The 46969-nt window shown below is 67.6% G+C and carries 46 protein-coding genes and 1 other RNA gene (1 of these 47 cut by a window edge); 21 read left to right on the top strand and 26 right to left on the bottom strand.

The annotated features are described in order from the left end of the window. Positions 1–396 (top strand): hypothetical protein (locus QRN67_RS22070; RefSeq protein ID WP_285413613.1); only part of this gene is annotated, 396 nt, incomplete at its 5' end. A gap of 144 nt (positions 397–540) precedes the next feature. Here the strand turns inward: QRN67_RS22070 and QRN67_RS22065 are convergent. The 3 genes from QRN67_RS22065 to QRN67_RS22055 all read right to left on the bottom strand — a co-directional run bounded on the left by QRN67_RS22065 (position 541) and on the right by QRN67_RS22055 (position 3957). Next, positions 541–852 carry a hypothetical protein gene (locus QRN67_RS22065; protein WP_285413612.1) on the bottom strand — a complete coding sequence of 104 codons (312 nt, stop codon included), beginning with the start codon at positions 850–852 and terminating at the stop codon, positions 541–543. Between the two features lie 330 nt (positions 853–1182). Beyond that, complete coding sequence (locus QRN67_RS22060; RefSeq protein ID WP_285413611.1) at positions 1183–1842, bottom strand: DUF2290 domain-containing protein; 660 nt, start codon at positions 1840–1842, stop codon at positions 1183–1185. Between the two features lie 3 nt (positions 1843–1845). Then, positions 1846–3957, bottom strand: coding sequence for a DEAD/DEAH box helicase (locus tag QRN67_RS22055; protein ID WP_285413610.1), 2112 nt, complete (start codon positions 3955–3957; stop codon positions 1846–1848). Between the two features lie 319 nt (positions 3958–4276). Here QRN67_RS22055 and QRN67_RS22050 point away from each other — a divergent pair, with 319 nt between their 5' ends. Then, positions 4277–5479 (top strand): MFS transporter, encoded by a 1203-nt coding sequence (locus QRN67_RS22050; RefSeq protein ID WP_285413609.1) that lies wholly within the window; start codon positions 4277–4279, stop codon positions 5477–5479. Positions 5480–5524: 45 nt separating this feature from the next. Beyond that, positions 5525–6352: a 2,5-didehydrogluconate reductase DkgB gene (gene dkgB, locus QRN67_RS22045; protein WP_285413608.1), complete on the top strand. Its 828-nt coding sequence runs from the start codon at positions 5525–5527 to the stop codon at positions 6350–6352. Between the two features lie 10 nt (positions 6353–6362). Here the strand turns inward: dkgB and QRN67_RS22040 are convergent, their stop codons facing one another. From QRN67_RS22040 to QRN67_RS22010, 7 genes are all read right to left on the bottom strand, one after another. Next, positions 6363–6638, bottom strand: a complete 276-nt coding sequence (locus QRN67_RS22040; RefSeq protein ID WP_081271372.1) for a hypothetical protein — start codon at positions 6636–6638, stop codon at positions 6363–6365. 97 nt (positions 6639–6735) lie between these two features. Further along, on the bottom strand, positions 6736–7104 hold the full coding sequence (locus QRN67_RS22035) for a hypothetical protein (RefSeq protein ID WP_081271373.1): 369 nt from the start codon (positions 7102–7104) through the stop codon (positions 6736–6738). A gap of 81 nt (positions 7105–7185) precedes the next feature. Further along, positions 7186–7680 (bottom strand): nucleoside deaminase, encoded by a 495-nt coding sequence (locus QRN67_RS22030; protein WP_285413607.1) that lies wholly within the window; start codon positions 7678–7680, stop codon positions 7186–7188. A gap of 8 nt (positions 7681–7688) precedes the next feature. Then, complete coding sequence (locus QRN67_RS22025) at positions 7689–8933, bottom strand: cyanate transporter (RefSeq protein ID WP_285413606.1); 1245 nt, start codon at positions 8931–8933, stop codon at positions 7689–7691. A 41-nt stretch (positions 8934–8974) separates the two neighbouring features. Then, positions 8975–10177: an amidohydrolase family protein gene (locus QRN67_RS22020; RefSeq protein WP_285413605.1), complete on the bottom strand. Its 1203-nt coding sequence runs from the start codon at positions 10175–10177 to the stop codon at positions 8975–8977. A gap of 23 nt (positions 10178–10200) precedes the next feature. Then, a complete protein-coding gene (locus QRN67_RS22015; RefSeq protein ID WP_106935732.1) occupies positions 10201–11676 on the bottom strand; it encodes a sodium:solute symporter family protein in 1476 nt (491 codons plus the stop codon). After that, complete coding sequence (locus tag QRN67_RS22010; RefSeq protein WP_285413603.1) at positions 11673–11882, bottom strand: DUF3311 domain-containing protein; 210 nt, start codon at positions 11880–11882, stop codon at positions 11673–11675. The genes QRN67_RS22015 and QRN67_RS22010 overlap by 4 nt, the downstream gene beginning before the upstream one ends. 166 nt (positions 11883–12048) lie before the next feature. Here QRN67_RS22010 and QRN67_RS22005 point away from each other — a divergent pair, with 166 nt between their 5' ends. From QRN67_RS22005 to QRN67_RS21995, 3 genes are all read left to right on the top strand, one after another. Then, positions 12049–12810 carry a GntR family transcriptional regulator gene (locus QRN67_RS22005; RefSeq protein WP_081271402.1) on the top strand — a complete coding sequence of 254 codons (762 nt, stop codon included), beginning with the start codon at positions 12049–12051 and terminating at the stop codon, positions 12808–12810. Positions 12811–12877: 67 nt separating this feature from the next. Then, a complete protein-coding gene (locus tag QRN67_RS22000) occupies positions 12878–13828 on the top strand; it encodes a DMT family transporter (protein ID WP_285413601.1) in 951 nt (316 codons plus the stop codon). A 50-nt stretch (positions 13829–13878) separates the two neighbouring features. Beyond that, on the top strand, positions 13879–14709 hold the full coding sequence (locus tag QRN67_RS21995; protein WP_285413600.1) for a TorF family putative porin: 831 nt from the start codon (positions 13879–13881) through the stop codon (positions 14707–14709). A gap of 276 nt (positions 14710–14985) precedes the next feature. Here the strand turns inward: QRN67_RS21995 and QRN67_RS21990 are convergent, their stop codons facing one another. Beyond that, on the bottom strand, positions 14986–15981 hold the full coding sequence (locus QRN67_RS21990) for a Bug family tripartite tricarboxylate transporter substrate binding protein (RefSeq protein ID WP_285413599.1): 996 nt from the start codon (positions 15979–15981) through the stop codon (positions 14986–14988). Between the two features lie 119 nt (positions 15982–16100). On the opposite strand from QRN67_RS21990, the gene QRN67_RS21985 reads away from it, so the two are divergent. From QRN67_RS21985 to QRN67_RS21975, 3 genes are all read left to right on the top strand, one after another. Further along, a complete protein-coding gene (locus QRN67_RS21985) occupies positions 16101–17780 on the top strand; it encodes an MBL fold metallo-hydrolase (RefSeq protein WP_285413597.1) in 1680 nt (559 codons plus the stop codon). Continuing rightward, positions 17777–18502 carry an RNA pseudouridine synthase gene (locus QRN67_RS21980; protein WP_106935738.1) on the top strand — a complete coding sequence of 242 codons (726 nt, stop codon included), beginning with the start codon at positions 17777–17779 and terminating at the stop codon, positions 18500–18502. Before QRN67_RS21985 ends, QRN67_RS21980 begins: the two co-directional genes overlap by 4 nt. A 134-nt stretch (positions 18503–18636) precedes the next feature. Continuing rightward, positions 18637–19182: a hypothetical protein gene (locus tag QRN67_RS21975; protein ID WP_285413593.1), complete on the top strand. Its 546-nt coding sequence runs from the start codon at positions 18637–18639 to the stop codon at positions 19180–19182. On the opposite strand, the gene QRN67_RS21970 is transcribed toward QRN67_RS21975, so the two are convergent. The 7 genes from QRN67_RS21970 to rnpB form a co-directional block, all read right to left on the bottom strand. Further along, the gene (locus tag QRN67_RS21970) at positions 19172–20419 is read right to left on the bottom strand and encodes a multidrug effflux MFS transporter (protein ID WP_285413591.1); all 1248 of its coding nucleotides are present in this window, start codon (positions 20417–20419) and stop codon (positions 19172–19174) included. The genes QRN67_RS21975 and QRN67_RS21970 overlap by 11 nt on opposite strands. Continuing rightward, entirely contained in the window at positions 20416–21864 is a 1449-nt protein-coding gene (locus QRN67_RS21965) for an efflux transporter outer membrane subunit (RefSeq protein WP_285413589.1), read from the bottom strand. The genes QRN67_RS21970 and QRN67_RS21965 overlap by 4 nt, the downstream gene beginning before the upstream one ends. Continuing rightward, on the bottom strand, positions 21861–22802 hold the full coding sequence (locus QRN67_RS21960) for an efflux RND transporter periplasmic adaptor subunit (protein WP_285413588.1): 942 nt from the start codon (positions 22800–22802) through the stop codon (positions 21861–21863). Before QRN67_RS21960 ends, QRN67_RS21965 begins: the two co-directional genes overlap by 4 nt. Positions 22803–22816: 14 nt before the next feature. After that, complete coding sequence (locus QRN67_RS21955) at positions 22817–23023, bottom strand: DUF1656 domain-containing protein (protein ID WP_081271386.1); 207 nt, start codon at positions 23021–23023, stop codon at positions 22817–22819. Then, the gene (locus QRN67_RS21950) at positions 23020–25161 is read right to left on the bottom strand and encodes an FUSC family protein (protein ID WP_285413587.1); all 2142 of its coding nucleotides are present in this window, start codon (positions 25159–25161) and stop codon (positions 23020–23022) included. Before QRN67_RS21950 ends, QRN67_RS21955 begins: the two co-directional genes overlap by 4 nt. A gap of 3 nt (positions 25162–25164) precedes the next feature. After that, positions 25165–25635, bottom strand: coding sequence for a MarR family winged helix-turn-helix transcriptional regulator (locus tag QRN67_RS21945; RefSeq protein WP_081271388.1), 471 nt, complete (start codon positions 25633–25635; stop codon positions 25165–25167). A 199-nt stretch (positions 25636–25834) separates the two neighbouring features. Next, an RNA gene (gene rnpB, locus QRN67_RS21940) (RNase P RNA component class A) lies at positions 25835–26163 on the bottom strand. Positions 26164–26260: 97 nt separating this feature from the next. On the opposite strand from rnpB, the gene cysK reads away from it, so the two are divergent. The 5 genes from cysK to QRN67_RS21915 all read left to right on the top strand — a co-directional run bounded on the left by cysK (position 26261) and on the right by QRN67_RS21915 (position 31129). Then, positions 26261–27181, top strand: coding sequence for a cysteine synthase A (gene cysK, locus QRN67_RS21935; RefSeq protein ID WP_285413585.1), 921 nt, complete (start codon positions 26261–26263; stop codon positions 27179–27181). Between the two features lie 75 nt (positions 27182–27256). After that, a complete protein-coding gene (locus QRN67_RS21930) occupies positions 27257–28903 on the top strand; it encodes an NAD(P)/FAD-dependent oxidoreductase (RefSeq protein WP_285413583.1) in 1647 nt (548 codons plus the stop codon). After that, on the top strand, positions 28903–29460 hold the full coding sequence (locus tag QRN67_RS21925; RefSeq protein WP_503010938.1) for a VUT family protein: 558 nt from the start codon (positions 28903–28905) through the stop codon (positions 29458–29460). Before QRN67_RS21930 ends, QRN67_RS21925 begins: the two co-directional genes overlap by 1 nt. An 8-nt stretch (positions 29461–29468) precedes the next feature. Then, a complete protein-coding gene (locus QRN67_RS21920) occupies positions 29469–30092 on the top strand; it encodes a flavin reductase family protein (RefSeq protein ID WP_285413581.1) in 624 nt (207 codons plus the stop codon). Positions 30093–30142: 50 nt separating this feature from the next. After that, complete coding sequence (locus QRN67_RS21915) at positions 30143–31129, top strand: ProQ/FinO family protein (protein ID WP_285413579.1); 987 nt, start codon at positions 30143–30145, stop codon at positions 31127–31129. A 60-nt stretch (positions 31130–31189) separates the two neighbouring features. On the opposite strand, the gene htpX is transcribed toward QRN67_RS21915, so the two are convergent. From htpX to QRN67_RS21880, 7 genes are all read right to left on the bottom strand, one after another. Continuing rightward, on the bottom strand, positions 31190–32065 hold the full coding sequence (htpX, locus tag QRN67_RS21910) for a protease HtpX (protein ID WP_081271393.1): 876 nt from the start codon (positions 32063–32065) through the stop codon (positions 31190–31192). Positions 32066–32168: 103 nt separating this feature from the next. Continuing rightward, the gene (locus QRN67_RS21905; RefSeq protein WP_285413577.1) at positions 32169–32933 is read right to left on the bottom strand and encodes a DUF3025 domain-containing protein; all 765 of its coding nucleotides are present in this window, start codon (positions 32931–32933) and stop codon (positions 32169–32171) included. Then, a complete protein-coding gene (locus QRN67_RS21900; protein ID WP_285413575.1) occupies positions 32930–33730 on the bottom strand; it encodes an NYN domain-containing protein in 801 nt (266 codons plus the stop codon). The genes QRN67_RS21905 and QRN67_RS21900 overlap by 4 nt, the downstream gene beginning before the upstream one ends. Continuing rightward, positions 33727–34758: a dihydroorotase gene (gene pyrC, locus QRN67_RS21895; protein WP_081271396.1), complete on the bottom strand. Its 1032-nt coding sequence runs from the start codon at positions 34756–34758 to the stop codon at positions 33727–33729. The genes QRN67_RS21900 and pyrC overlap by 4 nt, the downstream gene beginning before the upstream one ends. Before the next feature lie 86 nt (positions 34759–34844). Continuing rightward, complete coding sequence (locus QRN67_RS21890; RefSeq protein ID WP_285413573.1) at positions 34845–35579, bottom strand: papain-like cysteine protease family protein; 735 nt, start codon at positions 35577–35579, stop codon at positions 34845–34847. Positions 35580–35716: 137 nt separating this feature from the next. Continuing rightward, the gene (locus QRN67_RS21885) at positions 35717–37225 is read right to left on the bottom strand and encodes a UdgX family uracil-DNA binding protein (RefSeq protein ID WP_285413572.1); all 1509 of its coding nucleotides are present in this window, start codon (positions 37223–37225) and stop codon (positions 35717–35719) included. Positions 37226–37247: 22 nt separating this feature from the next. Further along, a complete protein-coding gene (locus QRN67_RS21880; RefSeq protein WP_285413571.1) occupies positions 37248–38510 on the bottom strand; it encodes a putative DNA modification/repair radical SAM protein in 1263 nt (420 codons plus the stop codon). 128 nt (positions 38511–38638) lie between these two features. Here QRN67_RS21880 and QRN67_RS21875 point away from each other — a divergent pair, with 128 nt between their 5' ends. From QRN67_RS21875 to QRN67_RS21860, 4 genes are all read left to right on the top strand, one after another. Next, entirely contained in the window at positions 38639–39013 is a 375-nt protein-coding gene (locus tag QRN67_RS21875) for a Rieske (2Fe-2S) protein (RefSeq protein WP_285413570.1), read from the top strand. Positions 39014–39036: 23 nt separating this feature from the next. After that, positions 39037–39630, top strand: a complete 594-nt coding sequence (locus QRN67_RS21870; RefSeq protein WP_285413569.1) for a YbhB/YbcL family Raf kinase inhibitor-like protein — start codon at positions 39037–39039, stop codon at positions 39628–39630. An 89-nt stretch (positions 39631–39719) separates the two neighbouring features. Beyond that, positions 39720–41207, top strand: a complete 1488-nt coding sequence (locus QRN67_RS21865; RefSeq protein ID WP_285413568.1) for a sensor domain-containing diguanylate cyclase — start codon at positions 39720–39722, stop codon at positions 41205–41207. Between the two features lie 47 nt (positions 41208–41254). Continuing rightward, positions 41255–41566 carry a hypothetical protein gene (locus tag QRN67_RS21860; protein WP_285413567.1) on the top strand — a complete coding sequence of 104 codons (312 nt, stop codon included), beginning with the start codon at positions 41255–41257 and terminating at the stop codon, positions 41564–41566. Here QRN67_RS21860 and QRN67_RS21855 read toward each other — a convergent pair. Continuing rightward, entirely contained in the window at positions 41545–42456 is a 912-nt protein-coding gene (locus tag QRN67_RS21855; protein WP_081270842.1) for a LysR family transcriptional regulator, read from the bottom strand. The two genes, QRN67_RS21860 and QRN67_RS21855, sit on opposite strands and share 22 nt — an antisense overlap. A 141-nt stretch (positions 42457–42597) precedes the next feature. Between QRN67_RS21855 and QRN67_RS21850 the strand changes: the two genes are divergently transcribed. The 3 genes in view from QRN67_RS21850 to QRN67_RS21840 are tightly spaced (at most 32 nt apart) and all read left to right on the top strand, a layout consistent with a single transcriptional unit that may run on beyond the window. Further along, positions 42598–44733 (top strand): 3-hydroxyacyl-CoA dehydrogenase NAD-binding domain-containing protein, encoded by a 2136-nt coding sequence (locus QRN67_RS21850; RefSeq protein WP_285413566.1) that lies wholly within the window; start codon positions 42598–42600, stop codon positions 44731–44733. Between the two features lie 32 nt (positions 44734–44765). Then, a complete protein-coding gene (locus tag QRN67_RS21845; protein WP_081270840.1) occupies positions 44766–45956 on the top strand; it encodes an acetyl-CoA C-acyltransferase in 1191 nt (396 codons plus the stop codon). Positions 45957–45966: 10 nt separating this feature from the next. After that, positions 45967–46969, top strand: partial view of an acyl-CoA dehydrogenase family protein gene (locus QRN67_RS21840; RefSeq protein ID WP_081270839.1) — the 5' portion only. 206 nt of this gene lie beyond the right edge of the window; 1003 of the gene's 1209 nt are visible here — the first part of the coding sequence; it begins with the start codon at positions 45967–45969; the stop codon falls past the right edge of the window.

The following is a 46969-nucleotide window of genomic DNA, read 5'->3' as shown; positions in this document are numbered from 1 at the left end:
AGATTTAGATGGAAATCACCGGGCCAAGTGGGTCACTTCTGGATGGAAATCAACACCGAAGCATTTCTTCAAGGGAGAAGCAATTCTATGATCAAGGTCTGGGCACGTCTTCTTCTCAACGTGCTGGCGTGGTTCCTGGCGATGCCGGCCATGTTCGTGGCTGTGGGGGCGCTGGACCAGCGCAAGTTCCAGCCACTTTTCGAGAACCTCGTTCCAATCACAGCCGCGATCCTTTTTGCATGGGCGGCCTGGATCTATTGGCGCTTCGTTCTGAGCACCCCTCGAATCTGGCAGCGCATCGGCTATCTGGCCGCCTTTCTGCTGGGGATGTATCTGCTTGGAGCCGGCGCGCTGTGGGTGACCTTCTTGGTCATGCTGATGATCCACGGCGCTTAGCAGTCGCAGCCGCCAGCGCAGCACTGAGGAACAACTTCGAAGAGCCCTTGCACATCCAAGCCTCACCGCGCAGCCCGCGCGGAGACGATCAGCCGGCCAGACCGGCTGCCCGAATGAACAACGGACTCTTCGCTGCCGGCTATCTCAAGCGAGGTTCAGCTTGCGTCCTTGCACCGCTTCGCGCACCGCGCCGGCCGCGAGGTTGATGGCGTCGATGCGCGCCGTCAGCGCGTCGTTGAGCACACCGAGCAAGGCGCTCAGCTCACTGCGGCTGGGGGTGAGTTCCTCGCTGTCGTTCAGGGCGCTGGTGTCAACGAGCTTTCTGAGCGCGGCGTAGGCGCGCATCACGTCGTTGAGGTTTTCGGCGTCGTCGCAGGCTTGCAGGGCGAGGTCGTCGAGGTTGGGGGATGTGGATCGAGCGCTTGACTGCGCTGACGCGGATGCAGATTCAGCCATGTATGGCCTCCCAGAACTTCGGTTTTGCAACAACCGCCGCAACCGCTTCCAAACGATGGCGGCAGCTCGAACGGGTTGGAAGACCGGGAAGCTCTGACGAGAACCGGCAAGGCTCGCGCCTTCCCGTTCGAGCCGCCAAAACTGGAGGCGCAAACAGAAAAGCCGCAGACCATGTGCGGTAGCTGCGGCTTTCGTCGCAGAACTTCGACGGGCTTCCAAACCCGGACGCGCTTTTTTTGCGCGACGCGGCAGTATAGCTACGTACAGCCGTATCCATGCAAGGCCTGCAAATTTATAAAAGCCGCATGCAAATCTTGCTAAACAAAATAATTACGACACCACCAAATGGGTAATTTTTCTTTCCAAATCACTAATTGTTAAGTCCAACTGTGTGCTCTTTATTTTTTTATCAAATAAGTTTCTATGTCTCACATAAAATTTTCGATAGAAATTACGCAAAAGAAACATTGTGAAAACATATGGACTTACCGGCCCAGTCACTGGAATTCTACAGCCATCAAACTGACCCAACGTCAAATGGCATTGTGGATGATCAACATCCACATACTGCTCGGGGGCAAAATCAAAGCGAATCGGAAAACGGACTAATCGTTGAAACATTATGTCAGCAAAGAGTTCATCACTTTCGTATAGCAACGGGGCTTCTTCGATAGTTGGCAGAATCATTGAAGGGAAATAAGTGAGTCTATGCTTCAGAATCGCACCATTTTTGGCAAAAATATACTGAAAAGCTAGTAGACCACCATCGACCAGTTTTGAATGAAAGGCAGAATTTCGATCCAAATCTTCGTAAACCGTCTGGTAGTAAACATCCTTTAATGCATAGTTCGACATTGGAAGATCCCCAACACTTACGCGCCCCCCAGCAAGTGTTTGCACCGAAGGATTAAATTGCTGTGCTGACAGCCCGGCTTCAATCAGCCGCGCCAGCACCTCTCGAATTTGAGCGCCAATGACTTCTGCAGACATAGCTCAATACGGCCGATTTGCTTTTTTAAGCTGCTCAATAATATGATCCGCATCGAGCTCTCCACTATTCACAGCATCAAGTACGGCTTGAAGCTCTCTACGTTGCTTTGTCCTTTTTCTGCTAGTTTTTCCAACATTAATAAGTCTGAGTTGAGCCTTCTCTTCGGACGTTGGATAATTGAATTTTAGCTTGAAATCGTTTTCACGAAGCAAATTCAACTCTTCGATGAGCTTATCCATATGCGACCCAATTCCAAGAACACGCACCCAAGCTTTCGATCGAGTTATGGCGGTAAAAATCCTATTCCGCACGAGCGCAGTTGCGGCCTTATCCCATCCAGAATAACAATCCTGAGCATTTAAGATATACACCATCCCGGCCTCATTACCTTTAGCCCTAAAAATTCCTGTAAAGGTAACTGCATCGGCTTTGCTAAAAACGTCAGCTGATGTACTTACTCCAGCAAGCTCATTATTTACCCCATCTCGGAAGAGTGCTTGTCGAGCTGGTCCAACTTCACGTTGCGTCGTCAGAGGGTTTGGATTTATCACCACAATATCTTCAGGCCGCAACTCCTCATCCGAGATGTCTTTTTTAATTGCATTAACGAGCCACTCAGTCTGCTCAGCAGATGTGCCGAATTTTATGAATTGAATCAAATCGTCAGTACTGGAATGATCTTCGAGAAACAACGGGGACGTATCGGGCGTACGAGAAAGAACAACGTTTGTTCCCCCAGCAATTTCACCCGCTTCAACCACGTAACCGACATCGGTCCAAAGAGAATCTTGACCGAAAAATTGAACCAATCCGCTCTGACGATAAATTCCAAAACCCAGTGCATGCGCCGTTGCAAGTAGCGGCCTTGAATTTCGATAGCATTTCTCAAGAATAATATCTTGGCGAGGGCTATTAATTTCTTCCGCGCCAAAAACCACCAGCGGCCGTCCTTTAGTATCTGTCCCGAATAACTCTTCAGGAGGAAGGACGGCGTGGCCGGTCAATGATTGAAGTTCATCGTACGCATAGACCAATCGTTTGGGATCGCGCAAAAATGCATAGCAGAGCCTGAGAAATTCGGGCGGTAAATCTTGTGCTTCATCTACAAGCATGAGATCGTAATGCGGCTTAACAAGCGATGTTTGAGATAACGCCAAAGCACACACGCCTTTCAATTCATTGTTCTGGCCAAACTTGAGCTTTGCGCCTCCATAATCCATGAAATCGACGCCATGCTCAACACAGTAGCGGTGATAGATTCCATCTCGCTCTTTACCACCGGGACCACCCCACGCGTTGAGAATGTCGATCTGCGCCCAATCAGGCTCAGTTCCAGTCTGCTCAATTGTAAAATTGTTGATTAAACGGCGAAATTGTTCTTTCAATGAGCGCGTATTAAAAGTCACACCTATCTTCCATTCTGGATTTTGGGAATGAAGATACGCTACCTTTAACGCCAAAATAATAGTTTTACCCGAACCCGCCAGCCCGCGGATCCGCTGCACACCCTCAACGGTTTCGATCACGGCTTGGGATTGATGTTGATCCAAGTTCGCAATGGAATCTTCTACCTTCTTCAGTTTAGCGCCCTTGGAGTCAGGTTTTTTTGGCTCTCTCTTTAGCCTACCCGCCCTAATAGATGTCACAACCTGCACTGCAGCGACTAGTGCCGAATAGGTGGCTGAATCGGACTCCCAGCTAAAACCTTTGATCTGTGAATTAAGATTCACGGAGTTCGCAATGAAGTACGGCTCCATGCTCTCCGGGATTGTAGTTTTTGCGGGCGCAAAAGTAATTACATTAATCGCAAACTTAAGCTGCCTGCCTTGTTTTAGATTGGGGTACGGCTTGAATTTAACCTCAAGCATCGAAGCAACATCATCTTGCCTATTTTTATATTCGCCAATTTCCGTACCTTCAACCAAATCAAATGCAACAAGACCAAGCTCTGCAGAAATTAGGAGTGCATCGAACTTCACTGGCCCAAGTGGAGAACCCATAATTGGATATCCGATATAAAGTTGGCCTTGCGCATCCATCTCCGCCAACTGCTCTGCGAGTAAGCGCGAGGACTCAGGTTTGTCTTTTGCCGTTCCCCAAATAACGTCGATCATTTAATTTCCACAATAGGCAGTTGGCCGGCGAAATAGCCGCTAAAACACAGGCTCAAGGCGAGTGCCAGATCAGAGTGCCATGATGCCTCATGCTAGTTTGCAAGGCACAGTTCAGTTCGCCGAAAGATCGCGCCTGCCAGACAAGTGGCCGAACGCCAGTTGTCAATCTTTGGTCGTCCCATGCTCACATCCGAGGACGGATCTGCCGCGCAAGCGCTAGATCTTTGCTTTTGAAGCAACTATCTTCTGTCCCAACCCCCATTTATCCGCAAAGGTAACCACAAGACACTCCTCTACATCCAATAAAAGGAGTGCCCTCATGCCCATAGCCCTACTAGCGCTGACCCTCAGCGCCTTCGCCATCGGAACGACCGAGTTCGTCATCGTTGGCCTCATCCCCACAGTCGCAGCCGACCTCCACATCGGCCTCCCCTCCGCCGGCCTGCTGGTCAGCCTCTATGCACTGGGCGTCGCCATCGGCGCGCCGGTGCTCACGGCCCTCACGGGCAAGCTGCCGCGCAAGGCGTTGCTGCTCGGGCTGATGGCGCTGTTCACGGTCGGCAATCTGCTGGCGTGGCAGGCGCCGAGCTATGAATCGCTGATTGCCGCCCGCGTGCTCACGGGGCTGGCGCACGGGGTTTTCTTCTCCATCGGCTCGACGATTGCCACCGGCCTGGTGCCGAAGGAAAAGGCGGCGAGCGCCATCGCGATCATGTTCACGGGCCTCACGGTCGCACTGGTCACGGGTGTGCCGCTGGGCACGTTCATCGGGCAGCACTTCGGCTGGCGCGAGACTTTCCTGGCCGTGTCTGCGCTGGGCGTTGTCGCGTTCATCGGCAGTTGGATATTCGTGCCCTCCAACATCCGCCACACGCCGCCGGCCTCGCTGGCGCAGCAGGCCAAGGTGCTGGCCGAGCCGCGCCTGTTGCTGGTGTATGCGAAGACGGCCATCGGCTATGGCGGCTCGTTCATTCCGTTCACGTTCCTGGCGCCCATCCTCACTGACGTGTCGGGCTTCAGCGCGGGCGCCGTGGGCTGGGTGATGCTGGTGTACGGTGTGTCGGTGGCGGTCGGCAACATCTGGGGCGGCAAGCTGGCCGACCGCATGGGCCCCATTCCGGCGCTGAAGGTCATCTTCGCGCTGCTGGCCGCCGTGCTGCTGGTGTTCAACTTCGCGGCGCCGCACAAGTGGCTGGCGCTGCTCGCGGTGCTGATGTGGGGCGCGGTGGCGTTCGGCAATGTGCCGGGGCTGCAGGTGTACGTGGTGAAGCAGGCCGAGCGCTTCACGCCGCAGGCGGTGGACGTGGCCTCGGGCCTGAACATCGCGGCGTTCAACCTGGGCATTGCCGGCGCGGCCTGGGCCGGTGGGCTGATCGTGACGCACCTGGGGCTGATGCACACGCCGTGGATTGGCGCACTTGTTGTGCTCGTGTCGCTGGCCCTCACGCAATGGAGCGGCGTGCTCGACCGCCGTGCCGGCATTCCGGTTCGCGCTTCGGGGCCGGTGCCGGCCGGCCACTGAGCTTCTTTTTTCTTCTTCTCTTTTTTCAACGCACAAGGACAACACATGAATACGAACAACAGCCACAGCAACCCCATTCCCGCATTCGGCCTCGGCACCTTCCGCCTGAAGGGCCAGGTGGTCATCGACTCGGTGAAGAACGGCCTCGACGTGGGCTACCGCACCATAGACACGGCGCAGATCTACGGCAATGAAGCCGAGGTAGGCCAGGCCATTGCAGAAAGCGGCGTGGCGCGCAAAGACCTGTTCATCACCACCAAGATCTGGACCGACAACTACGCCAAAGACAAGCTGGTGCCCAGCCTGAAAGACAGCCTCGCCAAGCTGCGCACGGACCACGTCGACCTGACGCTGATCCACTGGCCCTCGCCAGGCGATGCGGTGCCGGTGGCCGAATTCATGGACGCGCTGGCAGATGCCAAGGCGCAGGGGCTCACCAGGCACATCGGCGTGTCCAACTTCAACATCGCGCTCATGAAGGAAGCCATCGCGGCCGTGGGCGCGCAGAACATCGCCACCAACCAGATCGAGCTGCACCCGTACCTGCAGAACCGCAAGGTGGCGGAGTTCGCAAAGAGCCAGGGCATCCACATCACTTCTTACATGACGCTGGCCTACGGCAAGGTGCTGAACGATCCGGTCATCGAGGCGATTGCCAAGGCGCACGGCGCGACCACCGCGCAGGTCACGCTGGCATGGGCGATGCAGCTGGGCTACGCGGTGATTCCGTCGTCCACCAAGCGCGCGAACCTCGAAGGCAACCTGCGCGCGCAGCAGCTCAGGCTGACGGACGCGGAGATGGCGCAGATCGCGGCGCTCGACCGTGGCGAGCGCCTGACCGACCCGGCCGGCCTGTCGCCGGCCTGGGACTGATCGCAAAAGCTCATCGGCACACCGATTCTTCCGGCGTCTCCACGGCGTTCACTACGAAGAAGCGGTTCATTCCGTCCATGGTGTCGAAGAAGCCCCGCTTCGAGCGGCGCAGGGGTGTGCCGTCGAGCAGCTTGTAGCTCACCGCGCCCTTGATGGTGGGGTAGCGCTTGGAGATGCTCACGCGCACCAGGCACTCCGTGCTCTCGATGACCGTGTGCGAACGCTCGCGCGCATCCACGACCTCGAAGCGGCCGGTCTCCTGCAGGACGGACTCGTAGGTAGCCATGACGCGGTTTTTCTGCGCAATCGCGGCGCTGGATGCCGAACAAGACGCAAATCGTGGGTAGGACGGTTCCTGCACCACGCCGTTGCGGCGCGCCGCGCTAGTGGCCGGGGAGGCGCTCCGACTCCAGCACGAGGGCGCTGGCCTGCTCGGCGGCGCTGGCGGCCAGGCAATCGGCTCTCAGTGCAGCGGCGACTTTCTCTGGCGCCTCCTGCAGCTCGGCAATGTCGCGCTCGCCGACGCAGTAGCCGTCGAGCCGCACGTAGATGCGATGGAAATTGCCGCCCAGCGCCCGCGCCACGTCGAGCAGGGAATCGGCAAGCGTCGGGAAGCCGCCGTTGCTGTATGAGCTGGGCGGTATCACGCCCTTGTAGCGGGGAGCTCGAACCGAATAGGCATAGAAAGCGCCCTCCTTGCGGAGTTCAACCACGGGCTGGAGGCTGCGCGGCGCTTCCTTCGTTGCTTGCATGGCCGCAGTGTAGTGCGATGCATCGGCCCGCTACAGAGACCGGAGGTTCGCATGGACCGGGGCATGCCGAATACGTTTGCTCTACCTTGCCCGTCGCGTCGCAGCCCACTCCGCAAGGATGCGAACGGCCTCGCCATCGAGCTTCTGCTCGGCGGGCAGGCGGCGTTCGTCGAGCGGCGCACCGGCCTCGGCGCGCAGTGCCTCCACGTCGATGGGGTGCCGCGCCTCGACCGTCACGCCCTCGAAGGCCTGGCCGGACTGCGCCAGCGACGCCGCGTAATACAGCCTGGCGATGCCCGCGATGTGCATGGCCGCCGCGCACATGGCGCAGGGCTCGCACGATGTGTAGAGCTCGCAGCCCGACAGGTCGACGGTGCCCAGCCTGCGGCAGGCGTCGCGAATGGCTTCCACCTCGCCGTGCGAGGTCGGGTCCGAGTGCGCGACGGAATGATTGAAGCCTTCGCCGACGATCGCGCCGTCTTTCACGACGACGGCGCCGAAGGGCTCGGTGCCGGGCTGCGTCAATGCCTGCGCCGACAGGGCCAGTGCCCGTTGCATGAATTCTTGTTGGTACATGATGGTGCTCAGGTCTTTCCGGTCGTGGCGCTGTCGAGTGCGGGGGTTGGACGGGCAGCGCCGTGGCGCGGCTGCGGCTGCGGGACGAACAGCCCGGCCGTGGCAGCGGCATAGCGGCGTGGATCGAAGCGCAGCATCAGCGGCAGCAGCACCACGACCACGGCCGCCAGGTAGGCCCACGCCATCGTGAAGCCGCCGGTGTGCTCGCGCACCCAGCCGGTAACGAAGGGCGCGAGCGCCGCGATCATGAAGCCCACGCCCTGCATGAATGCGGCGAGCGCGCCGGCCTGCGCGGGATCTGGCAGGTGGTCGAGCGCCAGCACCATGCACAGCGAGAAGGCACCGCCCAGGCCGAAGCCCAGCACCACCGCGATGGCGACGGCCGGCACGGGCGCATCGAAGGTCAGCGCGCAAAAGCCCGCCAGCTGCGCGGCGAGCGTGAGCGCCAGCCAGGGCCGCAGATCGCGCCCCCGGCTGCGCGCGATGGCGGGCATGGCGAGCGCGGCAATCACCTGCGCGGCCGTCATCAGCGCGAGGACCGAGCCGCCCTGCTGCGCGGTCCAGCCCTGCTGTGCGTAGAAGTGCGGCAACCATGCGACGAGGCTGGTGTAGCCGCCGTTGATGAGGCCGAAGCACGCAGCCAGAAGCCACGCGCGGCGGCTTGCGAAGCAGCGCAGCCACGAGAGGTTCTGGCGCGGCGCGTCGGCAACGGTGAATTCCATGCGCCGCATGTTCAGCCAATACAGCAGCGCGAAGGTCGCGAGCACGGCCCATATGGCAAGGCCCGCGTGCCAGTCGGGCCGTGCGCCGCCGATTGCATGCGCCACCCACGGGCTGGCGATGGCGCCGAGCCCGCCGCCGCCCATGATGGCGGCGGAGTACAGCCCCGTCATCACGCCGATGCGCGCCGGGTAGGCCTGCTTCACCACGCCGGGCATCAGCGCCTGCACCAGCCCGACGCCCGCGCCCGCGAGCGCCGCACTCCACAGCAGCGCAGCCGCGCCGCCCGCCACATAGCGGCTCGCGCAAGCCAGCGCGATGGCCCCAAGCCCGAGCGCGACACCGCCGCGCGCGCCGATGCGCTGGCCGACCGCCGCGCCGCACAGCGACGTGGCCCCCATCGCGAACATCGGCAGCACGGTGAGCAGCGCCACCGCGTGAAAACCGATGCCGGTGGCAAGGCGGATGGGCTCGAGCAGCGGGCTGCTCGACGTGAGAAAGGCGCGCAGGTTGAGCGCCACCAGCACGATCACTACCGCAAAGGCGACGCCTGCGTCACGACTTCGCGCTGCCCTCACAAGGCAGCCACGTCGGCCTGCAGCACGCCGTTGCGCGCCACGATGCGGCCGCCCGCCACCACCAGCTTGCGCACGGGCCGCGAGACCACGGCATGAGCGACGGTCTGCGCATCGACCAGCACCAGGTCGGCGCGGTTGCCGGGCACCAGGCCATAGGCCTCGAAGCCGCAGCCGCGCGCGCCGGCGTGCGTGACGGTGTCGAGCGCCACTTCGATCTCGTCGTCGCGGCGCAGGTTGTAGCGCAGGCCGATGATCATGGCGCGCTCCAGCATGTCGGGGTTGCCGTAGGGCGACCAGGTGTCGCGGATGCCGTCGTTGCCGCCGACCACCGTCACGCCGGCCTGACGGCAGGCCATGAGCGGCGGCACGGTGCGCGAGGGCGGCGCGCTGGTGACCAGCACCACGCCCAGCCTGGCCATGCGCGCGAGCAGCGCGTCGCGCTCGCGTTCGCTCACGTCGCCAAGGCAGAAGCCGTGGCTGATGGCCACCTTGCCCTGCATGCCCAGCGCCTCGGTGCGCTGCAGGATCAGGTCGAGCGAGAAGGCGCCCATGGCGCCGGGCTCGTGCAGGTGGATGTCGACGGGGCGCTGGTGCCTGTGGGCAATGCCGAACAGCACGTCGAGCGACTTCACCGGGTCGCCGTCGATGGCGCAGGGGTCGAGGCCGCCGAGCACGTCGGCGCCCATCGCCAATGACTGGTCGAGCAGTTCGGCCGTGCCCGCCCGGCCCAGCAGGCCCGACTGCGGAAAGGCGACGATCTGGATCTGCTGCACGTCGCGCAGCGCCTCGCGCGTGCGCAGGGTGCCTTCCAGGTGGCGCAGGCCGGCCTGCGTGTCGACGTCGACGTGCGTGCGCAGCCGCGTGGTGCCGAGCGCGAGAAAGGCCTTGGCCAGCACCAGCGACTGCGCGGCGGCGTCGTGCCCGCTCGCGTGGCGGAAGGCGCGCTCGTTCTCGATCTTGTCGGTGAGGTTGGTGCCGACCTCGTTGCGGTACCAATCCATGCCCCACATGGTCTTGTCGAGGTGGGTGTGGCCTTCGACGAGGCCGGGCAGCAGCAAGGCGCCGCCGCCCTCTTCGACGGCAATGCCCGCGGGCGCGGCCAGCGCGGGCCCGGCACCGGCAATGCGCCCTTCCTGCACCAGAACGTCGACCGGGGAAGCGCCCATGGGGCGCACATTGCGAATCAGCAGAGAAGACATGGCGACGGGTTCCTTGAAAGTCATCAGGCGGGCTGCGGCGCGGCGCCGCGCGGCAGGATGCGCGGCGTGCACAGCGCCACCAGCACGAACACCAGCGCGTTGGTCGCCAGCGCCACGAGGCCGGTGTTGAGCGACTTGAACACGACCGGTGCCGCGGGGAACAGCGTACCCAGGTTCGAGCCCGTGGTCATCATGAAGCCCAGCACCGCGCCGCCGGCCAGGATGCCCGCGAAGGCTGCATGCTTGTTGCCGAAGGGCTTCTTCATGAGGCTGAACAGCAGCGAGGGCAGCAGTTGCGTGAGCAGGCTCGACGCGAAGATGGCCACCGCCACGATGGTGGTGCCGCCGCGCAGCACGAAGTACACCGCCACCAGCGCGAACACCGGCAGCACGCCGCGCGCCACGCGCGACACCTGCTTGTCGGTGGCATGGGGCGCGAAGCCTTCCTTGTAGACGTTCTTGCCGATCACGGTGGAAGCCGTGAGCAGGATCATCGAGCCCGGCACCAGCGCGGTGAGCACGCCCGTGCCGCCGATGACGCCGACGAACCACGGGTCGAAGGTGTGCTTCACCAGGCCGAACAGCGCCAGGTCGACCTCCGAGCCCTTGAGCCCCGGCACCTGCAGGATGGCCGCGAAGCCGACCAGGAACAGGAAGGCGATGACCACCTGGTACAGCGGCATCAGGATGGTGTTGCGCCGCACCGCGCTGGCGCTCTTGGCCGCATACACCGAGGTGAGGTTGAACGGATACAGGTAGTAGCCCAGCGCCGTCAGCAGGATGGTCGAGTTGTACCAGGTGAGGTTCAGGCCCTCCTTGGGAAACTCGAAGAAAGTGGGGTTGGCCGCGTGGATGGCGGTGAACATGGGCGTGACGCCGCCATAGTAGTGCCACGGCAGGTAGATGCCGAGGAACACCGCCAGCGCAAGGATCAGCACGTCCTTCACGATGGCGATGCTGGCCGAGCCGTGGATGCCCGAGAACAGGATGTAGCTCACCATCACCACCGTGCCGATCCAGATCGCCACCTGCGGCGCGATGGAGCCGTACGAGGCCTCTGACACGATGATGCCCAGGCCGCGCAGCTGGATGGTCAAAAGCGCCACCATGCCCATGAGCGCGACGACGGACACCAGCACGCCGAGCGGCCGGCTGTCGTACTTGTGCGCGAAGAAGTCCGAGAACGACACCAGCTTGTGCGTGGTGGCGTAGCGCCACACGGCGGGCAGCATCCAGAAGGCCATGAGGTAGGCCAGCCCGCCGTACGCCAGGATGTAGAAGGCCGGCGTGCCCTTGCTGTAAGACCAGCCGCTCGCGCCCAGGAAGGTGAAGGTGGAGAACGACTCGCCCGCCATCAGCAGGAACACCATGATGGCGCCCAGCCCGCGCCCGCCGAGCGCCCATTGCTCCAGGCTCATGGTGCGCCCGCGCCGCGCCAGCACCGCCAGGCCCAGCGCACCGATCACGAACAGCGCGATGACTGCCAGCGCGGCGTTCATTGCGAGCCTCCGGCAGCGGGTGCGTCGATGTCGCCTTCGGCGCGGTCGATGACCACCATGATCAGCGAGGTCAGCACCAGCCAGCTGACGTTCCACACCATCAGGAACGGCATGCCGAGGACGAAGGTGGGCGCGACGGACGACAGCCATCCGCCGCTGAAGAAGGCGAGCACCGGCAGCGCTGCCAGCCATTTGACGGATTTCATCGGGAGCCTCGAATCATGGTTTGGTTGGGAATGTTGAATAATTTTGGTCAACCAGAAATATTTATTTTGGTTAACCAAACGGAGCGAATGGTAGGGAGCCGGGCCGGCCGAGTCAATCCGGGGGCTTTCCCGTAGGCGCGGGCCGCAGGCAATAATCCGGTTGCCCATGCCTGCCGCCACCCGCCGAACCCCAGCGCCCTCCCCCGCCCCGGAACCCATCGACGCCGAAGACGCGAACGTGGACGAACGCGTCTACGCCGCCGTTTCCAAGGCCCTGCTCAGCGGCAAGCTGCGCCCCGGCACCCCCCTGCGCGAACGCGCGCTGGCCGAGGCCCTGGGCTGCACGCGCGGCGCGGTGCGCAAGGTGCTGGCGCGGCTGGGCTCCGAAAAGCGGCTGGTGCTGGAGCACAACCGCGGTGCCTTCGTGCCCAACCCGTCGATCGACGACATGCGCGGCATCTACCGCGCGCGCCGCATCGTGGAGGCGGGGCTGATCACCACACTGTTCGGCAACCTCGAGCGCGAGCAGGTGGCCGCCCTGCGCAAGCACGTGCAGGCGGAGCAGAAGGCGTTCAAGGAAGGCCGGCGCGAAGACTCGATACGGCTGGCCGGCGACTTCCACCTGCTGCTGGCGCAGATGGCGGGCAGCGACGAGTTGCTTTCATACATACAGCGGCTGATTTCGAACACCGAGCTGTACAAGGCGCTCTACGACTCCGCCGAGGCCGCGAGCTGCGCGCCCCGCGAGCACGAGCAGATCATCGAGGCGCTGACCACCGGCAAGTCGCTCGACAAGGCGCTGGCCGTGGCGATGGAGCATCTGGACGAGCTGGAGCAGCGCGTGATCGCCGGCGCGGCGGCCGAACAGGAAGTGGACCTGGCGACGCTGCTGAACGGCGGCGGCAAGCCGCACGACCACCCGCACTGACAGCGACATCCACGCTTCGCCCGCGGGCGAAGTGCCGGTGCGCCGCCGCCGGGATGATCGGCGCACCATGCACGCATCGACGCCCTCTTCCGCCACCCACGCCCCGGTCAACCCCGCCTTCGAATGGGCGCTGCTCGCGGTACTCGCCACCTGCTGGGGCGCTTCGTACACCTTCATCAAGATCGGCGTGGCGACCATCCCGCCGGTCACGCTGATCGCGGCGCGCACGCTGGTTGCCGGAGCGCTGCTGCTCGCGGTGCTGCGCATGCGCGGCGTGAAGCTGCCGAAGGAGCCGGCGATGTGGGGCCGCTTCGCGGTGCAGGCCTGCCTGAACAGCGTGCTGCCGTTCACGCTGATTGCCTGGGCCGAGCGCAGCGTGGACGCAGGCCTGGCGACCATCCTGAACTCGACCTCGCCGATCTTCATCTTCCTGCTGGGGCTGGGCCTGGGCAGCGCGGGCAGGCCGACGCTGCAGCGCTTCTTCGGCGTGGGCGCCGGGCTGGCGGGCATCTGCCTGATCGTCGGACTGGAGGCGCTGAACGGGCTCGGGCATTCGCTGCTCGCGCAACTCGCGCTGGTGGCGGCGGCCGTGTGCTACGGCTGCGCCGCGATGTTCGGCCGCGTGTTCAAGGGCCTGGACCCGATGGTGCCGGCAGCCGGCTCGCTGCTGAGCGGCACCGCGATGCTGCTGCCCGCGAGCCTCGCCATCGACCGGCCCTGGACGCTGGCGCCTTCGGCCGCGTCCGTGGCGGCAGTGCTGGCGCTGGCGGTGCTGTCGACGGCGCTGGCCTTCACCATCTACTTCCGCCTCATCAGGACGCTGGGGCCGATGTCGACTTCCGCGCAGGCCTACCTGCGCGTGCCCATCGGCGTGGCGGTCGGCGTGCTGTTCCTCGGCGAAACGCTCGCGCCCACGGCGTGGATCGGGCTGGGGTGCGTGGTGGCCGGCGTGATCGCGATGACGATGCCCGAGGCGAAACTTTTGCGCCGCGGCCTGCATTTTTTACGCGGCTTTTAGACGCCCGCTCCTACGCTGCCGGCTCCTCCACAAGTTGGCTTTTTCCAGCAATGAAACATCTGATCCGCATCGCCCTGCCGGTGCTCGTTCTCCCCACCCTGGCCGCCCTGCCGATGCTTGCGAACGCGCAGCTCTCGGGCAACGTGGCGTTCACCACCGACTACAAGTTCCGTGGTCAAGACCAGGACATGCTGGGCAAGAACGACTACGCCAAGACCAAGGCTTTCAAGCCGGCCATACAGGGCGGCTTCGACTACGCCTTCGGCGACAGCGGCTTCTATGTGGGCAACTGGAATTCGAGCGTCAACTGGCTCAAGGGCAACAGCATCGAGAGCGACATCTACGGCGGCTACAAGTTCAAGGCCGGCGTGTTCGACATGGACGTGGGCGCGCTCACGTACATCTACCCTGGCAATTCGTCGGGCAACACGACGGAGATCTACGGCAGCGCGGGCTACACCGACGAGGCCATCGGCTCTTTCACGCTGAAGTATTCGCACACGGTGTCGAAGGACTACTTCGGCTATGCGGGCAACAAGGCCGGCTCGGGCCTGAAGGGCACGAACACGGGTTACCTGAACCTGGCCTACAGCAAGGAGATTGTTCCGAAGGTCACGTTGAAGGCTGCAGTGGGCTACACCAACATGTCGAGCGACATCCGAAGCCTGGGCTACAAGAGCTATGTGGACTACAACGTGGGCGCAAGCTACGACTTCGGCAACGGGTTGTCGCTGGCGGGCTCCGTGCAGGGCGCGAACAAGCAGAGCTCTTATCTTGCAGTGAGCAATCCGGGAGTCGACCTGGGCTTTGGTGCGTTCGGCAGGCAGACCTACTCGCCCAACAAGGCGCGCTTCATCGTTACTCTGACCAAGACGTTGTAGGCGGCGTTGTTCGGGGCGCGTTCACGCCGCCGGGGTACCTTGCTCCGCGAATGTCCCCCGGCCTTCGGCCTCCTCCTTTATTACGCTGCGCAAGGCACCCCGCCGTCGTGACCGATCAGAGCACCGGTCGACCGGCCGCAAACCGGCAGCGTGCCCTGTGCACAGGGCGTCGGGTACTCCCCGCAGCGAAATAAAGGAGGAGGGGCGAAGCCCCGGGGGACATTCGCGGAGGGGAGTACCCGGCGGCCTGTGCACACACCCCCGAAAAAGCAGCGCTCAATCGATGCTGATATTCGCCGCCTTGGCAACTTCGGCCCACTTCACGCGATTCGCGTGCACGGTCTTCTTGAACTCGGCTGGCGTCTCGATGCGCACCGTATTGCCCTGGCTCTCGAAACGCTCGCGAATCTCCGGCGTCTCCAGCACCGCCTTGACCGCCGCGTTGAGCTTGTCGACGATCTGCGGGTCGGTGCCCTTGGGCGCGAAGATGCCGAACCAGATCGAGCTGTCGAAACCCTTGGTGCCCGGCAGGCCGCTCGATGCAATGGTGGGCACCTCCTTCACCGCCGGCACCGGCGTGGCGGTGGTCACGCCCAGCAGCCGCACCTTGCCGGCCTTGTAGTGCGGAAGCACCGTCTGCACCTGGTTCATGATGCAGCAGGTCTCTCCGCGCACCACCGACGTGATCGCCTCCGGCCCGCCCTTGTACGGCACGTGCACTATGTTCAGGCCCAGGCGCGAGTTGAACTCGGCAAACGCCATGTGCGTACCCGCGCCGTTGCCTGTAGACGCATAGTTGTACTTGCCGGGATTGGCCTTGACCAGTTCGACAAACTCCTTCAAGGTCCTGACGTTGATCACGTCGGGATTGATGGTGAGCACGTTCGACACGTCGAGCACCGGCGCCACCGCAATGAAGTCGGCCTCCACGTCGAAGGGCAGCTTCTTGTAGAGCGCGGCATTGCTGCCGTGCGTGGCGGCGGTGCCGAAGGCGAGCGTGTAGCCATCGGGCTTGGCGTGGGCCACGTAGTCGCTGGCGATGTTGCCGGCGGCGCCGGACTTGTAGTCGATGATGACGGGGCGGCCCAGCTGTTTCGACAGCGGCTCCTGGATGGTGCGCGCGACAACGTCGACGCCCGAGCCGGCCGGGAAGCCCATGATCAACGTGACGGGCTGTTGAGGCCAGTCCGACTGGGCCGGGGCCGTGGCGGAAATGAGCGCGGCGGCGGCGGCCACCAGAAGCGAACGACGCGAAAAGGGAGAATGAGCCATGACAGTCTTTCTTCGAGGCAAGCGGTGCATGCGCGAATTGTGGCGCGGCACTCATGCCCGAATCCACATGAGCTTATGCGCGACACACGCGCGCGGCACCTGCTCCCGATAATCGCCCCATGGTCCGTTCCTCCCAACAAATTCACCCCGCACGCGAGCCCGCGCCCGTGCGCGCGGCGGCCACCGTGCTGCTGCTGCGCGACACCGCCGCCGGCATCGAAGTGCTGATGACGCGCCGCTCGGCCACCGCCAGCTTCGCACCCGGCGCCTATGTGTTCCCCGGCGGCCACATCGACGCGGCCGACGAAGCCGCCAAGCGCATCGCCACCCGCCGCCCCACGCAGAGCCGGGTGCAGCGCACGCAGGCCATCGCAGCCATTCGCGAAGCCTTCGAAGAGCTCGGCATCCTGCTCGCGCACCATGCTGCCGACGGCCGCCCCGTGAGCGCCGCGGACATCGCCGCGATGGACCGCGCCGATACGGCCGGCACCGCCTTCGCCGACCAGTGCGCCGCGCGCGGCCTGGTGCTCGACTCCGACAAAGTATTCACCTTCGCGCACTGGATCACCGACCGCGACCTGCCCAAGCGCTTCGACGTGCCATTCCTGGTGGCGCGCATGCCCGAGGGCCAGACGCCCACGGCCGACGAGAGCGAGCAGTTCGAGCCCTGCTGGGTGCGCCCGGCCGACGCGCTCGCGCGCCACGCGGCAGGCAGCTTCTTCATGATCTTCCCGACCGTGCGCACGCTGCAGCGCATGGCCGCCTATGCCAGCGTCGACGCGGTGCTCGCGGCCTGCGCGCCGGGCGGTGCCGGCGAGGCGCCGCTCTGGACCAGCTGCCCGCGCGCCGGCCTGCTCAAGGGCGAGGACGCGCGCTACATGGAGCACGAGTCGCCCTTCGGCGAGCTCGCGCTGGTGTGCCCCGACGGCCAGATCGCGCATGCGCTCGACTGGCAGAGCGAGCACCCGGTGGCGCTGCTGAAGAACGTGATGCGCCTCACCGCGCCCAACCCCAGCGCCATGACCGGCCCCGGCACCAACAGCTACATCGTGGGCGACGCGGCCACCGGCTACATCGTCATCGACCCGGGCCCGAACGACTTCGACCACATCGGCCGCCTGTGGCGCGCCACGCATGGCGACATCCGCATGATCGTGTGCACGCATTCGCATGCCGACCATTCGCCCGGTGCCGCGCCGCTGCAGGCGCTGTGCAAGGAAACGAGGCCGCCGATCCTCGGGCTGGCCTCGCGGCCGACCGCCCGCGCCACGGCGCGCTTCACGCCCGAGCGCGAACTGGCCGACGGCGAGCGCCTCGCGCTCTCCGGCACATCGCCCGAAGGCACGGCCACCACCCACACGCTGCGCGTGATCCACACGCCCGGCCACGCCGCCAACCACCTGTGCCTGCTGCTCGAGGAAGACGGCCTGCTGTTCTCCGGCGACCACATCCTGAACGGCAGCACCACGGTGGTCGACCCGCCCGACGGCGACATGACGGCCTACCTCGAATCGCTCGACAAGCTCGACGCGGCCTGCGAGGCCGGCGGCGTCGAATTCATCCTGCCCGCGCACGGCTACGTGATCGGCTTCGCGCGCACCGCCATCGCGATGCTGAAGGCGCACCGCCTGAAGCGCGAGGCCAGGATCGCCGCCGCCATGCAGCAGCTGCCCGACGGCACGCCCGAGCAATGGCTGCCCATCGCCTACGACGACGTGCCCGAGCGCATGTGGCCGGTGGCGGCACGATCGCTGGCCGCGCATGTGGCGCGCATCCAGCAACTGAATGCGGCCCGATGAACAGAAGCGCCCCTGAAAAAGACGACGGCGAAGGCATCCGCCTGGCCAAGCGCGTGGCGGCCATGGCCGGCGTGTCGCGCCGCGAGGCCGAGCTGCTGATAGAGAACGGCGCCGTGCGCGTGGACGGCGTGCAGCAGATGCTGCCGCAGTCGCGCGTGCTGCCGCGCCAGCAGGTCGAGATCGAGGCCGGCGCCAGGCCGCAGCCCATCCTTCCCGTCACGCTGCTGCTCTACAAGCCCGCGGGCATGCCCACCGACAAGGCGCACAGCCTGCTGGTGGCCGCGAACCACCACGAGCCCGAGCGCGCCGGGCAGCGCTTTCTGCCGGCCCATGCGAAGGGGCAGCAATGCATGACGCCGCTGGAGACCGGCGCCAGCGGGCTGGTCGCGTACACGCAGGAGTTCCGCATCGAACGCAAGCTGCACGAAGACGCCGGCATCCTCGAGCACGAGGTGATGGTCGACGTGGCCGGCCCGGTGGCCCCCGAGGTGCTGGCGCGGCTGGAGCGCTCGCCCGCGCGGGTGAGCATCGGCCGCCAGAGCGACGAACAGACCGGCCTGCGCTTCGCGCTCAAGGGCGCGCAGCCGGGGCAGATCGCCCACATCTGCGACAACGTGGGCCTGCGAATCCTGGCGATGCGGCGCATCCGCATCGGCCGCGTGCCGCTGGCGGGGCTGCAGCCCGGCCAGTGGCGCTACCTGGCACCCCAGGAACGCTTCTGAACGACGACAAGAACCACAACCACGAGACAAAGACGATCGAACGGAAGAGGACGACCCCCGACGATGCACCGCATGTTCGCGGCCTGCAATTTTCAGCCTGCGGCCTTGAAGCGCCGCCGACAGGAGACTCAGCCATGAAGTTCGGATCACCGAGCGCCGCCCTTGCCCTCACCTTGCCGCTGGCACTGGTGACGGGCTGCAGTTACTTCTCCCCCGCCCCGCCGCCCGCGCCGGCGGCCCCGCCACCGCCGCCCGTGATCTCGAAGGACGGCCTCGCGCCCATCACCGGCGAACAGGTCGAGCGCATCCGCGAGGCCATCGGCGGCAAGGCGCCGAGCCCCGCCGTCGGCAAGGTGGTGCGCAGCGCGTCGCCGACCATCGAGTCCTTCGTGCGGACCGAGGGCTGCATCACCGCGCACAACGGCGCGGTGCTCAACCCATTTGCCGCGCCGGGCCGCCTGTTCGAAGGCAACGGCTTCCAGGGCGGCCCGATGACGGAGATGCAGTTCCACGACAAGACCTCCTGCGTGACGGTCAAGCGCATCCAGAACTGGAAGATGGTGTCGCCGAAGCTGCTGCGCTTCGAGGTGGTCTACGTGGGCGACGACGGCGAGGAACACGCCGTGAAACGGCACGAGCTGATGCGCCAGCCCAAGGGCGGCTGGCTCTTCACGCGCTGAACGTCTCGGCGGCGGCGGCGGCGGCAGCGGCATCGGCGCGCCGCTGCGCGCGCAGCGCCACCGCAAACGACAGCTGCGCCACGATGCCCGCGCCCGCCAGCACGACGGCCGATGCCAGCGCGGGGTTGCGGTGGCCCATGCCCGCGAGCGCGGTGCACAGCGCGCCCACGGCCATCTGCGTGAAGCCGTAGAGGCCCGAGGCCGAGCCGATGACCTGCGGGTTCACGCTGATCGCCTGCGTGAGCGCGGCCGGCGACGCCATGCCGACGCCCACCGTGAACATGAACATGGAAGCGACGATGAGCGGCACCGACAGATGGCCGCTCAACGCCGCGCCGAGCAGCACGAAGGCCGCGGCCACGCTCAGCGCGTTGGAGCGGATCATGAGCCGGTCGACCCGCACGCGCGAGATCAGGCGGCTGGTGAGAAAGCTGCCGAGCCACACGCCCGACACCAGGATGGCGAGGTAGATGCCCGCCTCGTGCGCGGGCCGGTGCAACTGGTCCACGAAGATGAAGGGCGCCGAGGCGATGAAGGCGTACATCGACGTGGTGGCGCAGCCGCCGCCCACCGAAAAGCCCAGGAACGCGGGCGAGCGCAGCAGCTTGCCGTAGTTGCGCGCGAGGTCTCGCGCACTCACCGCAGAGCCGGGCGCACCCGTCTCCGGCAGCATGCGCCAGGTGAAGAGAAAGCCCACCACGCCCAGGCCGAAGAGCGCATGGAAGATCGATCGCCAGCCCAGCGCGGTGGCCAGCGCGCCGCCGATCAGCGGTGCCAGGCTGGGGCCGATGGTGACCATGAGGTTCATCAGCGCGAGCCGGCGCGTGGCCTCCTGCGGCCCGGCGGTGTCGCGCACGATGCTGCGGCCCAGCACCAGGCCTGCGCAGCCGCCCATGGCCTGGAACAGCCGCGCGGCGATGAGCGAATGCACCTCGGGCGCGAGCGCGGCGGCCAGGCCCGATACACAGTAGATGCCGAGCCCCCACAGCAGCACCGGCCGCCTGCCGAAGCGGTCGGCCAGCGGGCCGTACACCAGCTGCCCCACCGCGAGGCCGAAGATGTAGAGGCTCACCGTCATCTGCATGGCGCCGACGCTGGCGCCCAGGCTCGCCGCGGCGATCGGAAGCGCGGGCACGAAGATGTGCATGGCCAGCGTGCCGCTGAAGGTCACCAGCGCGAGCAGCCACAGCGGCGCGTGCGCCCGGTGCTGCGGCTCGGGTGACGCGGCGGCGGTCATTGCTTCGCGGTCGCGGTGTCGGGCTCCCAGCCGCCGCCCAGCGCCATGAACAGCACCACCTGGTCGTCGGAAAGCTGCGCCTCGCTGGCCGCGAGCGCGGCTTCGCTGGCGGCCAGCGAGCGCTCGGCGTCGAGCGAATCGAGGTAGCCGGTGCGGCCGTTCTGGTAGAGCTGGCGCGCCTGCGCGGCGACCTTGGCGCTTTCGTCGCGCGAGGCCTGCAGCGCGGCGCGGCGGTCGAGTTCGCGGGCGTAGGTGGCCAGCGCGGTCTCGGTCTCGCGCAGCGCGGTGAGCACGGTGCCGTCGAACCTGGCGAGCGCGGCGCGCGTGCCGGCCTCGGCCTGCGCGATGTGCGACTGCACGACGCCGGTGTTGGGCACCGTCCACGAGATCAGCGGGCCCAGGCTCCAGGCGAAGGTGTCCTTGCGGCCGAAGCCGTCGGCATGGCCGACGGAGGAGCCCGAGAGCCCCAGCGTGATCTTCGGATAGAGGTCGGCCGTGGCCACGCCGATGCGCGCGGTCGATGCGGCGAGGCTGCGCTCGGCCTGGCGGATGTCGGGGCGGCGGCGCAGCAGCGCGGCGCCGTCGCCTACCGGCAGCACGCCGGCCACGCGCGGCGGCACGGTGCAGTCGGCCACCTCGCGCGGAAAGTCCTGCGGCAGCGCGCCGGTGAGCGTGGCAAGGCGGTAGAGCGCGCCCTGGCGCTCGGCCTTCAGCGGCGGCAGCGCGGCGTTGAGCTGCTGCAGCTGCGAACGCGCGCGGCCCGCGTCGATGGCGCCGGCGCGGCCGGCGCGCTGCAGGCGATCGGTGACGTTCACCGCGTCCTGCTGCAGCGACACCGACTTCTGCGCGATCTGCAGGCGCAGGCCGGTCGAGCAGGCTTCGGCATAGGCGCGCGCGGTACCGGCCGCGACGTTCACGCGCACCAGGTCGAGCGCGGCTTCGGCCGCCTGCGTGCCGGCCTGCGAGGCCTCGATGGCGCGGCGGATCTGGCCGAACAGGTCGACCTGGTAGGACAGCGAAGCGCCCGCGCTGTAGTTGAAGGTGTTCGGCGGCTCGTAGCCCTTCTGCAGCAGCGACAGGCCCGACACGTGGCCGTAGGAAGGCCCGCCGTTCACGCCGATGCTGGGGTACCTGGCGCCGGCCACTTCGTCTTCGATGGCGCGTTCACGCTCGAGGTTGGCCACGGCCTGGCGCAGGTCGGTGTTGTGCGCGAGCGCCTGCTCTACCAGCTTGTCGAGCAGCGGGTCGTGGTACAGGCGCCACCAGTGCGGCGGCAGCGGCGCGGCGTCGGCCGGTGCCTCGGCGAAGGGCTTGCCGGCGGCGCTCTGGCTGGCCAGCGCCTCGGGCGGCTGGTGGTAGTCGGGGCCGACCGCCGCGCAGGCCGCGAGCCCGGCGGCGACGGCCAGCGATGCGAGGCGGAATGCGAAGCTGGTCATGTCGTTCATCCCTTGTGCTGCGGCGCGGTGGCCGGTGCGGCTGCGTTGTGCGCCGGCTTGTTCTCCAGCACCTGCACCGTGACGGTCTGGCCCGCGACGAGGCGCGCGCCCTGCGGCAGCGGATCGAGCTTGATGCGCACCGGAATGCGCTGCGCGAGCCGCACCCAGTTGAAGGTCGGGTTCACGCTGGGCAGCAGGTTGGCGCTGGTGGAGCGGTCGTGGTCGGCAATGCCGGCGGCCACGCTGTCGACCGCGCCTTCGAGCACCGCGCCGCCGCCCATGGGCGTGACGCGCACGCGGTCGCCGAGGTGGATGCGCGGCAGCTTGGTTTCCTCGAAATAGCCTTCGACGTAGAACGACTGCGCATCGACCAGCGCGAGCACCGGGCGGCCCGCCGCGGCGTAGCTGCCCTGGCGCAGGTCGAGGTTGGTGACGAGGCCGCCGGTGGGCGCGCGCACTTCGGCGCGCTGCAGGTTGAGCTTGGCCGAATCGAGCGCCACCTCGGCCTGCGCGACGGCGGCCTGCATCTGCTCGACGCGCGAGCGGGTCTGCTCGCGCGACTCCTTCGAGATCAGGTCGTCGAGGCCGACGTTGCGCGCGTTCTCGCGCTGCACCTGCGCGCTCATGGCGCGCTGCGCGGCAAGCGCGGCCTGCGCCTGGCGCACGGCGAGGTCGTAGCGCGCGCGGTCCACCTCGAACAGCAGCGTGCCGGCGGCCACCGGTTGGTTGTCGCGGATCGGCACCGATGTGACGAGGCCCGACACGTCGGGCGCGATCTGCACGACGTTGGCGCGCACGCGGCCGTCGCGGGTCCACGGCGCAAGCTCGTAGTGGTCCCACAGTCGCAGGCCGGCCCAGACGGCGGCGGCCACCACCAGCACGGTGAAGAGAACGCGCCGCAGGCGCGGGGCCCAGGGGTTGTCGGAGGAAGAACGTACGGCTTTCATTGGAATCTCGTTTCTTATTGGAAGCAGGAGGAGACGCGGCTCAGCGCGTAGAGCAGCAGCAGGTACAGCGCCATGTCGAACAGCGCCGGGTGCCACACCCAGCGGTAGGCGCCGGTGGCGGCCAGCAGGCGGCGCACCGCCCACAGCGCCAGCAGCGCGCCGAGGGCCAGCACCATGATCCAGGGCAGGTACAGGCCGTAGAAACTTGCTTCGCCGATCATGCGGAAGCTCCTTGAATGGGTGCGCCGGCCAGCACGGGCGGCGCGTCGGGGAACAGGTTGCGGCGCAGGCCGACCAGCGCGGTGACGGCAGAGCGCGAAGCGGCGGGCGCACCGGATGCCGGCGCATCGGGCACGGCGTCGAGCACCGCGTTGAGCGCTTCGTCGATCTGCGGCAGCAGGTCGGCCGGACGCGGGTTCATGCGGCCTTCGCCGCGCTGGCGGAAGAAGCGCGCGATGCCGCCCAGCAGCGCGGCCGAGGTGCTCATCGGCAGTTGCGCGCGCACGCGCTGCAGCACCGCGATGTCGGCGCCCATGCGCAGGTCGCGCAGCGCGTCGTTGGCGGCCACGCCTTCGACGGTGCCGCCGGCCTGCGCGATGCGCGGCGCCAGCAGGCCGATGCGGTCGAGCATGCGCACGGCATAGGCGTCGCTCTGCGCGTACTGCGGCTGCGAAGACGCGGCCATGTCGCCCAGTTCGCGCCAGGTGGCGCGCTGGATGCGCCGCGCGCTCCAGTCGGCGCCTACCGAACGCACCAGCCGCGTGACGCGCGCCGCGACCACCACGCCGACGATCTGGCCGATCATGCTGTTGATGAAGCTCACGAGGTCGGAGCTGGCGGTGTCGTGCAGCGCGAGCGTGCCGCACACGCCGAAGATCAGCGCCATCGCGGCCATGAAATGCGTGGGGCGCGGCAGGTACAGGCCCAGCAGCAGAAAGAGCGGCGCGCAGATCAGCACCAGCATGCCGAAGTCCTGCACCAGCGGCATGAGCACCAGCACGTAGAGCGCCGAGATCGGAACGGACCACAGCGTCCACTTCAGGAAGCCGTGGATGGCTGGCACCGGGTCGTCCATGGTGGCGAAGAAGCAGCAGAAGACGGCGGCCATCATGGTCGCGGCCGAGCCCATGGGCCAGCCGGTGAGGATCCAGAACGCGCCGCACAGGCAGATGGCGATGACGGCGGCCAGCGCCGACAGCAGCGCCATGCCGTAGTCGCGGTGCAGCACGCGGCTGCCGAGCGCCGCGGTGCGGCGCAGCGGCGCGGCGCCCTTCAGGCCATCGTCGATGTCCTGGCGCAATTGCGCGCAGGCGGTCCAGCCGTCGACGAGTTCTTCGAGCCGCCCCGCGAGTCCGATGCGCAGCGCGCGGCCCCAGGAAGTCTGCTGCTGCGCGTTCGCGGGCGTGGCGCTCAGCGTGTCGAGGGCGCGGCGCAGGGCCTGCAGGCGCCCGGCGCGGGTTGCCGCATCGGCGGCGGGTTCGGCTTCTTCGCGCAGCCATTCGGCGGCCTGCGCGAGCACGGCGGTCACGTCGGGAGCGAGCCGGCCTTCGGCCTGCACCAGCGCCTGCAGCCGGTCTTCGACCGCGGACAGCGCGGGCGTGAGCGCGGCGACGCGGTCCTGCATCGCGCGGATGGCGCCGGCCGTCCAGCGCAGGTGCGTGGTGTCGAAGGGCACGTGGGTGGAGAGCAGGCGCAGCTGCGTGATGTCGCCGGCGAGGCGGCGGCGGTCGTCGTCCAGGCGCTTCGGGTCGCCGCCGTTGCCGCCATTGCCGCCGCTGCGCGCGGCGGGCTGCAGCAGGTCGCCCAGCCACTTGCGCGCGTCGAGCAGCGTGCGGTCGAGCAGGCCCAGCACGGTCGGCGCGAGCCCCGCCGGCAGCACCAGGCTGTGGACCAGCGTGGCGCAGAAGATGCCGAGGCCGATTTCCTCGACGCGCGCCACGGCGGTGTCGAACAGCGCGAGCGGCGTCTGCACGGAAGGAAAGCCGATGAGCGCGGCCGTGTAGCCCGCGAGCATGAACACGTATGAGCGCGGCGTGCGGTCGAACAGCGAGATGCACAGGCACAGCCCGACCCACAGCGCGAGCACCAGCGTCAGCAGTTCGGGCGCGTTGGACAGCGCGGGCACCAGCAGCACCGTGGCGGTGCTGCCGATGAGCGTGCCGCAGAAGCGGTACACCGCCTTGGAGCGCACCGCGCCGGCCAGCGGATGGGCGACGACATAGGTGGTCATGAGCGCCCAGAACGGGCGCGGCAGGCCGGCGCGGCTGGCGAGGTACATCGCCAGCATGGCGGCGACGAAGCTCTTGGCGGAAAAGAGAATCTCCGCGCGGCTGAAGCGCGGCAGGCTGAACGCGGACATCGACTACCTGCGCCCTTCCTGCGATGGCTGCTGTTGCTGCGGCGGCAGGCTCTGCACGGCGCGAACGCCCATTCGCTCTTCGAGCACCGAGAACACGCGCAGGCAGGCGGCAACGTCCTCGTCGGGCACGCCGTCGAACAGCGACACCCGCATCAGCGCCAGCGCCGCCTCGATGGGCTCGCAGACGGCCTTGCCGGCTTCGGTGAGATGCAGCGTCTTGGCGCGGCGGTCGGCCGGGTCTTCGCGGCGTTCGACGAGGCCGGCTTCCACCAGCTGGTCGACCGAGCGCACCAGCGACGGCCCTTCGATGCCCAGCGCCTCGGCCAGCACGCCCTGGCGCACTTCGCCGTTCATGCGCCCGAGCATCACGATCGGGTAGGCCAGCGTCTGCGACACGCCGACGTGCGCCACCGCCTTGTCGGCCGCGGCGCGGTAGCCGCGCTGCAGCACCGCGAGCGACGTGCCGAGGCGCATCAGCGATTGTTCGCGCGTCGGTTCAAGCGCCTGTTCAGGCGCTGTTCGGGGGGTGGTCGGGTTGGTCACGATAGCCGGCTATTAATTAGCATGCTATCGATTGTACGGGTAACTACCAATCCCTGCTGGCGGCAAGGCTTACGCCCGCCCTGGCCAGGGCCGAGGGCGCGAGAACGCGAAAAACGGGAAGGAAAGAAAAGTGTGAAGCTCGCCGATAAGCCGGATTCTGTGCACCGGAGGCCTCTTGCGAAACCTCCGGCGTGACCGCCATTACTCTGGGCCGTTTGTCGCCAAACGGCTCGATGCCACCTACCCGCCAGCTCAGCGGAACCACCTCGATACTGGCCTACTTGGTGTTGCTGCGCGCAGAGATTGCCCGTTTCACCCGAACTCAATCGGCTCGTCTCTGTTGCTCTGATCCTCACCTCACGGTGGAGAGTCGTTAACTCCTGCGCTGTCCTGTGCAGTCCGGACGTTCCTCCAGTGCGGCCTTTCGGCACTTGCACCAGCGGCGGTCTGGCGTGCTTCACGGGGTGGATTATCGCTTGTGCCCGAGCGTGCCTTCGGGCTGGTCTCACAATGCGCGCTGTCCGTCCGACAAACGCATCGATCCAAGGAGATTCCCATGAAGGCCCAGAACATCCTCCAGACCATCGGCAACACGCCGCACGTGCGCATCAACCGCCTGTTCGGCAATGCCAGGCAGCAGGTGTGGATCAAGTCCGAGCGCGCCAACCCCGGCGGCTCCATCAAGGACCGCATCGCGCTCGCGATGGTCGAAGACGCCGAGAAGAGCGGCGCGCTCAAGCCCGGCGGCACCATCGTCGAGCCCACATCGGGCAACACCGGCATCGGGCTGGCCATGGTGGCGGCCGTCAAGGGCTACAAGCTGATCCTGGTGATGCCCGACAGCATGTCCGTCGAACGCCGCCGCCTGATGCTGGCCTACGGCGCCACCTTCGACCTGACGCCGCGCGCCAACGGCATGAAGGGCTCCATCGCCCGCGCCGAGGAAATCGTGGCCGGCACGCCCGGCGCGTGGATGCCGCAGCAGTTCAACAACCCCGCCAACGTCGACGTGCACGTGCGCACCACGGCCGAGGAGATCGCGGCCGATTTTCCTGACGGCATCGACGTGATCATCACCGGCGTGGGCACGGGCGGCCACATCACCGGCGTGGCGAAGGTGCTGAAGAAGAAGTGGCCGAAGCTGCAGGTGTTCGCGGTGGAGCCGGTGGCCTCGCCTGTCATTTCGGGCGGCGCGCCGGCGCCGCACCCCATCCAGGGCATCGGCGCGGGCTTCATCCCGAAGAACCTCGACACCTCGCTGCTCGACGGCGTGCTGCAGGTCGACGCCGAACCGGCGCGCGAAATGGCTCGCCGCTGCGCGCAGGAGGAAGGCATCCTGGTCGGCATCTCATCGGGCGCCACGCTCGCGGCCATCGCGCAGAAACTGCCCTCGCTGCCCGCCGATGCGGTGGTGCTGGGCTTCAACTACGACACGGGCGAGAGGTACTTGTCGGTCGAAGGCTTCCTGCCCGCCTGACCCGCTATCCCTTTCATAGCGCCCCGGGCGCTTAAAATGCGCGGCCTGCTTGATAACCACAAGCCCCACGCCGCCATGCTGAGAATCTCCGAACTCAACCTCCCGCTCGACCACGCGCCCGACGCGCTGGCCGCACTGATCGCCAAGACGCTCGACATTCCGCTCGACGCGATCGCCTCCCACAACGTCTACAAGCGCAGCTTCGACGCGCGCAAGGCCGAACTGCTCACGGTCTACATCTGCGACGTGCAGCTGGCAGACGCGAAGCTCGAAGCCGGGCTGCTCGCCAAGCACGCGGGCCATCCGCATATCCAAAAAGCGCCCGACATGCGCTACACGCCGCCTGCCAATGCCCCCGAGGGCACGTCGCGGCCGGTGGTCATCGGCTTCGGCCCCTGCGGCATCTTCGCGGCGCTGATGCTCGCGAAGATGGGCTTCAGGCCCATCGTGCTCGAACGCGGCAAGACCGTGCGCCAGCGCACCCGCGACACCTGGGGCCTGTGGCGCAAGAGCGTGCTCAACCCGGAGTCGAACGTGCAGTTCGGCGAAGGCGGCGCCGGCACCTTCTCGGACGGCAAGCTCTACAGCCAGATCAAGGATCCGCGCTTCCTCGGCCGCAAGGTGATGGAAGAGTTCGTGAAGGCCGGCGCGCCGCCGGAAATTCTCTACGTCGCGCATCCGCACATCGGCACCTTCAAGCTGGTGAAGGTGGTGGAGAACATCCGCGAGCAGATCGTGGCGCTCGGCGGCGAGATCCGCTTCGAGCAGCGCGTGACCGACGTGCGCATCGAGGACGGCCACCTGCGCGGCCTCACCGTGCTCGACCAGACCACGGGCACCAGCAGCGAACTGCGCGCCGACCACGTCGTGATGGCGCTGGGCCACAGCTCGCGCGACACCTTCGAGATGCTGCACAAGCGCGGCGTGCACATCGAGGCCAAGCCGTTTTCCATCGGCTTCCGCGTGGAGCATCCGCAGGGCCTGATCGACCGCGCGCGCTGGGGCCGCCACGCAGGCCACCCGCTGCTGGGCGCGGCCGACTACAAGCTGGTGCACCACGCGAGCAACGGCCGCTCGGTCTACAGCTTCTGCATGTGCCCCGGCGGCACCGTGGTCGCGGCCACCAGCGAGCCGGGCCGCGTGGTCACCAACGGCATGAGCCAGTATTCGCGCAACGAGCGCAACGCCAATGCGGGCATCGTGGTGGGCATCGACCCCCGCGACTATCCCGGAGACGCGCTGGCCGGCATCGCGCTGCAACGCGAGCTGGAGAGCAATGCCTTCGTGCTCGGCGGCGGCGACTACCGCGCGCCCGGCCAGCTGGTGGGCGACTTCATCGCGGGCAAGCCTTCCACGGCACTGGGCAGCGTGATCCCTTCGTACAAGCCGGGCGTCACGCCGACCGACCTGCACAAGGCGCTGCCCGCCTACGCCATCGAGGCGATGCGCGAGGCCTTTCCCGCCTTCGGCCGCAAGATCAAGGGCTTCGACACGCACGACGCGGTGCTCACCGGCGTGGAAACGCGCACGTCCTCGCCCATCAAGATCACGCGCGGCGACGACTTCCAGAGCCTGAACGTGCGCGGCCTCTACCCCGCCGGCGAAGGCGCGAGCTACGCGGGCGGCATCCTGTCGGCCGGCGTGGACGGCATCAAGGTGGCCGAGGCCGTGGCGCACAGCGTGCTGGCCGAAGCCGAACGCGAACGCACCGCCAGCGTCTGATGCCGTCCATGCACTTCGAACGCCCCACCTTCGGCCAACTGACCGCGGCCACGCTGGCCATGGCCGCGGTGGTGCTGGCCTCCAACATCCTGGTGCAGTTCGCCATCAACGACTGGCTGACCTGGGGCGCCTTCACCTATCCGGTGGCCTACCTCGTGAGCGACCTGGTCAACCGGCGCTTCGGTCCCGGCATGGCGCGGCGCGTGGCGTGGGTGGGCTTTGCGGTTGCCGTGGGCGTGTCGCTGCTGCTCGCGCCGGTGCGCATCGCGGCGGCCTCGGGGCTGGCCTTCATCGCCTCGCAGCTGCTCGACATCGGCGTGTTCGACCGGCTCCGGCGCGGCCTCTGGTGGCGCGCGCCGCTGGTGGCCACGGTGATCGCCGCGGTGCTCGACAGCGTCGTGTTCTGGGGCATCGCCTTCGCGGGCACCGACGGCCCCTGGCTCACCTGGGCGCTCGGCGACCTGGCGGTGAAGCTGGGCGTCGGCGTGCTCATGCTGCTGCCGTTCCGGCTGCTGATCGGCCGGCAGGCCGCGCGGGCATCGGCCCTGAGCCACTGAGGACATCGATGGTGAACGACGACTTCCACTTCTACGAACCCGCCAAGGGCCACGGCCTGCCGCACGATCCGTTCAACGCGATGGTCGGGCCGCGCCCCATCGGCTGGATCTCGTCGCAGGACGAGCACGGCGTGCTCAACCTCGCGCCCTACAGTTTCTTCAACGCCTTCAACTACACGCCGCCCATCGTCGGCTTCGCGAGCATCGGCGCCAAGGACAGCCTGCACAACATCCGCCAGACGCGGGAGTTCGGCTGGAACCTGGCCACGCGCCCGCTGGCCGAGCAGATGAACCGTTCCTGCGCGGCCGTGCCACCCGAGGTGAACGAGTTCGAGCTGGCCGGCCTGCAGACCGCCGCCTCGCGGACCATCGCCGTGCCGCGCGTGGCCGAAAGCCCCGTGTCCTTCGAATGCCGGCTCACGCAGATCCTGCAGCTCGAAGGCGTGGACGGCGTGCCGGTGCAGACCTGGCTGGTCCTTGGCGAAGTGGTGGGCGTGCACATCGCGCGCCGCCTGCTGAAGGACGGCATCTACGACACCGCCGCGGCGCAGCCCATCCTGCGCGGCGGCGGGCCGGCCGACTATTTCGAAGTCGGCCCCGACAATCTCTTCAGGATGTTCCGGCCGCGCTGAACGCGCACCGCCGGCATTCTTTTTTCCATTTCATTCCACCGCGCCCCCGCATGACCGACGCTTCCACCGCCACCCCGAAGACGAACGCACGCCCTCCCCGGCGCCAGCAACTGGACATGGCCGACCAGCTGAAGCAGCTGAAGGCCGGAGCAGACACGGACACCGGCACCGACGAGGCGCCCGCTCAACAGCAACCTCAGCAGCAGCAGCGCCAGGACGCGCGCCCGCCCCGGCAGAAGAACGGCGGCGGCCGCAACAACCAGCGGCGCCCCCAGCAGCCCCGCCAGGAGCAGCAACAGAAGGCGCAGGCGCCGCAGCAGCAACAGCCGCAGCGCGCCCCGCGCAAGGTCAACCCGGTGCTGGAACGCCTGTTCGAGCTGTATCCGCAACTCTTCGGCGCGCGCTTCGTGCCGCTGAAGCTCGGCGTCTACGAAGAATTGCTGGCCCGCCACCCCGAGGACTTCAAGGCCGAAGACCTGAAGATCGCAATGGGCCAGCACGCGCGTTCCACCCGCTACCTCGAGGCCGTGGCCGCCGGCCTGGCCCGCCACGACCTCGACGGCAACGCGCTCGATCCGGTCGCGCCCGAGCATGTGCACCACGCCATCCTCGAGCTGCACCGCCGCCGCCAGCAGCGAAACCCGGGCGGCGAAGACCTGCGCCCGCAACTGGTGGCGCGCATCGCCAAGGCCATCGAAGCCTCAGGCCTCGACCGCGAGGCCTATGCGGTGCTGGTGCGTTCGCGCGACCAGAACAACAACGCCGTGGTCGACGAAGCCCTGGCAGAACTCGCACAGCAGGCCGCCAAGCGCGAAGCGCTGCTGCGCGCCTTCGAGGCCAGCGGCCGCACCGAGCAGGAGTTCGCCGACATGTACGGCATGAAGCACGGCGAGGTGACGCGCACGCTGCAACGCGTGCGCAACGACCAGAAGGCGGCGCAGGCGGCTGCGGAAGCTGCTGCTGCAGCAGCAGCCGCGGCACCCGCGGAACCCGCCGCGGAGGAGCCTGCCGCCGCCCCGGCCCCCGCCAGCGACTGACCGGGCGCGCCAAAAAAAACGCCACCCGGAGGTGGCGCTACAAAACAGTAATGGCGGGTTTCAGCGCTGCGCGTTCTGCAGCGCGGCAATGCGCTCTTCGATCGGCGGGTGCGTGGCAAACAGCTTGCCCATGCTGCCGGTGATGCCCATGGCTTCCACGGCCTTCGGCAGTTCGCCGGCCGGCAGGCCGCCCAGGCGCGCGAGCGCGTTGATCATCGGCTGCTTCTGGCCCATGAGCGCGGCGGCGCCGGCGTCTGCACGGAACTCGCGGTGGCGCGAGAACCAGGCCACCACCATCGCGGCGGCAAAGCCCAGCACGATGTCGAGCACGATGGTGCTCACGTAGTAGCCGATGCCGGGGCCCGAGCTGCGGTCGTCGCCGCGGCGCAGGAAGCTGTCGACCGCATAGCCGATCACGCGCGACAGGAACACGACGAAGGTGTTCATCACGCCCTGGATGAGCGTCATGGTGACCATGTCGCCGTTGGCGATGTGCGCCACCTCGTGGCCGATGACCGCCTCGACCTCTTCGCGCGTCATGTTCTGCAGCAGGCCGGTGGACACCGCCACCAGCGACGAGTTCTTGAACGCGCCGGTGGCGAAGGCATTGGGCTCGCCTTCGAAGATGCCGACCTCGGGCATGCCGATGCCGGCCTTGTCGGCGAACTTGCGCACCGTGCCGACGATCCAGGCCTCGTCGGGCGTCTGGGGGTTGTCGATCATGTGCAGGCCGCTGGTCCACTTGGCCATGGGCTTGCTGATGAGCAGCGAGATGATCGCGCCGCCGAAACCCATCACCAGCGCAAAGCCGAGCAGCGCCGTGAGGTTGAGCCCGTTGGCCGTGAGGAAGCGATTGACGCCGAGCAGGCTGGCGACCACGCCGAGCACCGCGACGACCATCACATTGGTCAGGACGAACAGAAGGATACGTTTCAAGTTGAATTCTCCGTGGGGAACGCTTCCATCCAGATAAGGGCCGCGGGGCTCACTTCAACCCGTGCGCTGCATGGAGGTGGCAACCATGATAGGAGCAAAAGTTCTAGCGCCCGTGTATTCCCCGCTCCGGCAAAGGCCTGAAAACCTGCGGGTCGTCATAGAAAGACGCGGCCTCGTTGCCGGGCCACCAGCCGGGCACGCCGAGCAACGGCAGCGGCACGAAGGGCTTGCGCTCCAGACGCGCCGGGTCGAGCGCCTGCGCCATGCGCGCGTCGTCGAAGGCCACGGCGCCCGCCGCCGCCTCGTGCGCCAGCAGCACGTGCGCGGTGATCGGCTTGCGCGGCGCGGCGAGCTTTTCGAGCAGCGCATGGCCGAACACCAGCAGCCGCGCCTGCGCCCACCACTCGCGCCGCTCGACGAACAGCGTGTGCCAGTCGCGCGCGACCAGCGCCTGCCACAGCGCAGGCGGCGCGTCGAGCACGGCGCCGTTCTCGTCGAACAGCGTGAGCGCATCGCGCAAGGGGCCGCGCACCGCCGCGACGCCGTGGCGCGCGATCTCGCCCGCCTGCAGCTCGTTGAGCCGGCGCTTGGCCAGCGGAAACGCAAGCCAGACGAGCCCGTTGAAGAAGTCGTGCAGGTTGTCGCGCGTGGGCACCGTGCGGGTCTGGAAGATGTGGGCCTCGTAGGCCTGGCCGGCGGGCAGCGCGTGCTGCTGCACGAAGTCGGGCACGGGTGCGTGGGCCGGCCGGGCGCCCCGCAGCGCTTCGGCGACCGAGCCGTGCATGGAGGCGGCCTGCGCCACGGCTCGGCCATGGGTGCGGTAGGGCGCGAGCCAGGGCTGCGCCCAGTCGACCGCCGGCAGGGTCAAGACGCGGGCGCGTCCGTCCAGCGGATGCGGTCGGGGTGCTGCATCACCGCGAATTCCGCCGTGAGCTTGTCGAACAGCTTGAGCGAGCTGCCGTGCTTGCCCAGCAGGCCCGCGGCGCGCAAAGCCTGCGCCACGTCGTTGAGCGGCACGTCCTTGCCGCTGCGCAGCGCGGGCACGGCCTGCAGGATGAACTCGGCCGCCTCGGAGGTCTGCGGTTGCGGCGCAGGTGCGGGCTTGGCCGCCTTGGTGCTGCTCTTGCGGGCCGCCGTCTTGGTGGCGGCCTTCTTCGCAGCCGTTTTCTTGGCGGCTGGCGCTGTCTTGGCAGCGGCCGTCTTCTTCGCGGTGGCGGTGCGGGCGGCGGGCTTCGCGCTGGCGTGGTGCTCGAGGTCCATGAACGCGTCGTAGATGCCGACCGTCTCCTCGCCCGTCTTGCCCCGCTGGCCGATGCCGCAGACGCGGCAGCCCTTTTCGCGCAGCCGGATCACCAGCGGCGCGAAGTCGGAGTCGGAAGACACCAGCACCACCACGTCGGGCCGCTCGTCGATGACGAGGTCGATGGCATCGACCGCGAGCGCGATGTCGGTGCTGTTCTTGCCGGTCGAGAGATTGACCATCGGCCGCACCGACAGCCGCTTGAACATCGCCTGCCGGTTGACGGCCATCTCGGCGTTGCAATAGGCGCGGCGCACGTGGATGGCGCCGTATTCGTCCATGGTGCGCTGCACGGCCTGCTCGATCACGTCGGCCGAGACGTTGTCGGCGTCGATCAGCAGCATCACGCGCGGTGTGGGCGTCATGCCAGCTTCCAGTTGAGCGTTTCGCCGCCGCGCAGCGGCTTGAGCGTGGCGTCGCCATAGGGCACGGTCTCCGGCACGGTCCAGCTTTCGCGCTTGAGCGTGACGGTGTCGGCGTGGCGCGGCAGGTCGTAGAAGTCGGGGCCGTTGAAGCTGGCGAAGGCTTCGAGCTTGTCGAGCGCGCCCGCGTTGTCGAAGGCCTCCGCGTACAGCTCGATGGCGGTGAGCGCGGTGTAGCAGCCGGCGCAGCCGAGTGCGTGTTCCTTCAGGTGGGCCGGGTGCGGCGCGCTGTCGGTGCCCAGGAAGAAGCGGTCGCTGCCGCTGGTGGCGGCCTCCACCAGCGCCACGCGGTGCGTCTCGCGCTTGAGCACGGGCAGGCAGTAGTAATGCGGGCGGATGCCGCCGGTGAAGATGGCGTTGCGGTTGTAGAGCAGGTGATGCGCCGTGATGGTGGCTGCCGTGAAGGGCCCGGCGTCGCGCACGTAGTGGGCGCCTTCCTTGGTGGTCAGGTGTTCGAACACCACCTTGAGCTCGGGGAAGTCGCGGCGCAGCGGGATCATCACGCGGTCGACGAACACAGCTTCGCGGTCGAACAGGTCGATGGCGGGGTCGGTCACTTCGCCGTGCACCAGCAGCAGCAGGCCGTGCTTCTGCATGGCCTCGAGCGTCTTGTAGGTGTGGCGGATGTCGGTCACGCCGGCATCGCTGTTGGTGGTGGCGCCGGCCGGGTACAGCTTGAGCGCGCGCACGCCGGCTTCGGCGGCCAGCGCAATTTCTTCGGGCGGCAGCTTGTCGGTCAGGTAGAGCGACATCACGGGCTCGAAGGCCACGCCCTGGGGCACGGCGGCGCGGATGCGGTCGCGGTACGCCACGGCCTGCGCGGCGGTGGTCACGGGGGGGCGGAGGTTCGGCATGATCAGCGCGCGGCCGAACTGGCGCGCGCTGTGGGGAACGACGGCTTCGAGGGCGGCGCCGTCGCGCACGTGCAGGTGCCAGTCGTCGGGGCGGGTGATCGTGAGGGTGTCTGTCATGGCGGGGCGATTGTCGCATCGCCCCCTGGAAGGCAAGGAGGCGGCGAACCCGCCGAACGGTTCGCGGGAACTCCGCAAATCTCTTTCTACTTGTGGAACACCCGGCAGGTGCGCGAGGCGGCGCCCTGCAGCCACTTGACGAAATTGACCGATGTGCGCGCGCCCTTGTGCGGCGGCCAGGGATCGAGGATGCGCAGCGTGGTGCCCCGCCCGCTCGGGTCGTCGTCGCCGCGGATGCCGGCGATGACGACCATGTGCCCCGGCCGGCCGGCGCCGGCCGCATAGCCGCCGCGGTTGGTACCCCACAGCATGTCGAACATGAGCGGGCCGTCCTGCAGCGCCGCGCGCAGCGCCTTCAGCGACCATACCGACGGCGGGTGCACCTCCAGGCCGTGCGCGGCGGCCACGCGCTGGCCGACTTTCATTTGCGCGTCGTGCGTGTCGACGCTCTCCTGCAGCCCGCCGTCGGCCGCGACCAGTTCGGCCGGGGTGCGCGCGAGCACTGCCTGCACGGTGGAGCGCGTCATCATCGCGACGCCGGCGGCCCAGCACAGCGCGGCGGCCGGGGGCGGGATCAGCGCGACGGGATGAAGGATGGGCGCGTCGCGCTCGCCGTCGAACGCGACGTTCTGGGTGCAGGGGCCGGCCTCGCCGTCTTCCACCAGCCAGTGCGCGGCCTGCAGGCGCAGCACGGCCGCGCGGGTGAGCGGGCCGAAGTCGCCGTCGGTGGCGAGCCGCGGGCTGGGCTGCAGCTTGCGGTTCAGCGCTTCCTGCAGGCGGCGGACGTCGGCTCCTCGCCAACCCTGTTTGAGCGTGGTCATCGGCATGCTTTCCTTCACCCCTCGGTGGAATCGCGGACTTTGGAATACGGGCGTCGGAATTGTCAAAACCGCGGCCGCGGGCGTCTACTCGCCGTATGGCGTAGTCGGCGGCGCCCGATCAGGGCGCCTGCCTGCTACTAAAGTACGCGCGCCGGAGCCGATTGGATTTCGCCGCTGTCGCCTTGGAGACTCTGGGGACTCTCGAACGCACCCGCCAGGTCGGCCAGCCAGCGGTCGTAGGCGGTGGCGCGCTCGGCGTCGGGCAGGCGCAGCAGCGCGGACGGATGCAGCGTGACGAACACGGGCCGGCCATCGGCGCGCTCGTGCAGCCACGCGCCGCGCTCGGCCTGCACCGCCACCGGCCGGCCGAGCAGGGCGCGCGCGGCGGTCGCGCCCAGCGCCACGAGCGCCTGCGGACGCACCAGCGCGATTTCGCTGTCGAGCCAGTGCGCGCAGGCTTCGGCCTCCCGCTGGCCCGCCGTCTTGTGGATGCGGCGCTTGCCGCGCAGCTCGTACTTGAAATGCTTCACGGCATTGGCCAGGTACACCGTGTCGCGCGGCCGGCCCAGTTGCGCCATCGCGCGGTCGAGCAGCTGGCCGGCAGGCCCGACGAAGGGCCGCCCGGCCAGGTCTTCCTGGTCTCCGGGCTGCTCGCCGACCAGCATGCGCTGCGCGCCCACGGGCCCTTCGCCGCACACGGCCTGCGTGGCGAGCGCGCCGATGGGACAGTCGCGGCATGCATGCGTGGCCGCGCGCAGTTCGTCGAGGCTGGCGGGCGCCGCGCGGTCGGCCGGCAGCGGGTGCAGCGGCACCGGGGCGCGGATGCGGCGCGCGGGCGTGGCCGGCGCATCGATCATCGACTGGCTGCGCGCCTGCGCCGCTTCTGCCAGCGGCTGGATCAGCGCGGCCTCGGGCAGGTTGTGCCAGTAGCGGGCCGGCATCTCGCGGCGCATCATCGCGAGCTTCAGGCGCGCGGGGTTGAAGATGTTCTCGTAATAGACCAGCCAGAGCTGCTCGCCGGCATCGGGCGGCGGCTTCTCGCGCCGGTCGGCGCCTTCGCGGAAAGTGAGCGCCTGCCCGTCCCACGCCACGCAGCGCTCGGGCGTGAGGATGGCCCAGTTCATCTGCGCGAAGCGGCGCGCGAAGAAGGGCGCGTTGGCTTCCACGATGCGGTGGTCGGGCTCGAACCATGCCACGTGGCGCTCGCCCTGCTCGCCTTCCACGCGCGTGAAGCGCACGAAGGCGCGCATCTTGTGGATGTCGCGGTGCACGGCCTTGGCCATCTGCCGGGCCTGCAGCATGTCGGGGTCGAGCGGGTCGTGGCGCAGGGCCGGTTCGTGCACCAGGCGCCAGAGCAGCCGGTACAGGAGCGCCAGGCGGCCCGCGTCGCGATGCAGGATCACGTCGGCGCACAGCGCGATGAACGACGCGGGCACCGGCTGGCGCGCGGCGCCGGCGGGCGGCGGCGATGGCGCAGGTTCGAACAGGCCGCCGGCGGGCGCATCCGCGAACAGGTCGGAACCGCCTTCGCCCTGCGTGCCGTCGCTCCATTCGACGTGGTCCGGCGGCACGCCATTCGCCAGCAACCGGCGCGCCTCGCGGCGGAAGGCGTCGAGGTCGACCGGATTCCCTAGCCGTACGCGCATGGCGGCTTGCTCCCGGCCCAGCTCAGAACAGCGCCGCCTGCGCCGCCTGCGCCGGCTGCACTGCGGGAACTGCGGCGGCCATGGCGCCCGCCGCCGGCCGGTGCCCGTCGGCCACCACGAACGGCAGCACCTTGCGCGAGGGCACGTGCAGCCGGCGCAGATCGTCGGCGCGCACCCGGCGCACGCGGCGCGCCTGCAGCAGGCGCTCGACCGCCTTCACGCCCAGGCCCGGCACGCGCAGCAGCATCTCGCGCGGGGCGTGGTTCAGGTCGACGGGGAAACGCTCGGCGTGCGCCAGCGCCCAGGCCAGCTTGGGGTCGACGTCCAGCCGCAGCAGGCCGTCGGGCGCGGCCACGATCTCCTGGTGCTCGAAGCCGTAGAAGCGCATGAGCCAGTCGGCCTGGTAGAGCCGGTGCTCGCGCATCAGCGGCGGCGCCACCAGCGGCAGCGCGCGGGCGGCATCGGGAATGGGGCTGAAGGCCGAGTAGTACACGCGCTTGAGCTTGTAGGCGCCGTACAGCGTGGCGCTCGACGCGAGGATGTGGCGGTCGTCGGTGGCGTCGGCGCCCACGATCATCTGCGTGCTCTGGCCGGCGGGCGCGAACGGCGGCGGCTTGGCGGCGGCGGGGGCCGCGCCGGGCAGCGCGCGGATCGGCACCACGCGGCGCGCCTCCTCGCGCGTGTCGTCGATGCGCAGGCGCAGCCGCGCCATGGAGCGGCGGATGGCGCTTTCGTTCTTCTCGGGCGCCAGCGCCTGCAGGCCCTCGGTGGTGGGCATCTCGACGTTGATGCTGAGCCGGTCGGCATAGCGGCCGGCGCGCGCCAGCAGCTCGTCGCTGGCGTCGGGGATGGTCTTCAGGTGGATGTAGCCGCGGAAGTCGTGCTCCTCGCGCAGCACGCGCGCCACCTCGACCACCTGCTCCATGGTGTGGTCGGGCGACTTGATGATGCCGCTCGACAGGAACAGGCCCTCGATGCAGTTGCGCCGGTAGAAGTCGAGCGTGAGCTGCACCACCTCTTCGACGCGGAAGCGCGCGCGCGGCACGTTGCTCGACGCGCGGTTCACGCAATACAGGCAGTCGTACTGGCAGTGGTTGGTGAGCAGCACCTTCAGCAGCGAGATGCAGCGGCCGTCGGGCGCGTAGCTGTGGCATATGCCCGCGCCCTCGGTGGAGCCGATGCCGCGGCCGCCCACCGAGTCGCGCGGCTGCGAGCCGCTGGATGCGCAGGAGGCGTCGTACTTGGCGGCGTCGGCCAGGATGGCGAGTTTGCGATGGATGTCCACGGGAGACCTCTTGGTTACTGTATGAATATACAGTCATCGGCCGTTCCAAAGGCTGCGATTTGTAAGCGGGCCGGCTGCACCGGCGCGTCGTTGCGCCGCCCTCCAACCTTGGCTACCCTCGCTGCCAGATGACCGACGACCTGACAGCACCCGCCTCCGCCCCCGCGCCCTCCCCCGCTCCCACGCCAATTTCCACCGCGCTTGCCGCCGATCGCATCGCGGTCATGTTCACCGCACTGGACGGCACCCCCGCCTTCGCCGTGCGCTGGCAAGACGGCGTGTACGCCTACATCAACCAGTGCCCCCACGCGGGCGGGCCGCTCGACTTCGAAGGGCAGATCATCGAAAGCTCGGGCCGCTTCCTGATGTGCGCGCGGCACGGCGCGATCTTCGAGCCCGACACCGGCAGGTGCGTGGGCGGCCCGTGCAAGGGCGCCAGCCTCGTGCCGGTGGCGGTTCACGAGCGGCCCGACGGCAGCATCTGGCAGGGCCAGGCCGAATGAACACAACCTTCAAGGAGAACCCTATGCGCAAGAACACCCGGCCTCACCCCCTCGCCCTGTCGGTCGCGGCGCTGGCCCTCGCCGGCGTGCTGGCGGGCTGCACCGGCATGGCGGCCGGCACCGGCGGCAAGGCTTCCACGGGCATGAGAGTGGCGTCCGCAGCCTTCGCCGACAACGGCGTGATCCCGGCCGAGCATGCCGGCGCGGGCGAGTGCGGCGGCAGGAACATTTCTCCGCCGGTGGCCTGGAGCAACCTGCCGGCCAAGACCCGGTCGGTCGCCGTGCTGGTGTTCGACCCCGACGGCGCGGCCGGCCTCGGCGTGTCGCACTGGGTGGCCTACAACATCGCGGCCGAGCGCGGCGAGCTCAAGGCGGGCGAAGGCCAGGCGGGCTCCAACTTCAACTTCACCATGGGCCCGAACGTGGCCGGTGCGCCGGCCTATCGCGGCATGTGCCCGCCGGTGGGCGACCGGCCGCACCATTACGTGCTGACCGTGGTCGCCACCGACCTGGCGCCCGGCAGCCTGCCGGCCGGTCTCGGGCGCGACGCGCTGCTGGCCGCGCTCAAGGGCCATGCGCTGGGCGGACAGAGCGTGGTGGGCCTCTACAGCCGCTAAAGCCCTCGGGCTGCCGGGTAATAATCAGGCTCCCGATCTGCCGGCGGCCCGTCAGCCATGGCTGCAGCCGCTTTTCCGAAAGCCCATCGATGGCCCTGACCGCCGCCGCGTCCGACGTTGCCCCGTCATCCGAACTCGACGCCATGTTCGACCTGGCGCCCGTCTCCCTCTGGATCGAAGACTACAGCGGCCTCAAGCGCAAGCTCGACGGCTGGCGCGCCGAAGGCGTCACCGACCTGGTGGCGTACCTGTCGGAAAACCCGGGCCGCGTGAGCGAATGCATGGCGCTGCTGAAGGTGCTGCGGGTCAACCAGCACACCCTGAAACTCTTTGCCGCCGACAGCCAGCAGACCCTGCTCGATTCTCTGGACCGCGTGTTCCGCGGCGACATGTCGGCCACCGTGGTGCACGAGCTCGACCAGCTATGGCGCGGCCAGCTCACCTTCGAGAGCGAAACGGTCAACTACGCCCTGGACGGCCGGCGGCTCGACGTGCGCGTGCGCGCCCGCGTGCTGCCCGGCCATGAAGCCACCTGGGAGCGCGTGCTGGTCTCGCTCGACGACGTGACCGAGCGCGTGGCCGCGCAGCGCCTGCGCGACGAAAGCGCCACCTACGCGCGCAGCCTGTTCGAGCGCTCGCCGGTGTCGCTGTGGGTGGAAGACTTCAGCGCCGTGCGCGCGCTGCTGCAGAGCATCCGCGCGCGCGGCATCACCGACTTCGCCACCTTCATCAAGGTGCACCCCGAGTTCGTCACCCGCTGCATGCAGGAGATCCGCGTCATCGACGTGAACCGCGAAACGCTGCGCATGTTCGGCGCGCCCGACCTGCAGACCCTGCTGGGCAGCCTCTCGCGCATCTTCCGCGACGAGATGCGCGAATCCTTCGCCGAGCAGCTGCAGGACCTGTGGAACGGCAAGACCGTGCAGCACCGCGAGGTGCTCAACTACTCGCTGTCGGGCGAGGTGCTGAACATCCACATGCAGTTCGCGGTGCAGGACGACCGGCTCGACACCTGGGACCTGGTGCTGGTGTCGCTGGTCGACATCACCGCGCGCAAGAAGGCCGAGGCCTACCTGGAATACCTGGGCAAGCACGACGTGCTCACGCAGCTGTGCAACCGCACCTATTTCACCGAGGAGCTCACCCGCCTCGCGCGCAAGGGCCCGTGGCCGGTGTCGATCGTGGCCATCGACCTGAACGGGCTGAAGCAGCTCAACGACCAGGAAGGCCACGCCGCCGGCGACTCGCTGCTGCGCCGCATGGGGGAGGTGCTGGACAAGGCCGTCGACCCGCCGGCTTGGCCCGCGCGCATCGGCGGCGACGAGTTCGCGGTGCTGCTGCCCATGACCGACGAGCGCGGCGCCGAAGCCATGCGCGAGCGCATCCTCACGCTGCTGGAAATGAACAACCAGTTCCACGCCGGCCAGAGCGGCCATGCGCTGAGCCTCGCGATGGGCCTGGCGACCTGCCACGCGGGCGAGTCGCTGGAATCGGCACTGCAGCGCGCGGACCGGGCGATGTATGTCGACAAGGCGCGGCACTACGAAGGCTCGCCGGGGGATCGGCGGCGGGCCTGAGCTGGCGATGCGGTAGTCTGCGGGGGTCGTGATTTCCTGAGGAATCCATGCCCCTTGAAGCGCTTGCCGAAGTTCTTATCCGGCCAGTCGTCGAATTCGTGCTGCAGCCCATCGCCGAGGGTTTGATGCACGCGGTCGGCTATCTCACTGGCGTGGTGGTGGTGCCGTTGGTCACGCTGGGCCACGTCGTCGTCGAGCAGCCGAAAGGAGGCCACGAAATTCCCCCCGGAAAATACTGGGCCCGGTCTCCCGGCGGGCGCATCGTTCTGGATGCGGACTGGGGCACGGTGGTCGGCGTGCTCACCTGGGTCCTGGTCGGCGTTGCCGCCGCCGTGGTCTATTGCAACTCCGGTCCCTGACCCGGCACCCGCACCCGCTCCAGCACGAAATCGATGAACGTCCGGATCGCCCGCGTGTGCTGGCGGTTCGGCATGTAGAGCATGAACATCTGCGTGCCGAAGATGGACAGGCGCCAGTCGTCGAGCGTGGTCACGACGTCGCCGCGGCGCACGTCTTCCTGCACCACGTAGTCGGGCACGAGGCCGATGCCCAGGCCGGCGAGGATGGCCTGGCGCAGGAACAAGAAGTTTTCCGAGATCAGCGTCGGCTCCAGGATCACCTCGCGACGGGTCTCGCCCTGGTACGCCGACACGCGCAGCTGCCGCCCGATGACGGCGGCAGTGACCACCGGTGCGCCCTGCAATGCGTCGAGCTGCACCGGCAGCGGATTCTTCGCCGCGTATTCCGCCGAGGCGCAGGCCACGTAGCGCACCGGCCCCATCGCGCGCGCCACCAGGTTCTGCGGCGGCTCGGGGATCACGCGGATGGCGATGTCGACCTCGTCGCGCAGCAGGTCCTCGATGCGGTTCTCGAACACCACGTCGAGCACGATGCCGGGGTACTGGCGCTTGAAGTCGATGAGCCAGTCGGCCATGACCAGTTGCCCGTAGCCGCTGGGCACGCTCAGCCGCACGCGGCCCTGCAGGCCCTGGCCCAGCGTGGTGACCGACTCGCGCGCCGCCAGCAGTTCGCCCTGGATCGCCACGCCGTGCTGGTAGAGCCGCAGGCCGATCTCGGTCGGCTCGGCGCGCCGGGTGGTGCGCCGTACCAGCTGCGCGCCCACCGAGCGCTCCAGCTGGTTCAGGTGGTAGCTGACGTTGGCGCGCGTCATCTTGAGCCGGCGGGCCGCCGCGCTCAGGTTGCCGGCATCGAGGATTTCCACCAGCAGGGTGAGCGATTGCAGGTCCATGCACCCGATTGTGTCAAAAATCCTTTGACAGTCTGTCAACCGCCTATGCAATTGTCAAAGCGGGGATACCGGCCAAGAATGCTTGGTTCACCCCAGAGCCTCGAACCCGCACGGTTCGCAACGCACGAGACAAGCAAGCACATGGCCACCAACACTCCCAGCCCTTCCACGTCCACCGGTCCCGTCACCTTCGAGCGTCGAGGCGACGTTTTCGTGGTGACCATCGACAACCCGCCCGTCAACGCCCTGGGCGTGGACGTGCGCCGCGGCCTCGTGGCCGCCATCGACGCGGCGGAGGCCGACGGCGCCGCCAAGGCGGTGCTGATCGCCGGCGCGGGCCGCAACTTCATCGCGGGCGCCGACATCCGCGAATTCGGCAAGACGCCGCAGCCGCCGTCGCTGCCGGAGGCCTGCCTGAAGATCGAGAACTGCACCAAGCCGGTGGTTGCCGCCATCCACGGCGCCGCGCTCGGCGGCGGGCTGGAAGTGGCGCTGTCGGCGCACTACCGCATCGCATCGCCCACCGCCAAGCTGGGCCTGCCCGAAGTGGCGCTGGGCCTGCTGCCCGGCTCGGGCGGCACGCAGCGCGCGCCGCGCCTCATCGGCGTGAAACCCGCGCTCGAACTCATGCTCAGCGGCCGCCATGCGGGCGCCAAGGAAGCGCTGTCGCTCGGCCTCGTCGACCGCCTCGGCACCGACGCCGACGCGCTGGCCGAAGGCCTGGCCTACGCGAATGAATTGGTCGCCGCCAACGCGCCGGTGCGCCGCACCCGCGACGCCGGCGCGCTGGCAGACAAGGAAGCCAGCCGCGCCGCGCTCGAAGCCGCGCGCACCGACACCGCCAAGAAGAGCCGCGGCCTGTTCTCGCCGATGAAGATCATCGAAGCCGTCGAAGCCGCGCTCACGCTGCCCTTCGACGAAGGCATGGCGCTGGAGCGCAAGCTGTTCCTGCAGTGCATCGACAGCCCGCAGCGCGCCGGCCTGATACACGCCTTCTTCGCCGAGCGCGAAGTGCTGAAGGCGCCCGAGACCAAGTCGGCCAAGCCGCGCGCGCTGGAGTCGGCCGGCATCGTCGGCGGCGGCACCATGGGCGCGGGCATCGCGGTGGCCATGCTCGACGCCGGCATGCCGGTGACCATGATCGAGCGCGACGACACGCAGCTCGCACGCGGCCGCGCCAACGTGGAGAAGGTGTACGACGGCCTCATCAAGAAGGGCCGCATGACGCCCGAGGCCAAGGCAGCCGTGATGGCGCGCTTCTCCGGCTTCACCAGCTACGACGCGCTCGCCAGCGTCGACATCGTGGTGGAAGCCGTGTTCGAGGAAATGGGCGTCAAGAAGGCCGTGTTCGCCGAACTCGACCGCGTGTGCAAGCGCGGCGCGGTGCTGGCCACCAACACCTCGTACCTGGACATCGACGAGATCGCCGCCAGCATCTCGCGCCCGCAGGACGTGGTGGGCCTGCACTTCTTTTCGCCCGCCAACATCATGAAGCTGCTGGAGATCGTGGTGCCCGCCAAGGTGAGCGCCGACGTGGTCGCCACCGGCTTCGAGCTGGCGAAGAAGCTCAAGAAGGTGCCGGTGCGCGCCGGCGTGTGCGACGGCTTCATCGGCAACCGCATCCTGGCCGTGTACCGCCAGGCCGCCGACCACATGATGGAAGACGGCGCCTCGCCCTACCAGATCGACGAAGCGGTGCGCAACTTCGGCTACCCGATGGGCCCGTTCCAGGTGTCCGACCTGGCCGGCGGCGACATCGGCTGGGCCACGCGCAAGCGCAAGGCCGCCACGCGCGACCCCGAGGCGCGCTACGTGCAGATCGCCGACCGCATCTGCGAACGCGGCTGGTTCGGCCAGAAGACGCAGCGCGGCTACTACCTGTACCCCGAAGGCGCTCGCACCGGCGTGCCCGACCCCGAGGTGCTGGCCATCATCGACGCCGAGCGCGAGCGCGCCGGCATCAAGCCGCGCGCCTTCACCGAAGAAGAAATCATGCGCCGCTACATGGCCGCGATGGTCAACGAAGGCGCCAACGTGGTGCTGCAGCGCATCGCGCTGCGCCCGCTGGACGTGGACGTGACCTTCCTCTACGGCTACGGCTTCCCGCGCCACCGCGGCGGCCCGATGAAGTACGCCGACACCGTGGGCCTGCCCAAGGTGCTGGCCGACATCCGCGAATTTGCCAAGGAAGACCCGATCTTCTGGAAGCCGTCGCCGCTGCTGGTGCAGTTGGTCGAACGCGGCGCCGATTTCGCCAGCCTCAATCAATCCGAGTAACCACAGAGCCAGCCCTCCAGGAGACACACCCCATGCGTGAAGCCGTCATCGTTTCCACCGCCCGCACCCCGCTCACCAAGGCGCACCGCGGCGAATTCAACATCACCCCCGGCCCCACGCTGGCGGCCTTCGCCGTGAAGGCGGCGGTGGAACGCTCGGGCCTGGACCCCGCGCTGATCGAGGACGCCATCCTCGGCTGCGGCTACCCCGAAGGCACCACCGGCCGCAACATCGCGCGCCAGGCCATCATCCGCGCGGGCCTGCCGATCGGCATTGCCGGCACCACGGTGAACCGCTTCTGCGCCTCGGGCCTGCAGGCAATTGCCATGGCCGCGGGCCGCATCGTGGTGGACGGCGCGCCGGCCATGATCGCGGGCGGCGTGGAAAGCATCTCGCAGATCCGCTCGCGCAGCGCCACCGATGCCGGCGACAGCGGCATGGACCCGTGGATCGTCGAGCACAAGCCCGAGCTGTACATGGCGATGATCGAAACGGCCGACATCGTGGCCAAGCGCTACAACATCAGCCGCGAGGCGCAGGACCGCTTCTCCGCCGAGAGCCAGCGCCGCACCGAAGAAGCGCAGATCGCCGGCCGCTACAAGGACGAGATCGTCGCCTGCACTACCACCATGGCCGTGACCGACAAGGAGACGAAGGAAGTCACCTACCGCGAAGTGACGGCCACGGAAGACAACTGCAACCGCCGCGGCACCACCTACGAAGCGCTCGCCAAGCTCAAGCCCGTGATGGGCGAGGACAAGTTCGTCACCGCCGGCAATGCCTCGCAGCTGTCCGATGGCGCATCGGCCTGCGTGCTGATGGAAGCCAAGGACGCCGAGCGCGCCAACATCAAGGCGCTGGGCGCCTTCCGTGGCCTCGCGGTGGCCGGTTGCGAGCCCGACGAGATGGGCATCGGCCCGGTGTTCGCGGTGCCCAAGCTGCTCGCGCGCCACGGCCTTAAGGTGCAGGACATCGGCCTGTGGGAACTCAACGAAGCCTTCGCCTCGCAGTCGATCTACTGCCAGGACAAGCTGGGCATTCCGTCGGAACTGCTCAACGTGAACGGCGGCGCCATCTCCATCGGCCACCCCTTCGGCATGACCGGCGCGCGCCTCGCGGGCCATGTGCTCATCGAAGGCAAGCGCCGTGGCGCGAAGTACGCCGTGGTCACGATGTGCATCGCCGGCGGCATGGGCGCTGCCGGCCTGTTCGAAATCTATTGAGGAGCCCGCGATGGACCTGAACTTCACGACCGAAGAAGAAGCCTTCCGCAGCGAAGTGCGCGCCTTCCTGGCCGCCAGGCTGCCGGTGCGGCTGTCCGAGAAAGTGCGCAGCGGCAAGATCCTCGAGAAGGCCGACATGCAGGAATGGCACGCCATCCTCAACGAGCGCGGCTGGCTCGCCAACCACTGGCCCGAGCAGTACGGCGGCCCGGGCTGGACGGCGGTCGAGAAGTTCATCTTCGAGAACGAATGCGCGCTGGCCTTCGCGCCGCGCATCGTGCCCTTCGGCGTGAACATGCTGGGGCCGGTGCTCATCAAGTACGGCAACGAAGCGCAGAAGCAGCATTGGCTGCCGCGCATCCTGAACGGCGCCGACTGGTGGTGCCAGGGCTATTCGGAACCCGGCGCGGGCTCCGACCTGGCGGCGGTGAAGACCTCGGCCGTGCGCGGCATCGACGCGCAGGGCGACCACTACATCGTGAACGGCCAGAAGACCTGGACCACGCTGGGCCAGCACGCCAACATGATCTTCTGCCTGGTGCGCACCAACCGCGAGGCGAAGAAGCAGGAAGGCATCAGCTTCCTGCTGATCGACATGACATCGCCCGGCGTGGAAGTGCGCCCGATCATCACGCTCGACGGCGAGCATGAGGTGAACGAGGTGTTCTTCTCCGACGTGCGCGTGCCCGCCGAGAACCTCGTGGGTGAAGAGAACAAGGGCTGGACCTGCGCCAAGTACCTGCTGACCTACGAGCGCACCAACATCGCGGGCGTGGGCTTCTCGGTGGCCGCGCTCGAACAGTTGAAGGGCATTGCCGCCACGCAGACGAAGAACGGCAAGCCGCTGGCGGAAGACCCGGCCTTTGCGGCACGCATGGCGCGCGTCGAGATCGACCTGGAGAACATGAAGACCACCAACCTGCGCGTGATCGCGGCGGTGGCCGGCGGCGGCGTGCCGGGCGCGGAAAGCTCGATGCTGAAGATCCGCGGCACCGAGATTCGCCAGGAGATTT

Origin of the sequence: Variovorax sp. efr-133-TYG-130 (assembly GCF_030208835.1) — a bacterium.
GTDB lineage: Bacteria > Pseudomonadota > Gammaproteobacteria > Burkholderiales > Burkholderiaceae_C > Variovorax.
This window is presented reverse-complemented; position numbering and strand designations above follow the sequence as displayed.

What these genes read in the sequence shown, in the direction of transcription:
- QRN67_RS21860 (WP_285413567.1), top strand. Translation starts at nt 41,255, where the DNA reads ATGCCCCTTGAAGCGCTTGCCGAAGTTCTTATCCGGCCAGTCGTCGAA.
- QRN67_RS21960 (WP_285413588.1), bottom strand. Translation starts at nt 22,802, where the DNA reads ATGAAAGCCGTACGTTCTTCCTCCGACAACCCCTGGGCCCCGCGCCTG.
- QRN67_RS22040 (WP_081271372.1), bottom strand. Translation starts at nt 6,638, where the DNA reads ATGGCTACCTACGAGTCCGTCCTGCAGGAGACCGGCCGCTTCGAGGTC.
- QRN67_RS22030 (WP_285413607.1), bottom strand. Translation starts at nt 7,680, where the DNA reads ATGTACCAACAAGAATTCATGCAACGGGCACTGGCCCTGTCGGCGCAG.
- dkgB (WP_285413608.1), top strand. Translation starts at nt 5,525, where the DNA reads ATGAATACGAACAACAGCCACAGCAACCCCATTCCCGCATTCGGCCTC.
- QRN67_RS21870 (WP_285413569.1), top strand. Translation starts at nt 39,037, where the DNA reads ATGCGCAAGAACACCCGGCCTCACCCCCTCGCCCTGTCGGTCGCGGCG.
- QRN67_RS21985 (WP_285413597.1), top strand. Translation starts at nt 16,101, where the DNA reads ATGGTCCGTTCCTCCCAACAAATTCACCCCGCACGCGAGCCCGCGCCC.
- QRN67_RS22015 (WP_106935732.1), bottom strand. Translation starts at nt 11,676, where the DNA reads ATGAACGCCGCGCTGGCAGTCATCGCGCTGTTCGTGATCGGTGCGCTG.
- QRN67_RS22000 (WP_285413601.1), top strand. Translation starts at nt 12,878, where the DNA reads ATGCACGCATCGACGCCCTCTTCCGCCACCCACGCCCCGGTCAACCCC.
- QRN67_RS21975 (WP_285413593.1), top strand. Translation starts at nt 18,637, where the DNA reads ATGAAGTTCGGATCACCGAGCGCCGCCCTTGCCCTCACCTTGCCGCTG.
- QRN67_RS21915 (WP_285413579.1), top strand. Translation starts at nt 30,143, where the DNA reads ATGACCGACGCTTCCACCGCCACCCCGAAGACGAACGCACGCCCTCCC.
- QRN67_RS22010 (WP_285413603.1), bottom strand. Translation starts at nt 11,882, where the DNA reads ATGAAATCCGTCAAATGGCTGGCAGCGCTGCCGGTGCTCGCCTTCTTC.
- QRN67_RS21930 (WP_285413583.1), top strand. Translation starts at nt 27,257, where the DNA reads ATGCTGAGAATCTCCGAACTCAACCTCCCGCTCGACCACGCGCCCGAC.
- QRN67_RS21885 (WP_285413572.1), bottom strand. Translation starts at nt 37,225, where the DNA reads ATGCGCGTACGGCTAGGGAATCCGGTCGACCTCGACGCCTTCCGCCGC.
- QRN67_RS22020 (WP_285413605.1), bottom strand. Translation starts at nt 10,177, where the DNA reads ATGTCTTCTCTGCTGATTCGCAATGTGCGCCCCATGGGCGCTTCCCCG.
- QRN67_RS21980 (WP_106935738.1), top strand. Translation starts at nt 17,777, where the DNA reads ATGAACAGAAGCGCCCCTGAAAAAGACGACGGCGAAGGCATCCGCCTG.
- QRN67_RS21890 (WP_285413573.1), bottom strand. Translation starts at nt 35,579, where the DNA reads ATGACCACGCTCAAACAGGGTTGGCGAGGAGCCGACGTCCGCCGCCTG.
- QRN67_RS22035 (WP_081271373.1), bottom strand. Translation starts at nt 7,104, where the DNA reads ATGCAAGCAACGAAGGAAGCGCCGCGCAGCCTCCAGCCCGTGGTTGAA.
- QRN67_RS22060 (WP_285413611.1), bottom strand. Translation starts at nt 1,842, where the DNA reads ATGTCTGCAGAAGTCATTGGCGCTCAAATTCGAGAGGTGCTGGCGCGG.
- QRN67_RS21850 (WP_285413566.1), top strand. Translation starts at nt 42,598, where the DNA reads ATGGCCACCAACACTCCCAGCCCTTCCACGTCCACCGGTCCCGTCACC.
- QRN67_RS21995 (WP_285413600.1), top strand. Translation starts at nt 13,879, where the DNA reads ATGAAACATCTGATCCGCATCGCCCTGCCGGTGCTCGTTCTCCCCACC.
- QRN67_RS22005 (WP_081271402.1), top strand. Translation starts at nt 12,049, where the DNA reads ATGCCTGCCGCCACCCGCCGAACCCCAGCGCCCTCCCCCGCCCCGGAA.
- pyrC (WP_081271396.1), bottom strand. Translation starts at nt 34,758, where the DNA reads ATGACAGACACCCTCACGATCACCCGCCCCGACGACTGGCACCTGCAC.
- QRN67_RS21955 (WP_081271386.1), bottom strand. Translation starts at nt 23,023, where the DNA reads ATGATCGGCGAAGCAAGTTTCTACGGCCTGTACCTGCCCTGGATCATG.
- QRN67_RS21855 (WP_081270842.1), bottom strand. Translation starts at nt 42,456, where the DNA reads ATGGACCTGCAATCGCTCACCCTGCTGGTGGAAATCCTCGATGCCGGC.
- QRN67_RS21925 (WP_503010938.1), top strand. Translation starts at nt 28,903, where the DNA reads ATGCCGTCCATGCACTTCGAACGCCCCACCTTCGGCCAACTGACCGCG.
- QRN67_RS22065 (WP_285413612.1), bottom strand. Translation starts at nt 852, where the DNA reads ATGGCTGAATCTGCATCCGCGTCAGCGCAGTCAAGCGCTCGATCCACA.
- QRN67_RS22055 (WP_285413610.1), bottom strand. Translation starts at nt 3,957, where the DNA reads ATGATCGACGTTATTTGGGGAACGGCAAAAGACAAACCTGAGTCCTCG.
- QRN67_RS21945 (WP_081271388.1), bottom strand. Translation starts at nt 25,635, where the DNA reads ATGCGCCTCGGCACGTCGCTCGCGGTGCTGCAGCGCGGCTACCGCGCC.
- QRN67_RS21845 (WP_081270840.1), top strand. Translation starts at nt 44,766, where the DNA reads ATGCGTGAAGCCGTCATCGTTTCCACCGCCCGCACCCCGCTCACCAAG.
- QRN67_RS21875 (WP_285413570.1), top strand. Translation starts at nt 38,639, where the DNA reads ATGACCGACGACCTGACAGCACCCGCCTCCGCCCCCGCGCCCTCCCCC.
- cysK (WP_285413585.1), top strand. Translation starts at nt 26,261, where the DNA reads ATGAAGGCCCAGAACATCCTCCAGACCATCGGCAACACGCCGCACGTG.
- QRN67_RS21950 (WP_285413587.1), bottom strand. Translation starts at nt 25,161, where the DNA reads ATGTCCGCGTTCAGCCTGCCGCGCTTCAGCCGCGCGGAGATTCTCTTT.
- QRN67_RS21970 (WP_285413591.1), bottom strand. Translation starts at nt 20,419, where the DNA reads ATGACCGCCGCCGCGTCACCCGAGCCGCAGCACCGGGCGCACGCGCCG.
- QRN67_RS21900 (WP_285413575.1), bottom strand. Translation starts at nt 33,730, where the DNA reads ATGACGCCCACACCGCGCGTGATGCTGCTGATCGACGCCGACAACGTC.
- QRN67_RS21990 (WP_285413599.1), bottom strand. Translation starts at nt 15,981, where the DNA reads ATGGCTCATTCTCCCTTTTCGCGTCGTTCGCTTCTGGTGGCCGCCGCC.
- QRN67_RS21920 (WP_285413581.1), top strand. Translation starts at nt 29,469, where the DNA reads ATGGTGAACGACGACTTCCACTTCTACGAACCCGCCAAGGGCCACGGC.
- QRN67_RS21865 (WP_285413568.1), top strand. Translation starts at nt 39,720, where the DNA reads ATGGCCCTGACCGCCGCCGCGTCCGACGTTGCCCCGTCATCCGAACTC.
- QRN67_RS22050 (WP_285413609.1), top strand. Translation starts at nt 4,277, where the DNA reads ATGCCCATAGCCCTACTAGCGCTGACCCTCAGCGCCTTCGCCATCGGA.
- QRN67_RS21965 (WP_285413589.1), bottom strand. Translation starts at nt 21,864, where the DNA reads ATGAACGACATGACCAGCTTCGCATTCCGCCTCGCATCGCTGGCCGTC.